46 protein-coding genes (2 of these 46 running past the window's edge) are annotated in these 57671 nt (G+C 37.4%); 15 read left to right on the top strand and 31 right to left on the bottom strand.

Going from position 1 to position 57671, the window contains the following annotated elements; genetic code table 11:
• On the bottom strand, positions 1-369 hold the start of the coding sequence (locus L3V25_RS02240) for a nickel/cobalt efflux protein RcnA (RefSeq protein WP_237293874.1). The gene continues 714 nt to the left of window position 1, outside the view; 369 of the gene's 1083 nt are visible here — the first part of the coding sequence; the start codon lies at positions 367-369; its stop codon lies beyond the left edge, outside the window.
• Positions 370-499: 130 nt separating this feature from the next.
• Here L3V25_RS02240 and rcnR point away from each other — a divergent pair, with 130 nt between their 5' ends.
• Positions 500-772 carry a Ni(II)/Co(II)-binding transcriptional repressor RcnR gene (rcnR, locus tag L3V25_RS02235; RefSeq protein WP_193000300.1) on the top strand — a complete coding sequence of 91 codons (273 nt, stop codon included), beginning with the start codon at positions 500-502 and terminating at the stop codon, positions 770-772.
• A 297-nt stretch (positions 773-1069) separates the two neighbouring features.
• On the opposite strand, the gene L3V25_RS02230 is transcribed toward rcnR, so the two are convergent.
• The 8 genes from L3V25_RS02230 to L3V25_RS02195 all read right to left on the bottom strand — a co-directional run bounded on the left by L3V25_RS02230 (position 1070) and on the right by L3V25_RS02195 (position 9319).
• Positions 1070-2269 carry a nucleoside transporter C-terminal domain-containing protein gene (locus tag L3V25_RS02230; protein WP_237293873.1) on the bottom strand — a complete coding sequence of 400 codons (1200 nt, stop codon included), beginning with the start codon at positions 2267-2269 and terminating at the stop codon, positions 1070-1072.
• 749 nt (positions 2270-3018) lie between these two features.
• On the bottom strand, positions 3019-3516 hold the full coding sequence (locus L3V25_RS02225) for a YgjV family protein (RefSeq protein ID WP_237293872.1): 498 nt from the start codon (positions 3514-3516) through the stop codon (positions 3019-3021).
• 179 nt (positions 3517-3695) lie between these two features.
• Positions 3696-4319: a bifunctional 4-hydroxy-2-oxoglutarate aldolase/2-dehydro-3-deoxy-phosphogluconate aldolase gene (locus L3V25_RS02220; protein WP_237293871.1), complete on the bottom strand. Its 624-nt coding sequence runs from the start codon at positions 4317-4319 to the stop codon at positions 3696-3698.
• A gap of 11 nt (positions 4320-4330) precedes the next feature.
• A complete protein-coding gene (locus L3V25_RS02215; RefSeq protein ID WP_237293870.1) occupies positions 4331-5260 on the bottom strand; it encodes a sugar kinase in 930 nt (309 codons plus the stop codon).
• A 138-nt stretch (positions 5261-5398) separates the two neighbouring features.
• Positions 5399-5845, bottom strand: a complete 447-nt coding sequence (locus tag L3V25_RS02210) for a YhcH/YjgK/YiaL family protein (protein ID WP_237293869.1) — start codon at positions 5843-5845, stop codon at positions 5399-5401.
• Position 5846: 1 nt separating this feature from the next.
• On the bottom strand, positions 5847-6854 hold the full coding sequence (locus tag L3V25_RS02205; RefSeq protein WP_237293868.1) for an Ldh family oxidoreductase: 1008 nt from the start codon (positions 6852-6854) through the stop codon (positions 5847-5849).
• A gap of 12 nt (positions 6855-6866) precedes the next feature.
• Positions 6867-7883 carry a zinc-binding alcohol dehydrogenase family protein gene (locus L3V25_RS02200; RefSeq protein WP_237293867.1) on the bottom strand — a complete coding sequence of 339 codons (1017 nt, stop codon included), beginning with the start codon at positions 7881-7883 and terminating at the stop codon, positions 6867-6869.
• On the bottom strand, positions 7883-9319 hold the full coding sequence (locus L3V25_RS02195; protein ID WP_237293866.1) for a mannitol dehydrogenase family protein: 1437 nt from the start codon (positions 9317-9319) through the stop codon (positions 7883-7885). The genes L3V25_RS02200 and L3V25_RS02195 overlap by 1 nt, the downstream gene beginning before the upstream one ends.
• A 360-nt stretch (positions 9320-9679) precedes the next feature.
• Between L3V25_RS02195 and L3V25_RS02190 the strand changes: the two genes are divergently transcribed.
• The 3 genes from L3V25_RS02190 to L3V25_RS02180 all read left to right on the top strand — a co-directional run bounded on the left by L3V25_RS02190 (position 9680) and on the right by L3V25_RS02180 (position 13351).
• Positions 9680-10771 carry a mandelate racemase/muconate lactonizing enzyme family protein gene (locus L3V25_RS02190; protein ID WP_237293865.1) on the top strand — a complete coding sequence of 364 codons (1092 nt, stop codon included), beginning with the start codon at positions 9680-9682 and terminating at the stop codon, positions 10769-10771.
• A gap of 132 nt (positions 10772-10903) precedes the next feature.
• Positions 10904-11917 carry a substrate-binding domain-containing protein gene (locus tag L3V25_RS02185; protein WP_237293864.1) on the top strand — a complete coding sequence of 338 codons (1014 nt, stop codon included), beginning with the start codon at positions 10904-10906 and terminating at the stop codon, positions 11915-11917.
• Between the two features lie 186 nt (positions 11918-12103).
• On the top strand, positions 12104-13351 hold the full coding sequence (locus L3V25_RS02180; protein WP_237293863.1) for a hypothetical protein: 1248 nt from the start codon (positions 12104-12106) through the stop codon (positions 13349-13351).
• A gap of 76 nt (positions 13352-13427) precedes the next feature.
• On the opposite strand, the gene L3V25_RS02175 is transcribed toward L3V25_RS02180, so the two are convergent.
• The 3 genes from L3V25_RS02175 to L3V25_RS02165 form a co-directional block, all read right to left on the bottom strand.
• Positions 13428-14066: a 2-dehydro-3-deoxy-6-phosphogalactonate aldolase gene (locus tag L3V25_RS02175; protein WP_237293862.1), complete on the bottom strand. Its 639-nt coding sequence runs from the start codon at positions 14064-14066 to the stop codon at positions 13428-13430.
• The gene (locus L3V25_RS02170; RefSeq protein ID WP_237293861.1) at positions 14038-14955 is read right to left on the bottom strand and encodes a 2-dehydro-3-deoxygalactonokinase; all 918 of its coding nucleotides are present in this window, start codon (positions 14953-14955) and stop codon (positions 14038-14040) included. Before L3V25_RS02170 ends, L3V25_RS02175 begins: the two co-directional genes overlap by 29 nt.
• A 65-nt stretch (positions 14956-15020) precedes the next feature.
• The gene (locus L3V25_RS02165) at positions 15021-15737 is read right to left on the bottom strand and encodes an IclR family transcriptional regulator (protein WP_237293860.1); all 717 of its coding nucleotides are present in this window, start codon (positions 15735-15737) and stop codon (positions 15021-15023) included.
• A 365-nt stretch (positions 15738-16102) separates the two neighbouring features.
• Here L3V25_RS02165 and L3V25_RS02160 point away from each other — a divergent pair, with 365 nt between their 5' ends.
• The 7 genes from L3V25_RS02160 (at position 16103) to L3V25_RS02130 (ending at position 24470) form a co-directional block, all read left to right on the top strand.
• Positions 16103-17440: an MFS transporter gene (locus L3V25_RS02160; protein ID WP_237293859.1), complete on the top strand. Its 1338-nt coding sequence runs from the start codon at positions 16103-16105 to the stop codon at positions 17438-17440.
• Between the two features lie 6 nt (positions 17441-17446).
• Positions 17447-18610, top strand: a complete 1164-nt coding sequence (locus L3V25_RS02155) for a mandelate racemase/muconate lactonizing enzyme family protein (protein WP_237293858.1) — start codon at positions 17447-17449, stop codon at positions 18608-18610.
• 429 nt (positions 18611-19039) lie between these two features.
• Positions 19040-19879 carry a 5-dehydro-4-deoxy-D-glucuronate isomerase gene (kduI, locus tag L3V25_RS02150; protein ID WP_237293857.1) on the top strand — a complete coding sequence of 280 codons (840 nt, stop codon included), beginning with the start codon at positions 19040-19042 and terminating at the stop codon, positions 19877-19879.
• Between the two features lie 42 nt (positions 19880-19921).
• Positions 19922-20902 carry a TRAP transporter substrate-binding protein gene (locus tag L3V25_RS02145; RefSeq protein WP_237293856.1) on the top strand — a complete coding sequence of 327 codons (981 nt, stop codon included), beginning with the start codon at positions 19922-19924 and terminating at the stop codon, positions 20900-20902.
• Between the two features lie 52 nt (positions 20903-20954).
• A complete protein-coding gene (locus L3V25_RS02140; protein ID WP_237293855.1) occupies positions 20955-21476 on the top strand; it encodes a TRAP transporter small permease in 522 nt (173 codons plus the stop codon).
• Positions 21476-22783 (top strand): TRAP transporter large permease, encoded by a 1308-nt coding sequence (locus L3V25_RS02135; RefSeq protein ID WP_237293854.1) that lies wholly within the window; start codon positions 21476-21478, stop codon positions 22781-22783. The genes L3V25_RS02140 and L3V25_RS02135 overlap by 1 nt, the downstream gene beginning before the upstream one ends.
• Positions 22784-23018: 235 nt before the next feature.
• Entirely contained in the window at positions 23019-24470 is a 1452-nt protein-coding gene (locus L3V25_RS02130) for an aldehyde dehydrogenase family protein (RefSeq protein WP_237293853.1), read from the top strand.
• Between the two features lie 67 nt (positions 24471-24537).
• Here L3V25_RS02130 and L3V25_RS02125 read toward each other — a convergent pair whose 3' ends face one another.
• The 5 genes from L3V25_RS02125 to L3V25_RS02105 form a co-directional block, all read right to left on the bottom strand.
• Entirely contained in the window at positions 24538-25209 is a 672-nt protein-coding gene (locus L3V25_RS02125) for a GntR family transcriptional regulator (protein ID WP_237293852.1), read from the bottom strand.
• A 77-nt stretch (positions 25210-25286) separates the two neighbouring features.
• Positions 25287-26072 carry an enoyl-CoA hydratase/isomerase family protein gene (locus L3V25_RS02120; protein ID WP_237293851.1) on the bottom strand — a complete coding sequence of 262 codons (786 nt, stop codon included), beginning with the start codon at positions 26070-26072 and terminating at the stop codon, positions 25287-25289.
• Positions 26062-27219: a CaiB/BaiF CoA-transferase family protein gene (locus L3V25_RS02115; protein ID WP_237293850.1), complete on the bottom strand. Its 1158-nt coding sequence runs from the start codon at positions 27217-27219 to the stop codon at positions 26062-26064. Before L3V25_RS02115 ends, L3V25_RS02120 begins: the two co-directional genes overlap by 11 nt.
• A complete protein-coding gene (locus L3V25_RS02110; RefSeq protein WP_237293849.1) occupies positions 27216-28361 on the bottom strand; it encodes a CaiB/BaiF CoA-transferase family protein in 1146 nt (381 codons plus the stop codon). The genes L3V25_RS02115 and L3V25_RS02110 overlap by 4 nt, the downstream gene beginning before the upstream one ends.
• Positions 28361-29506, bottom strand: a complete 1146-nt coding sequence (locus L3V25_RS02105; protein WP_237293848.1) for an extracellular solute-binding protein — start codon at positions 29504-29506, stop codon at positions 28361-28363. Before L3V25_RS02105 ends, L3V25_RS02110 begins: the two co-directional genes overlap by 1 nt.
• A 224-nt stretch (positions 29507-29730) precedes the next feature.
• On the opposite strand from L3V25_RS02105, the gene L3V25_RS02100 reads away from it, so the two are divergent.
• Positions 29731-30726, top strand: coding sequence for a TRAP transporter substrate-binding protein (locus L3V25_RS02100; RefSeq protein ID WP_237293847.1), 996 nt, complete (start codon positions 29731-29733; stop codon positions 30724-30726).
• A gap of 841 nt (positions 30727-31567) precedes the next feature.
• Here the strand turns inward: L3V25_RS02100 and L3V25_RS02095 are convergent.
• From L3V25_RS02095 to L3V25_RS02050, 10 genes are all read right to left on the bottom strand, one after another.
• Complete coding sequence (locus L3V25_RS02095) at positions 31568-32563, bottom strand: ABC transporter permease (protein ID WP_237293846.1); 996 nt, start codon at positions 32561-32563, stop codon at positions 31568-31570.
• 9 nt (positions 32564-32572) lie between these two features.
• A complete protein-coding gene (locus L3V25_RS02090; RefSeq protein ID WP_237293845.1) occupies positions 32573-33592 on the bottom strand; it encodes an ABC transporter permease in 1020 nt (339 codons plus the stop codon).
• 9 nt (positions 33593-33601) lie between these two features.
• Positions 33602-35131 carry a sugar ABC transporter ATP-binding protein gene (locus tag L3V25_RS02085; protein ID WP_237293844.1) on the bottom strand — a complete coding sequence of 510 codons (1530 nt, stop codon included), beginning with the start codon at positions 35129-35131 and terminating at the stop codon, positions 33602-33604.
• A 64-nt stretch (positions 35132-35195) separates the two neighbouring features.
• A complete protein-coding gene (locus L3V25_RS02080) occupies positions 35196-36152 on the bottom strand; it encodes an ABC transporter substrate-binding protein (RefSeq protein WP_237293843.1) in 957 nt (318 codons plus the stop codon).
• 369 nt (positions 36153-36521) lie between these two features.
• A complete protein-coding gene (locus tag L3V25_RS02075) occupies positions 36522-37511 on the bottom strand; it encodes a TRAP transporter substrate-binding protein (RefSeq protein ID WP_237293842.1) in 990 nt (329 codons plus the stop codon).
• 14 nt (positions 37512-37525) lie between these two features.
• Complete coding sequence (locus L3V25_RS02070) at positions 37526-38797, bottom strand: TRAP transporter large permease (protein WP_237293841.1); 1272 nt, start codon at positions 38795-38797, stop codon at positions 37526-37528.
• Complete coding sequence (locus L3V25_RS02065) at positions 38794-39252, bottom strand: TRAP transporter small permease (protein ID WP_237293840.1); 459 nt, start codon at positions 39250-39252, stop codon at positions 38794-38796. Before L3V25_RS02065 ends, L3V25_RS02070 begins: the two co-directional genes overlap by 4 nt.
• A gap of 363 nt (positions 39253-39615) precedes the next feature.
• Positions 39616-40308: a GlyGly-CTERM sorting domain-containing protein gene (locus L3V25_RS02060; RefSeq protein ID WP_237293839.1), complete on the bottom strand. Its 693-nt coding sequence runs from the start codon at positions 40306-40308 to the stop codon at positions 39616-39618.
• Between the two features lie 74 nt (positions 40309-40382).
• On the bottom strand, positions 40383-43238 hold the full coding sequence (locus L3V25_RS02055) for a beta-galactosidase (RefSeq protein ID WP_237293838.1): 2856 nt from the start codon (positions 43236-43238) through the stop codon (positions 40383-40385).
• A gap of 83 nt (positions 43239-43321) precedes the next feature.
• Complete coding sequence (locus tag L3V25_RS02050) at positions 43322-44647, bottom strand: carbohydrate porin (protein WP_237293837.1); 1326 nt, start codon at positions 44645-44647, stop codon at positions 43322-43324.
• 333 nt (positions 44648-44980) lie between these two features.
• Here L3V25_RS02050 and L3V25_RS02045 point away from each other — a divergent pair, with 333 nt between their 5' ends.
• Positions 44981-46060, top strand: a complete 1080-nt coding sequence (locus L3V25_RS02045) for a family 43 glycosylhydrolase (RefSeq protein ID WP_237293836.1) — start codon at positions 44981-44983, stop codon at positions 46058-46060.
• A 135-nt stretch (positions 46061-46195) separates the two neighbouring features.
• On the top strand, positions 46196-48634 hold the full coding sequence (locus L3V25_RS02040; protein ID WP_237293835.1) for a glycoside hydrolase family 2 TIM barrel-domain containing protein: 2439 nt from the start codon (positions 46196-46198) through the stop codon (positions 48632-48634).
• 124 nt (positions 48635-48758) lie between these two features.
• Here L3V25_RS02040 and L3V25_RS02035 read toward each other — a convergent pair whose 3' ends face one another.
• Positions 48759-50312, bottom strand: coding sequence for a sugar porter family MFS transporter (locus L3V25_RS02035; protein ID WP_237293834.1), 1554 nt, complete (start codon positions 50310-50312; stop codon positions 48759-48761).
• A gap of 203 nt (positions 50313-50515) precedes the next feature.
• Complete coding sequence (locus tag L3V25_RS02030; RefSeq protein ID WP_237293833.1) at positions 50516-53437, bottom strand: beta-galactosidase; 2922 nt, start codon at positions 53435-53437, stop codon at positions 50516-50518.
• Between the two features lie 204 nt (positions 53438-53641).
• Between L3V25_RS02030 and L3V25_RS02025 the strand changes: the two genes are divergently transcribed.
• Positions 53642-54394, top strand: a complete 753-nt coding sequence (locus tag L3V25_RS02025; RefSeq protein ID WP_237293832.1) for an IclR family transcriptional regulator C-terminal domain-containing protein — start codon at positions 53642-53644, stop codon at positions 54392-54394.
• Between the two features lie 21 nt (positions 54395-54415).
• Here L3V25_RS02025 and L3V25_RS02020 read toward each other — a convergent pair whose 3' ends face one another.
• The gene (locus L3V25_RS02020; RefSeq protein ID WP_237293831.1) at positions 54416-55795 is read right to left on the bottom strand and encodes an MATE family efflux transporter; all 1380 of its coding nucleotides are present in this window, start codon (positions 55793-55795) and stop codon (positions 54416-54418) included.
• 101 nt (positions 55796-55896) lie between these two features.
• On the bottom strand, positions 55897-57671 hold the 3' portion of the coding sequence (locus L3V25_RS02015; RefSeq protein WP_237293830.1) for a sugar-binding domain-containing protein. It continues 577 nt past the right edge of the window; only the last 1775 of its 2352 coding nucleotides appear in the window; the start codon falls outside the window, past its right edge — the gene reads right to left on this strand; the stop codon is at positions 55897-55899.

Below are 57671 nucleotides of genomic sequence, written 5' to 3'. Positions count from 1 at the left end.
TTGAGCATGATGATGCACTTTATGCCAAGCACGCTCTTCTCTCCATGTTCTCCAAAACATCCACAAACCCGTTGAAACAATAATGACACCCGATACCAGTTGCATCCATGGCTCAGCCGCTTCAGCCGTGAACTTCTGACTAATATACATACCACCAACAGCAATTAACCAAACAATAGCAGTATGAGAAAGTGTCGCGGCCAACCCCAACATTACAGCCTGCTTAACCGTTCCTTTCACTGCAATAATAAACGCTGCCATCATTGTTTTAGAATGCCCGGGCTCTAAACCATGCAAAGCGCCAAGTAAGATGGCACTTGGAATAAAAAACCAACCGTTACCTTGCTGTAATAATGCGACAAAATTCATTGTTATTCTCTGTGGTTATTTTAACTACTTAAAATCATACTCCCCCCAGTATTAAATACTACCCCCCAGTATAATTTCAGTGCTACATTATGGTTAGAATCGCTCACTTGTAATGATAAGAAGACAAGCTATGTCACATACAACCAAAGATCAGAAAAAGCTCAACACCCGTGTAAGCAAAATACAAGGTCAGGTAAATGGGCTAAAAAAAATGCTAGAACAAGAGCATGAATGCCAAGATGTTTTACAACAGATAGCAGCGATTCGCGGGGCTGTGAATGGCTTGATGAGAGAGGTAATTAAAGGGCATTTGCTCGAGCATGTTGTACTCGAAGATGATAAAGAACAACGTGAAGTCGATATGCAAGTGGTACTTAAAGTTCTAGATTCCTATATTAAGTAAGTATTTTTAATCGCTCATTTCGGGGCATAAATAAGTTACACTCCTCAACCCTCCCTTGGCTGTAAATCTTGATGCCAAGTATTTTTTGTTGGTAAAGAGAAGGAGTTATGTCGCGGATATGGTTAGCTAAGCGATAAACCCATCAAACCTTTTTCACATGCTACCCGACACCAATATCTCGCCAATGCCTTGAAGCTTACAATATAGCTCGTGATCTTTGCCTTCAATGGAGTATTGGAATGACAATCACGCCAATACTCACTAAACTCAACTTCGGATAACTAAGCATTCGGATAACTAAGCAATCACCAAATTCGCGATCATTGCCGATAAAATGCTGACTAAGGTTGAACCGTAGAGCAAACGTAAGCCAAATCGCGCGACCATATTGCCCTTTTCTTCATTCACCCCTTTCACGGCACCCGCGATAATGCCAATAGAACTAAAGTTGGCAAATGACACTAGAAACACTGAAATGGTTCCTATAGTTACTTCCGATAAGTCAGCCATCTGCTCTTTGAGTGCAAGCATCGCGACAAATTCATTCGTCACCAACTTGGTTGCCATGATACTGCCGGCTTGTAACGCTTCACCAGTAGGAATCCCCATCAGCCAAGCTATAGGGTAGAAAGCGTAACCAAGGATATATTGAAAATTAACACCAAAGACCAGATCAAACCCTTTATTCACTAAAGCGATTAGTGCAATAAAGCCAATGAGCATCGCGGCAACGATCACTGCAACTTTAAAACCGGTAAGAATGTATTCTCCCAGCATTTCAAAAAATGTTTCTCGTGGTTGCTCTTGCTCTCCTTCTTTGACCATGTCATCAAAATCAACTTCAGCATCATAATCGTATGGATTAATCACCGATAGAATCGTAAAGCTACTAAACATATTCAAAATTAAGGCTGTAACGACATATTTTGGTTCAATGAGCTGCATGTAAGAACCCACAATAGACATAGACACGGTCGACATCGCGGTTGCCGCTAAGGTATACATCCGCTGCTCTGACATTTTGCCTAAAATTGATTTATACGTAATGAAGTTTTCGGATTGCCCCACCATCAATGCGCTGACGGCATTAAATGATTCTAAGCGTCCCATGCCATTAATTTTTGATAACACATAACCAATCGCCTTAATCACAATCGGCAATAATTTAATGTGCTGTAAAATACCAATTAAGGCTGAAATCAAGACAATTGGCATTAACACAGCTAAGAAGAAGTTAAACTCACCCGCGTTAGTTAACCCACCAAAAACAAAGTTCGTCCCTTCCGCAGCAAATGACATCAGCGCTTCAAAGGCTGACGATATTTGGCGCACGATACTAGTCCCAAACGATGAGTTCAGTAAGAAATAGGCCAATGCCAGTTCCACGACCAACAATTGAACAATATATCGAATTTTGATTTGAGATTTATTACGGCTGGCAACCAATGCAAGTGCCAACACAACACATAAGCCAAAGATAAAATGTAAGTAGATCATAGGTGAGCTCTTTTGTAATGAGTATCAAATTTTCATGCATACTCAATGAAACAAGACTCCAATAAATTGATACTGATCACCCTATATTGCTTGGCTATTTATTTTACGGCTAAAATTAAAAAGCATGAGAACGCAATCGTATGCCATTTGAAGGCTGAAGCGTGCGATAGATGCACCCTTAGAGAAATGAAAGGAACTAAAGAATGAGGATGGTGAGGTTAGTGTTGATTTTTCTTGGGAATTTGATTGAAAACTGGGTGAGTCTCCATGTCAATATTGGAAAGAAACAATTTTGTGAATAACTTTATATTGTTCATATCAGATTAGAAAAAGTATGTTAAACCTATTAAGGTTAATTATGTACTACGTGGAGCGAACATTATGATTGCCATACCAACAAACCGACAATACTCCAACATCGATGAACATATACCATCGGACTGCCCACTGCCATAAAGTAGCCATAAAAATATAAGCGCCACCATAGGTGGCATAAACTCAGCCTGTAGCTGTTGGGGACATTGAAAAAACAAGAAAATACTGCAAGACTAACGAAACGTAAAATAAGAAAAATCATCACGTAGGTAGCTATGCGGAAGATGATGATGGATTTAGTTTTCTGCTGGTAACTTCGGCACTGATGTGAACAAAGGAGCAAACTTCTTTGTATTTAAGTTAACATCAAAGCCATTGATAAAATATTTTCCAGAAATGTTCAATTATTAAACCCATAAAATATTAGGTTGCAATTAAGCTTTATCTCTATTTATCCTTATAATTGTTAATATGTTAATAATAATTGTAAATGACTCTAACAGAACACCGCCTATAGAGCCGACCCAAAAATTATTAATTAGCCATACGATTGACCCCAACATTAAACCAAAGCGCATCATAATCCCGGTAAAGAAAAATAAAGCGACTGTACTAATCACTGTTGACAAAATGGGTAACCAGTCCATTAGTGATTCTGCAACGAAAAATCCAACAAAAACTGATAAAACAATAAAGAACAACGCGACATATTTCGATAATATTTTTAAGGAAATTAAAGTTCTAACTGTTGAAATGGCAGCCATTAGACATGCAGTATAGGAATCTAACATTATATAATGAACAGACCTAAAAGCAGTAGAAGTAGCCATTAATACTTTAAGAGAAACATCCTTTTTTTGGTAGAAACTAAGCAACCCAAAGAACAAACTACAGTAGCCAAGAATTTGTGCAATATTAAAAACCTCGGTCATAAGGTCGTACGTCCTTTATAATTATAGCGATCAATACAGATAGAGTGCCTAAATTGCATTGTAAAAATTAGTAAGATTACACCTACTACCATAGATGTATTATGAAACATTATTATAATACAATAAAGGTTTTAAATTGGACCAATTTAAAACCTTTATACATTAATCAATCAATTACTTTATCGTAAAATACTTGATACATCCCTAACCAAACTGGCAAGTTCATCCCATTGATTATTATCAATTAAGTCATTAGGAACCATCCAGGTACCACCACACGCGAAAACTTTAGGAATAGACAGATAATTATGAATATTTTTAGGTGTTACACCACCAGTTGGCATAAATGTCACAGGATAAACTGCGGTTAAGGCCTTTAACATATTAACGCCACCAGATGGTTCCGCAGGGAAAAACTTCAATGTTTTTAACCCTAACGCCATTGCTTCCTCAACTAAACTAGGATTATTAACACCAGGTATAATCTCAATATCACGTTGCTGGCAATATTTTACAATCGCAGGGTTCAATCCTGGACTCACAATAAAATCAACACCAGCATCAATTGCTAGATCCACTTGTTTTTTATTTAAAACAGTACCTGCACCAATCAGCATTGAGGGAAAAGCATCTCGCATATTTTTCATTGCTAATGCCGCATCCTCAGTCCTAAATGTGACTTCAGCACATGGTAAACCGTTATCTATTAAAATCTCTGCTAATTTTACAGCTTTAGTAGCATCTTTTATCGCAATAACAGGAATCACTTTAATTTCTGATAATTGCTTACATAAGTTAGTCATTGATCGTGTCCTTATAGTAATGGCATAGCATGCGTAGGAATAATTGCACCAGGATATTGAATAACAGTCCCTGCTAGTAAGTGGCCCGCAAGCGCTGATTCTTGCATCGTCCCACCAGTTAAACGCTTAGCCAAATATCCCGCACTAAAAGAATCTCCCGCGGCGGTAGTATCAACGACAGACAATACTTGATTTGCAGGAACTTCAATAAAACCTTCATCTTGTGTAATAACAAAACAAGCTTCTGCACCACGTTTCACAACAATTTCACCAACCCCTAATTTCTGAGTCCGTTCTATTGATTGTTGCTCACTCGTATCACCATAAAGTAACTCTTCATCATCATAAGTCAGAAATGCAATATCAGTTAATGAAAGAATTCGCTTATAAACTTCTTGAGTTTGTAATTTAGATCCCCATAGAGTTGGTCGATAATTATTATCAAAAGCAATTTTTCCATTGCCTTTTTTATATATAGTTAAAGCTTCAAATAAAATATCTAAGCAATCTTCCGGCAAGATAGCTAAACTTATCCCACTTAAATATAAAAAGTCTGATTGAGATAATAAGCTTGCCAACTTTTCAGGAGTATACTCTCTTATCCAAAATCTAGCAGCCGCATCATTACGCCAATAATAGAAATTTCTTTCTCCATCTGGTGATGTTTCTATTGCATACATACCGGGTAATTTCGTATCAGAAATATAAATAGATGACGTTGTTATTCCTTCTTTTTTCCACGAATCAATCATACTACGACTAAATGGGTCTTTTCCCATACCTGTTAAATAATTAATATTCACATTTAAATCTTTAGTCTGACGAGCGAGATATAAAGCTGTATTTAAGGTGTCTCCTCCAAAACTTTGTTTATAACCTTCACCAGCCTTTTGTAACTCGACCATACATTCACCAATGACCGCAACACTTTTAACTTTCATAGTTATCTCACTTTTTAACCATAACAATTTATATTCAACGTTCTTAAGAATTATTTAATTGAAATAAAAAAGCACCTGAAATTTCAAAAATTAACGAAATCACAAGGTGCTTATTGATTAATTATCAACCCCTAAAAATTAGTTAATTGGGATCTTAACAATTGCTTTTTTAATCTTCATTGTGTCATTAACTTTACATAATGGGCGGTGCAATTCTCTTGGTGGGAAAATTGCGAACTCATTAGAAGAAAGTTCAATAAAGTTTTCAGAATTCACCTCATCAATAAAGGCAACATCATTTTCTAATTTATGATCAGTATCTGGTTTTTGTAATGAGTGACCAATGATTTCTTTGCCTTCTAACAATATTTGAACATCCATATATTTATCATGGTATTCACATTTACAATCACTTAGTGGCTTCGTTTCAGCATCAGTGATAATCACAAATGATTCTGGCATTGATAATTCAATTTTACCCATTTCACCTTTATCAACCAAAGCCATAGCTTCTTCAATTAAAGCCACAATAGGTTGATCAACACATTGTAATAAGTCTAAACGATCTACACTTCCAATAATCATATTAACTCACCAAATAATCGTAAACGCCAGGAGCGATAGGAACACCATTTTCATCACAATCTTTAGCATATTGTACTTGAGGATCATTTGGAGCTAACACGCTTTCTCGACCAGGAACAGGTTTTACAGCTCTTAGCTCGGTCACCATCTGTAACATCATAGTTGCAAATAAAGCATTACCTAATTTATTCGGATCAATAACAATAACAAGAGAGGCTAGTTTACGCATTTTATCGTAATCGCCGTACATACGAACGATATGATTTGAGAAGTTTGCTCCCATCAGCACACCAGTTAAAGCATCGATAGACAAAGCAATACCAGAACCTTTATGCCCACCAAATGGCAAAAGATTTTCCACTTTATTAGGATCTGTTGTCTCATTCCCATCTTTATCAATAGCTAAACCAGTGCCAATTTTAGAACCTGTTTCTTTTGCATGTAATAGCTTACCAAATGCTGTAGCGCTTGTAGCAAAGTCAACAATCATTGGATCTGAACCTTCCACAGGAAATCCAAAGGCAAGAGGATTAGTACCCAAGAAGCGTTCCGCTCCACCATATGGAGCAACACAAGTATCCGTTTGGGTCATCGCAATCGCAATCAGACCTTGAGATGTAGCTTGCTCTAAAAAGTAAGAAAGCGCTCCACAATGTGATGTGTTTTTTACACTAACAAAACCAACACCCGTTTCTTTTGCTAATTCGATACCGTGGTTAGTCGCGGCAATTAAAGCTGAATGTCCCATTCCATCATCAGAATCAAATACAGCAACAGACGGTGAAATTTGCTCTATTGAGAAGTTTGGGTTTTTATTTAATCCACCAGCATTCAATCGTGTACAGTAATGCTCAACTCGCATCACACCATGTGAATGTACACCGGTACGGTCTGCATGAATCAATACATCAGCAACTTGATCACATGTCTTTTCATCTAGACCTGCATTACTTAATTTTGAAATGACCAAAGATTTTAAGCGGCTTGCATCTATACGTTTCATTGACATTTTATTATCCTCTTAAAAATTAATTACGCCTTTAATCATTTCTTTATTACTTACAACTTCAGTGCTGTAAATATTACCAACTGTTCCAAAATCGAAAGATTTATTAATCATCATATCTGCAGATATTTTTTTATCAGCCATTAAACTCAACACTGTTTCAAAATCTTCAATTGTTGCATTTCGGCTACTTAATAATGTTGTTTCTTTTTTATGGAACGTTGGATCATCTAGCTCTAAATTACCAATATATAAACCAATGAAAACAATCTTTCCACCATGTCTAATCAATTCAACCGATTTAGACATTGAGTGCTTATTACCCGTTGCATCCATTACCGTATCAGCAAGAACACCACCAAACATTTCGCTTAAATTATCAACGTAATTTTCTTCCATTGGGTTAATAGATTTAACTCCAACACTTGTTTCAATATGAGCTCTACGAGATGCATCGATATCAGCAACAACTACATTTGCGCCTTCCGCCTTTGCAATGGCAGCTGCGGCTAAACCAATAGGGCCAGCACCAACAACAAGTACATTTTCATCATTTTTAATATCTGCACGACGCGACGCATGTGCACTAATTGCAAAACACTCGACTACTGAAGCAGCTGAAGAATCAACACCTTGTGGAACTTTCACTAAGTTGTTTTCTTTTACCGCAAGATATTCTGAAAACCCACCATCTTGGTGTACACCATAAAGAGAAACACTTTCACAACAATTCGTTCTGCCATCATGACAGGCAGGACACTCACCACAAGGTACACAAGGAATCACAACATAACGTTCACCTTGTTCAATCTTTGAACATTCCTCACCTAAATGAGCTGCAGTACCGCAAATCTCGTGTCCTAAAACGCGCGGATAGCTAAAGAAGGGTTGATTACCTGTGTATGCATGAATATCAGTACCGCAAATGCCAACAGAGTTAATTTTTAGCAGGACTTCATCAGGAGCTGCTTTTGGTTGACTACGTTCTACATATTCAATTTTATTTGGTTCAGTTAAGATAAGTGTTTTCATTATTTTGTCTCCAATAAAGTATTTAATAAGCCTTCCGTACCATTTTCTTCAATAGTCATAAACATATTTCGGATGACTTCCAATAATTCATTATTTTTAATTAAAGATGTAGGAAAAACATCTTCTAAGTTGATTAATTTATTAAACTTTTCTTCTGCACTTTGCGCATCATTTAATGTCAATCTTATTTTTTCTTGTAGTGGATCAATAAATGTTTCGTTTTGAGAAACATATTGCATCCAAGCCGCAATCATTGCTGGTGTGTATTTAGCTATTTTCCCACGATTAAATAACTCAAGAATTGGTTCAATCCCTCTCTGTACTATTTTTTGAGAGCTATCTTGAATAATCTGTGCCGTCATATGACGTACATTTTCATTACTAAAGCGATGTAACAATAAATCAGCGTATTCTTCCAAGTTCTCATTTAATTTAGGAGATAAAGAGGCAGCTTGATCTTCAATCATCATTTTTCTTACAACTGCCCGCAATTGGGAATGCTGCATTGTTTCGAAAATATAAGTAATTCCCATCAATTGACTCATGCATGAAAGAAACGTATGAGAACCATTAAGCATCCTTAATTTCATTTCTTCGTAAATAGCAACATCATTCGTAAATGTCGCACCAGCTAAGTGCCAATCTGGTTTTTCACCTACAAATTGATCTTCAATAACCCATTGACGAAACTCTTCACAAACAATACCAGTCAAGTCTCTTCTACCCGTTTCTGATTCAATTAAATCTAATGATTCTTCAGTAATAGCGGGAACAATACGGTCAACCATACTTGATGGGAATTTGACTTCATCTCTTATAAATTTAGCTAATTCAGGATCTAATTCCGTCGAGAAATCAATAACAGCATCACCTAATAAAACGCCATTTTCTGAGATATTGTCACACGATAGAATAGTAAATGGCTTTAAGCCCAATTCCCTTCTACGCTTAATTGCGAGTGTCAGCAGACCAATAGCTGATTTTGGTGTGTCAATATTATTCAAATCATATTGAATCAGCTCATTCTGCATATCTAGCTTTCTAGTCTGCATGTTGGCACAATAACCTTTTTCAGTAATGGTTAACGTAACCACATTAACTGAGCTTTTACATAACATATCAATTGCAGGTTGAATACCGTCTTTCGGTGCATGTACAGCTTCCGTAATAGTTCTAACAAGACGAGAAGTAGTTTGTTCAGCACTCGTTTCAACAACTGTAAAATTATTTGAATAATCAATCATATAATCAGTGATAGTGGAATCACCAAATAAATTAATTTCACCAATTCCCCAGGTCGCTTTACCATCTTGAGCAAGTTTTTCATTCATTAAATCGTTATAAACTGCTTGATGTCCACGATGAAATGCACCGAATCCAATATGGACAATGCGGGTATCCATTTCACTTTTGTCATACGTTGTTTGTAAAATCATTTTCAAGCCTTCATTATCAATGACCAATGCATAATTTATACACCTGTGGGATACAAATTTCCACACAAAAACCAACCAAAGCAAACAAATTGGCCAACCAATTATGAGTGCATCAATGCAGTCTGTTGATTTTTAAGTAAAAAACAAAAAATCAAGTTATAAGAAATTATGAAGTTTGTGATCAAACACTAACAATCATTGGTTTTTTGGTTGACCGAAAATAAAGGTGAGAGTAAATTTCAACTATTAAAGTTACCATTTGATAACAGTTTCTCTTGATTGCCTTTTGTTTTGGCTCCCACACAAAGGTCAACCAATTAATCACTTATGAATAAAATACATTATTTGAAAAGGTAATAAATGAATACTCACATTAAACGTATTGATACCAAGCTCTTTCATGTTCCTTTAGCAGAAGTTTTAACTGATGCAAAACATGGAGATCACACTCACTTCGAATTAATCACCACAACCATCACATTAGAAGACGGTTCTCAAGGTACCGGTTATACCTATACTGGTGGAAAAGGCGGATTTGCGATAAAAGCAATGATCGACCATGATTTAGCTGAAGTATTACAAGGTAAAGATGCTTGTAATATTGAAGATATCTTTGATTTTATGGAATGGCATTTACATTATGTGGGTCGTGGTGGAATTGCATCATTTGCAGTCTCAGCTATCGATATTGCGTTATGGGACTTAAAAGGTAAGAGAGAAAATCTACCTTTATGGAAAATGGCGGGAGGTAAAGACAATACTTGTAAAGCATATTGTGGAGGGATTGACCTTGCCTTTCCGTTACCTAAATTATTAGACAGTATTCAAGGCTATCTAGATTCAGGCTTTAATGCAGTAAAAATAAAAATTGGTCAAAAAGATCTCAATGCAGATATTGCTCGTATTAAAGCAGTACGCGAGTTAATTGGTCCCGACATTACTTTTATGATAGATGCCAACTATTCATTAAGTATCGAAGATGCTATTTGGTTATCTAAACAAGTTGAGCAATATGATATCACTTGGTTTGAAGAGCCAACACTTCCTGATAATTATAAAGGCTTTGCTGAAATTGCAGACAATACTTCTATCCCACTCGCAATGGGTGAGAATTTACATACCATTCATGAATTCGGATACGCTGTTGATCAAGCAAAACTTGGATATTGTCAACCAGATGCTTCAAATTGCTGTGGTATCACGGGTTGGTTGCAAGCAGCAGATCTTTTAACTCAACATAAAATTCCAGTTTGTAGTCATGGAATGCAGGAATTACATGTGAGCTTAGTATCTGCTTACGAGAAAGGTTGGTTAGAAGTTCATAGCTTCCCAATTGACCAATATACAACTCGCCCTTTAGTTGTAAATAACTTTAGAGCAGTCGCATCTGATGAGCCTGGCATTGGCGTCACTTTTGATTGGGATAAACTCAACGAATATGAAGTTAAATAATTGACAAACACAATGCCGGAACTCATTATGTTTCGGCATTTCCTTCCTCAAAAATCTACCTATTTCACACCTTTAAACGAAAAAAAGTGTAAAATACTAATCTAATATCCATCCAAAAAAGCAACGAAAACTATGTCTACAATTAAAGACGTCGCAAAAGAAGCAAATGTTTCAATTGCAACCGTTTCTCGAGTCATCAATAAATCTCCTAAAGCGAGTAAAGCTTCGATTGAATCAGTTACATTAGCGATGAAAAAATTGGGTTATAGACCGAATGCGGCAGCGAGAGCTTTAGTTAGTCAATCAACTCAAACCATGGGCGTTTTAGTTGGTGATGTATCAGATCCTTTCTTTGGTTCAATGGTAAAAGCAATTGATACCATTGCATGCCAAAAAGGTAAGCATCTACTCATTGGGAATGGATACCACTCCGCAAAAAAAGAAAGAGAAGTCATTGAGTTACTTATAAATAACCGCTGTGAATCTCTTGTAATACACAGTAAAAGTTTGAGTAGTGATGAGCTATTAGGTTTTGCTCGCGAAGCGCCTGGCATGGTGTTAATTAACCGATTTATACCAGAGATATCAGATAGATGTATTGCCTTAGATAACCACCGAGGCTCTTACCTTGCCACAGAGTTGTTAATAAAAAATGGCCATAAGCATATAGGCTATATTTGCTCTAACCATGATATTGAAGATACCGAACAACGTAAAGCCGGCTACCTACAAGCTTTACAGGATAACGACCTTACAGCTTCAGAAACTTATATTGAATATGGAAGTCCCGATGAAGAAGGTGGTGAACTTGCCATTACTAACCTTTTAGCAAAAGGTTTACCAATAACAGCAATTGCTGCATATAACGATCACATGGCTGCAGGTACATTGTCTGTATTAGAAGAAAATAATTTCACCATTCCAACTGATATATCAATAATTGGTTTTGATAACAGCCTGATTTCTAAATATTTAAACCCTAAACTGACCACCGTTCGATATCCCATTCAAATGATGGCAGAAAAAGCAGCTTGTTTGGCTCTGAAATTAGCAAATAAAATAGAAGCTAAACCAGATACAACCATTTTTGTACCGACTATTGTCAAACGCTCATCTGTTAGAGACATCAGTAAACTTAATCAATAAGCTTCAGTAGCCTTTGTATTCTGTTATAAAGGCCCTTTCCTTAATCACTTCCCCCTACGCAGCATAATTAACAACCAACAAATGAAAACGTATACACCGATCACAGATATAAACATCTAAATTGGCTCAAACAGTAATGTGGCGATACATTGAACAATAAGGATCACGCAATACAATTGAGGGAACATGAAAAAATCATTTACATTATCAATGATCACATTAGTTTTATTTGGATGTAATAGCTCAGGAGGAAACAGTGATAATAATTCAAGTCCTGAACCAATAACGAATAATAATGGCGTAACTATTAGTAAACCAGGTTCACGATCAATTACTAAAATTACAGATATTTCTCGTTTTGGTTATAAAGATCAAAGTTATGATCCAAGTAATCTTTCAGCCCTTCCTATCCCTGCTTATCCAGGAGAAGATAAGCAATGGGTAAAAGATAGTGACTTATCTGATGACTTTGAATATACATTTTCAGCCACCTCAAATCGGTCCAATTTTGGGGGAGATAAAAATAATAAATGGTATAATTTTTACCATCAAGAATGGGATGGCCCTGGGGCAACTTATTGGCAAGAAGATCATGTAGCCGTCCAAAATGGCAACCTAGAAATAAGTGTCTCTCGAAATAGTCGTACCGATAAACAAAATAAACCAGGTGTCACAGCCGGGTGTATATCTTCACATCAACAAGTTCAGTATCCCGTATTTGTTGAAGCAAGCGTGAGTTTAGCTGATATTTCTTTGGCCTCTGCAGTTTGGTTATTAAGCCCTGATGACACACAAGAAATTGATATTTTAGAAGCTTATGCAGGGGCTGATAATGGAAATGACTACTTTTCGAAAATGATTCATTTGAGTCACCACTCTTTTATTCGAGAACCTTTTCAAGACTACCAACCAAGAGACGAAAATAGCTGGTGGAAAAGTGATATCAGTGGCTTTAACAGTTGGGGGGAATATGGATGGAATGGTGGAAATCGCCAATACATCCAAATTGGTGTCAATTGGGTAAACCCTTATCATTTTGAGTATTATATCAATGGTGAACTAGTTCGTGTCGTTTACAATAATGCATTTGCAACCAAACAATATGGTGAATGGGTTTACTCATATCCTAAAGTTGATAGTGATAATAATCTAGTTATAGAGGGTTATCAAAATGTCGATATTTATGCGAAAAGCACAAATGATTTTGACTTTAATACTTTAAAAGCAGCAAGTGAACAATCTCCTGCATCCGTAATCGATCCACTAAACTATCAAAATGGTAAAGGATTTTATAAACCTGCGGATATCATTATCAATATGGAACTTCAATCCTGGTGGACAAATGACCCAACAGATTCAGATTTAGCGGATACTAGTGGTAAAAATAAAACATTAGTTGATTGGGTTCGAGTTTTTAAGCCTATAGAAAAGTAATTTATAGCGTTGCCCTCAAATGGCTGAGGGCTTTTATTGAAAATAGTGAGTTTATTAAAGTTCTTCTTTTTACTTTTTATGATAGAGATAACTTGTAGTTATCAATAAAAGATCTAGCGTTCATACGAACCTCTTCATCAGTGAGTTCAGGGTGGTATAAAGAAGCACCTAGCCCAAAACCTGACGCACCTAGTTCAAGATATGGTTTCATACTTTCTACCGTTGGATTAATCCCACCAACAGGAAAACAAGCTGTTTCATTTGGAATCACTGATTTCAATGCCTTAAAACCATTTAACCCTATAACAGATACGGGGAAAAGCTTTAATCCTGTAGCTCCAGCCGCCAAAGCTGAAAACGCTTCTGTTGGTGTCATAACTCCGGGAAGAGTTACACACCCCGCTTCTACGCAAATCTTAATAACTTCTTCATTGACATTAGGAGTCACAACCAAACTTGCACCTACTTGAATGACATCCTTCGCTAAGGATGCTGTAGTCACAGTACCAGCTCCAATTAAATAATCTTCACCGAATTCATTAACTAAAAGTTTTATACTTTTTAATGCATCAGGGCTATTTAATGGAACTTCGATCATCGTGAAGCCCTCATCTATCAAGATCTGAGTAATTCTCACGGCATCATTAGGCTTTATACCACGAATTATTGCAATCAATGGTAAATGTTCACATAAGTTGAAGCTTTGATTTCTCATTAGTCATTACCTTTTTAATTTGAAACATTCCTGTAAGAAAGGCTTCATCTCCGCTTAAAATAGTCGTTTTTATATTCAAAATTTCACATGCTTGTGCATAACGTTGACATAATAATTCTCCTCCGACTAAGTAAACACTCTCAGACTTTAAAGTTTTTAACTCTTGGCCTATCAATAAACCAGAAAGATACTCTAGAACCTCATGTTCTTTCAAAATAGAGAATAACCTATTAGTTCGAACAAGAAATAATTTACTTGTAAAATCAGAGCCCCCACTATCTTTAATACCTTTTTTAAAAGCAAAAGTTGATGATATTTGTTCAGGCAATTCTTTACCCAAAATTGAATATTCAGAGAGTATAGAATATAGCTCTCCCGTCATAAATGTTGAAAAACATTCAACTTTATTATTAATAATAACTATATGCTTACTATGAGTACCTGGGAAAATAGCTATACAGTTTTTTTCCTGATGAAGACTCTGTAATCCAAATAACTGGACTTCCTCCCCCCGCATAACATCAAAACATCCATCTTTCCGTTCATAACTAATTCCTGGAATAAAATATGCGGTAGATCCCCATGGAAGATCCAATTCAATCCTATTATTAATCAGATCATTGATAAGAACAGGCGTCTCAACATAAGGCACATTTACCCAGCCTTGAGCTGAACCCACCATTCCTGCCATATATATAGGTAAATCATGATAATTTGATAACCAACGACTAAGAATATTTTTTAACTCAGATTGAAAATCTTCTCTTTTAATATTAAGCAATCCACGTTTCAGCTCTATAGTATCTAATAATTCATCATTAAGACCTATAGCAAATGCTCTAAAATTTGTTGTTCCCCAATCAATAATTAACCATTGTACCTCTTTCATTTGTACACCTTAGATTAACAAAAATAATAAACAATATCGAAAAATAAAAAACCAAAATATAGGCATTAGTTTAAATCATTAGAAATCTTATGACAAAATTCAGAAATAATAGTTCTTAGTTCCATCATTCTTGATGCTGGCATGTATTCTTTAACGCTTGTAACAGATATCGCGGCAATAATATTTCCATACTTATTTCTAATAGGGACAGCAACACAACGAACGAGATCTTCATTATCTTCTAAATCATAGCTATATCCCTTACGAGAGTATTCATACATCCTATCCATCAATGAATTTACTTCATGATTTGTTTGTGTAGAGATAAGTCTTTGCCACTCAGTTTTCGGCATATCGAGCATTAAAGCTTTCCCAACACCTGTTGCCGCCATTGGTAACCTATCTCCTACTTTGGACCGCATTTGGATATGTCGCTCTCCAGGAATCTTATCCAAATAAAACACTTCATCTTCATCTTTAATACCTAGATGAACCGTTTCTTTCGTTAAAGATGATAATTCTCTTAAATACGGTTTTGCTATTTCTTTTAAAGGCATATCTTCTTGTGCTTGAATCCCTAATTGAATCATCCTTGTACCTAACACCAAGCCTATACCATGAACTTCTCGTACATATCTAGCATAAATCAAGCCTTGTAATATTCGATGAACGGTAGATTTAGGTAAATTGGTATATTCACAAATTCCTTTTAAGTGACGATGACCATCGGCAATAGCATCTATTACAACAAATGCTTTAAGTAATGCTTGATTTCCATTCATATATATTTTCCCTACCAAGTTAGAACAATCCTTGCATGTTCATTTCTCTTATAATGTGATCTTTATCATGGTTCCAATTTTACAACCCACTATCCCACATGGTGGGAACAAAGAAAACCTCCCACAATGTGGAACTATTACGTCATATTTATAGAACTGTGTCTAGATCACAAAATCCTTAATATTTATAGTCATAATAACCAAACAACCCATTAAAATAAAAACTATAAGTTTGATAATGAATTTACTTTAAAATCCCACATTCCGAAAAATAAACATTATGGATAACAAATGATAAATAGATCACACTTAAATTAACGTGAATATAATAAAGCCAATACCACCAATATAAAAAGGGATAACCCATGGAATCATCAAATACAGCCTCTATAGAAATAAAAGACAAACCAATAACGAGAAAACGATTCTTCGTTATCTTTCTTTTGTTTATTACAGTAATAATTAACTATTTAGATCGTGTAAATTTATCTATCGCCGCTCCAGCTATGATGGAAGAACTATCTTTAACAAAAGAGCAAATTGGATGGTTATTCTCAGCTTGGGGAATGTCATATGCTTTATTTCAAATACCAGCAGGATGGTTAGTAGATAAGTTTAAACCAAAATATTTTTTAACCACCATTTTAATTTCTTGGTCTATTGCGACTATTTTTATCGGTTTTGCTTCTGGTTTTTTCCTTATAGTTGCCTTACGCTTTATTATTGGCATGTTTGAAGCTCCAAGCTATCCTATAAATAATAAAATCGTAACCTCTTGGGTTCCAGAAAATGAAAGAGCATCTTCAATTGCTGTATATACTTCAGCCCAATTTGTTGGCCTTGCTTTTTTTGCTCCAGTACTTGGTTGGATAATTACACACTATTCATGGCATATGGTTTTCATTGTAACAGGTGGGATTGGACTTATTTGGGCTATAGTTTACTTTTTTACTTATCATGAGCCCAAAGAACACCCTACAATCTCTGAAAGTGAAATTAAATACTTAAGTGACAACGGTGCTCTCGTAGAAAACAATATTGAAAATTCAACATCAAAAAATAATATTATTGATAAAAGTTCATTTTGGGTTGATTTAAAATATATTTGTACGCGTAGAAAAATTATTGGCTTATGTATTGGTCAATTTGCTCTTGGCAGTGCCACTATTTTTTTCCTTACCTGGTTCCCTACTTATTTAGTTGAATACCATAACATGTCATTCATCAAAGCAGGTTTTATGGCCTCTTTACCATTCCTATGTGGATTCTTAGGCGTACTATGTTCTGGCTTCACTTCAGATTTTTTATTACGTAAAGGTTTCAGTCTTGCCGTTTCCAGAAAACTCCCTATTATCACAGGCCTTGTATTAACCAGTAGTATCATTGGTGCAGAGTTTTTCCAATCAACCACAATGGTTGTTACTTTTATGTCAATTGCGTTCTTTGCAACAGGGTTAGCCTCTATCACTTGGTCACTTGTTTCTTCACTCGCTCCAAAACGCCTAATTGGCTTAACTGGTGGTGTATTTAATTTTGTTGGAGGACTATCAGCTGTTATCACCCCTGCCGTAATTGGATATTTAGCCGGAAATGATAGTTTTTTCTATCCACTCGTGTTTATTTGCACTTTAAGCATTATAGGCGCTCTCTCATACATATTCTTAATCGGTAAAGTTGAACGAATTTCAGATAATAAAGAGTAGGTAAATATGAAAATAACAAAAATCACACCTTATATTATTCAAGTTGGGATCAGAGATCAGCTGCTAGTGAAAATTGAAACAGATGATGGGTATTACGGCTGGGGAGAGTCTGGCTTATCGAGCCGAGAACGAACAGTAGCCCAACTTATTGAACAATTCTCTCACTTCCTTGTTGGTCAAGATCCAATGAACACAGGCAGAATATGGCAAGAGTGTTATCGTTCTCATTATTTTGAAGGTGGCCGAGTCACAACAGCAGCTATATCTGCTATTGATATAGCTTTACATGACATTAAAGGTAAATTTCTTGGAGTCCCTGTTTATCAACTTCTAGGAGGTAAGCAAAGAAGTAAAGTCAAAGCTTTCGCTACTGTGCCAAATGATACACATGAAGCCATGCTTGAAAAAGCCCTCAAAATAAAAGGGCTTGGCTGGGATTGTATCCGATTTGTGGGTCATGGCATTGATTACGCAATGGAAGGAATTTTAGAGTGGGAACCGATTGAAGCAACAGCAAAAACCATTCCTTTACTTATTGATGCACGCAAACAGTTAGGCAATGATGTTGTTATTGGCCTGGAGTTTCATCATCGTTTATCTGTTGCAGAAGCTGCATCTTTTTGCCAGAAACTTCCAAGAGGCACATTAGACTTTTTAGAAGAAGCTATCAGGGATGAAACTCCTGAAGCTTATGAACAATTAAGAAGCTTGACTGATGTTCCTTTTGCGATTGGTGAAGAATTCTCGTCAAAATGGCAATTCTTACCTTATATAGAGCGTGGAATCTTACAATATAATCGTCTGGACATATGTAATGTGGGTGGTTTTACAGAAGCGATGAAAGTTGCAGGTTGGAGTGAAGCTCATTACATAGATTTAATGCTACACAACCCACTAGGACCAATTTGTACTGCAGCATCCGTTCATTTTGCTGCGGCAATTCCTAACTTCGCTTGGGTTGAAAGTAGAGTATCTCCAATTGAAAACCTTGGTTATGATAATCCTGAACTATTTCCAATACAGCCCAAACTAATCGGAAACTGTTACGAAATTCCTGAAACCCCAGGTTTAGGTATTGAAGTTAATGAAGATATGTTAAAAGAAGGGAAGTCAGCTAATTGGGAATGCCCTCATTTGATTCGCATGGACGGTAGCATTCAAAACTGGTAAATCCATTATTCAATCAGCTCTGGAGAGCTATACTTCCAGAGCTTTTTTCTCGCTATAAATTCATATATAAATATAAATTCACAATAAGACGGAATTAAACCACAAACACCTCATATATACCCCTAACAACCCACCCACAATTGGCAAACCAAATATCACAACAAACCTTCTTAATAATCAACACCTTAAAAAGAAAGATCCAATTATAAACAAGAAAACAAAAACTAAACCCTCACATTACATATAAAAATAGAATGTGATCTGGTAAACAAAAAGAAACATACCATACCAAACTCAAATAATTGGTATTAGAACTGTGACTATAGTCACTACACGTATGAGTATTTGTTTGTTAACTTCAAGAATCATTCACTGGTTAAATGCTTTAACTAGTCAGATAGACATCTAGTGATTAATAAAAGGGACAATATGAAAGTCAATTATAATAACAACCCTAGAGACTCTAGGGCATATGATACCGAGCGATTACGAGATGAATACCTAACGGAAACGATGTTCAAAGAGGATGATATTGTTTCTGTATATAGTCATATTGACCGAATTGTTATTTTAGGTGTATTACCAAAGAATGAGGATTTAGAACTCGATAAATTCATAAATAATAAAGATTTTGGCGTGGATTTCTTTCTACAGCGCCGTGAGTTTGGATTGATAAATTTAGGTGGAAAGGCACAAGTAAAAACCAAAAGCGAATCTTATAATTTAGACTATTTAGATGGGCTATATTTAGGAATGTCTACTGAAAATGTGGAATTTTGCTCATTAGATATTAACAATCCAGCACTACTCTATTGCATTAGCGCACCAGCCCATCATCAATATCCTTCCCGCGTAATTAAACAATCGGAAGCTAATTACATCGATCTTGGCGTTCAAGTGCATTCAAATGAACGTATTATCCGTCAATATCTCCATCCAGATGTGTTACCAACATGTCAATTATCAATGGGTGTCACTTGTTTAAAAGAAGGCAGCGTATGGAATACGATGCCTCCACATACTCATGAACGTCGCATGGAAGCTTATTTCTATTTTGACGTAAAACCTCAACAAGTTGTATTTCATATGATGGGAGAACCAGAAGAAACACGTCACGTTGTCATGAGAAATCATCAAATGATTTTATCACCAAGTTGGTCAATTCACTCAGGCTGTGGTACTCAAAATTATAGTTTTATTTGGGGTATGTTGGGTGAAAATCAAACTTTCGATGATATGGATTTTGTTGATATGAATACCATTAAATAAATCAAATAATAATAATATTTCATACCATAACGGAGTATATCAATGAAACACTTAAAATTATTACCTCTTACTATCGCTTTAACCGGAGCTCTTGGATTTCTATCATCAGCCCAAGCAGCAACTGAAATTAAAGCCGCTTTTAACCAGTCTGATAAACACCCTCAATATCGCGCGCTTGCAGAATTTGGTAAGAAATTTGAATCAGAAACTGATGGTCGTTATAAAGTATCTATTTTTCCAAATGAGCTTCTAGGTGATCAACGTGCATCTTTAGAGTTAGTACAACATGGTGCTATACAAATGGCTATCGTCGCCAACCCATTAGTTGAAAACTACAATAAAAACTTCAGCATAATTGGCCTTCCTTATGTATATACGGGTTATGATCATCAGGAAAAAGTATTCACATCAGGTGTATTAGATGACCTTTTTCAAGAAACGACCAAAATGGGCTTTGAAATTGTCGCGGCCTATACTGGCGGTGCTCGCTCAATTTACTCGAAAGCCGGTCCCGTAAATACGATTGCTGATATGAAAGGCAAAAAAATTCGGGTCATGCAATCAGACACTATGATCAAAACTTTAGAGTGTATGGGAGGCCAAGGCGTTCCGATGGGGCAAGGTGAAGTTTACTCAGCTATTCAACAAGGTGTTCTTGATGGCGCTGAAAATAGTGAAATTACTTATTACGATTTAAAACAATATGAAGTGGCTGGTTATTACTCTGCAACACAGCATTTAATGGTTCCTGACTTGGTAGTAGCAAGTACGACATTTTTAGACAGTATGTCAAAAGAAGATCGTGACCTATTTAAAAAGCTAGCAAAAGATAGCGTAAAGTCAGAATTTAAATTATGGAAAGATCAGATCCAGGTGTCGATAGAAGCAGCTAAAGCAAAAGGCGCGAAATTCAATACCGTGAATATCCAACCGTTTGTAGACAGTTGTAAACCATTACAAAATGAGCTGATCAAAACACCTCAACAAAAAGAAATATTCGAAAAAATCACGTCTTTACAGTAAGTCCATCATGAGGGTCAGGACATGACTGACCCTCTTTTTCTGGGACAACAATATGAACAAAAATTTCAACAGTTTTATTCAGCGATTAAATAAGCTCAAAAACACCGTAGATCAGTGCGTCTCATGGTTCCTGATCTCTATAGTGGGTAGCATGACGATACTTGTTACCTATCAAGTCATTATTCGATACATTTTCAATAGTCCAAGTGCATTTAGTGAAGTACTGTCTCGCTATCTTTTTATTTGGCTTATTTTATTTGGGGCTGCTTATGTTTTTGGTCTAAGGGAGCATATGGCAATCACTTTCATCAAAGAAAAATTTAATAAAAAAACTCGAATAATTATCGAAATGGTCATCGAACTCGTCACTGTTATTTTTGCTTATACTGTCATGATATCTGGCGGTTATAGCAGTGCAGCTCGCCAAATGTGGCAAATTGACTCAGCTCTGCAGATCCCAATGGGGACTATTTATGCTGCAATCCCCATATCCGGTGGCTTGATCTTTTTTTACTTTGTATTCAATGAAATGAAATTACTGAATGCGCTGGTTAATGATAAGGAAGTAGTATAATGGATTTAACATTAATGGCCTCACTGGTCATGTTCATCGGAGTATTTTTATTGCTGGTCTTAGGCGCGCCCATTGCTATTGCTGTCGGAATATCTTCCTTTGCTGCTATGACTTGTATTTTGCCTTATCAGGGAGCATTGACAACTTCCGCACAACGTATGTTTGTTGGATTAGATTCATTTGCCTTATTAGCCATTCCATTTTTTATATTAGCCGGCAATATTATGAATAATGGTGGAATCGCCATAAGACTCATTAACTTTTCTAAAATAATTAGTAATTTTTTTCCTGCTCCTTTAGCTCAAACCAATGTGGTATCAAATATGTTATTTGGTTCCATCAGTGGCTCCGGTGTAGCTTCTTGTGCTGCTGTTGGCGGTGTTATGGCACCCATTCAAAAAAAAGAAGGTTACGATCCAAAATTTACTACCGCAGTGAATATCGCCTCAGCCCCAACAGGGATGTTGATCCCTCCATCTAACGCTTTAATTGTTTATGCAACGGTAGCTGGCTCTGTATCCGTATCTGCGTTATTTATCGGTGGCTATGTCCCTGGGATTTTATGGGGGTTGGGAATTATGGTCGTTGCCGCTATTATGGGTAAACGTCTTGGTTATGTGGGTAAAAGCTCATTATCACTCAAAGAATGTATCGAAATTACAATAGCAGCACTACCTAGCTTATCTCTAATTGTAGTTGTCATTGGTGGTATTCTTGGTGGAATATTTACTGCAACCGAAGCTTCAGCAATTGCAGTAGTGTACTCAATGATACTCGGCTTTGGTTATCGACAATTAAAGTTAAGAGACTTACCTACTATTTTTTTAAATACAGCTAAAATGACTGCCATTGTCATCTTTATGATTGGCACCTCTTCAATCATGTCTTGGGTGATGGCATTTACCCAAATACCAAGCATGATCGCAGATGGGTTATTACTACTCACTGACAATCCTATTTTGATATTACTCATTATCAATATTGTTTTATTGTTTATCGGCACATTCATGGATCCCACACCGGCGGTATTAATTTTCACCCCTATATTTTTACCTATTTGTATGGATTTAGGAATGGATCCAATTCAGTTTGGTATTTTAATGATCTTCAACTTATCGTTGGGTACAATTACTCCACCTGTCGGTCCAATACTTTTTACTGGCTGTAAAGTGAGTGGCATTGGGATTGATTCCATTATTAAACCGCTAATCCCATTCTTCATCGTTATTTTTATGATTTTAATGTTAGTAACGTATGTACCCGCTATTTCGATGGCCCTTCCTACCGCATTTGGGTTAGTAATGTGAGATAGTTGCCTAAAAAGTAAGAATGTCGCTGTTTGAAGTTTAATGCGGTATTTGATCTGATAATAAAAAGAGGGCTGGATAATGTTTATATATTCAGACCTCTGCTCTAAAAGCTAATTTCCATATAAATTTAAAATTTATATATGATCTCCAGCACATTTTGCCAACCCCAAAATTGGTACCACCAATAATGGAGGTAATATTCAGTTATCATTTATTGAGAAAGGATATTGAAATGAGCTCTTCGATCACCTATTACCCCTGCTATATAAATGGATCTTGGTTAGATTCATCCAATCACCAGACTTTTGATGTGGTAAATCCAGCCACAGAAGAAGTTTGGGCTAAAGTTCCTGATTGTACAGAGATAGAAGTCAATCTAGCGCTTGAGTCAGCTCATAAAGCTCAAAAAGCATGGCAAATTTTACCTGCTATTCAACGTGGACACTATATTTTCAAATTAGTAGAGGCTTTAAAGCTTAAGCGTGATCATTTTGCACATTTATTAGTTATTGAACAAGGTAAAACCTTAGCAGAAGCTTATGGAGAATTTGACGACACTTTAAATTATTTAACTTACTCTGCAGAAGCCGCTCGTCGTATTCAAGGTGAAATTTTCCCTTCAGATAACCCAAATGAGCAGTTAATGATCACGAAAGTTCCTTATGGTGTCTGTTTGGGTCTATGTGCTTATAACTACCCTCTTGCTCTGATTGGGCGTAAAGTGGGCCCAGCCTTAGTCACCGGAAATACCATTGTGCTTAAAGCGCATGAAGCGACTCCTGTCACCGCTGTAGAATTTTGTAAAGTAGTCGATGACGTAGGTATTCCTGCTGGTGTTATTAATTTAGTTAGTGGTTCCGGTATTAAAGTAAGCTCACACTTAGTAACACACCCACTCACCCGTCTTATTTCTTTAACTGGTAGCACACAAGCAGGACAAGCAATCTATAAATCTGCGGCGGATAACGTTGCAGGTCTTGTACTTGAACTCGGTGGGAAAGCGGCATTTATTGTACTCAAAGATGCAGATATTGAAAAAGCGGCTCAGGCTGCTGTTACCTCACGCTTTGCTAACTGTGGGCAAGTCTGTATCTGTAATGAAATGGTTTTAGTTGAAGATGAAGTTGCCGATGAGTTCATTCAAAAAGTCGCAGAGAAAACTCGACAAATCACTATTGGTAATCCTATGTCTGACGTCAATATGGGGCCCAGTGTAACTCAACAAGGTTTAGATAGAGTGGGAAAATTGGTACAGGCTTCGATTGAGCAAGGCGCAGAAGCTATTGTTGGTGGGGGCCGACCAAGTGGTGCTGAATTCGAAAAAGGATTCTGGTTTGAACCTACCATTCTCACCGGAGTAACCCGTGATATGCCAGTTGTTAAACATGAGCTCTTTGCACCTGTGATGCCTATTATCCGCATTTCTAGTTATGAAGAAGCTTTAGATATAGCCAATGATCGTGAAGATGCCCTTTCTGGTTATCTTTATACTCAAGACATTAATAAGATAATGCACGCATTCAATCACTTTGAAGTCGGCACCATCTTTGTTAACAAACAAATTGTAGGGTACGTTCAAGGATACCATTCTGGACATAAACGCAGTGGTACAGGTGGTGAAGACGGTATTCATGGGCTAGAGAACTACTTACAAAAACGGACCATTTACTGGGATTACAAGTAAAACATGTTATTTCTATAGATATCTGAAATACAAACACAGCCTAAAAGCTGTGTTTGTTTCATCTCAATTATTTCAATGCTTGGGCAAAACTCTTTGCTTTGGCAAAAAATGTATCTATCGCCATTAAAGCTTGTTCTTTATCTCGATTTTTAAAACTCCAATAAAGTTGCTCACGTAATTGCAGACTTTGCTCTCGGCTACCTTTAACACTTAAGATATGCTCTACTTTTTGACGTCTTAAAATTAATAGCATCTGAAACAATCGCAAAAAAAGTACGTTTCTTGAAATTTGTGCCAATTGAAGATCAAAAGCATCTAATGAGTCCGCAAATACTGGATTAGATTGCGAAGACGCAGCATAAATATCATCTAACTTGGCATTAATATTCTCTAAATCCAAATTATTACATAAATCATAAGCTTGCTCATAAATGCCTTTTTCCAGTACATCACGAACATCCAACAGATCTTCCATTGAAGAATCTGTACCTCCAAATGCCCAACGTACTGTCAGAGAATCTACCCATTGGTCTGGATGACGTACAAAGGTACCACTCCCACGTTTAATCTCAATCAGCCCCGCCATAGCCAATCCACGTAACGCTTCTCTAACTCGCCCACGAGCAACACCGTATTGAACGGCTAGATCACGTTCAGTCGGTAATTTTTCATAAGGAACAAATTCACCTTGAACAATTTTTTTTCCCAATAAATCAATAATGTCTTCTGTGGCCGTCAACAAAGGATACCTACTAATAAAAAAACTGAGCCTTTCGACTCAGTTTACACTTATCCTCAACAGACTTGAAGTAATTGCTATTTACCGCAATACACCGGAGTCCGTTTCTCGACAAAGGCCACAAACCCTTCTTTGGCATCCTGAGAATGGCATAATGCATCAGCAAGCTGGTGCTCTAGCTTGAGTCCATCAGCCAACGATAGCTCTGCACCGACTGAGACTGCTTGCTTGGTCGCTGCATTCGCTAACGCGGGGCCAAAAGCCAATTTAAGCGCAAAATCCAGCGTTACTTGTGCTAATTCGGCTTTAGGGTGAAGACAGTTCAGCAAGCCTAATTGGTGAGCGGTTTGCGGTGAAATATTATCTCCAGTCAATAACAGTTCTAACGCTTTCACTTTGCCGATCAGTCTCACCAATCGTTGTGTTCCGCCATTCCCCGGAATCAAACCTAGTTTAATTTCAGACATACCAATTAAATAACTTCCTTCTGCAGCGAAACGAAAATCACACGCTAAGGCAATCTCTAAACCGCCTCCCATGCAATGCCCCGCCACCTCTGCAATGTAGATTTTTTTACTCTGATCAAGTAAGGCTAAATTAGCTCGTGCCATATCCACCATCTGCTGATTAGCTTTGGTAGAGTTAGCTTGAAACTCCTTAATATCTGCACCAGCACAGAAAAACTTTTCAGAAGAACTACGAAAGATCACGCAATTCACTTGTTCATCTTGCTCTACCTCAGTCAATAATGTATTTAATTGTTGATGAAAAATAAAGTTATACGCATTCACTGGTGAGCGATTTAACGTAATGACTCCCACTTTATCTTGGCGGCTATATTGTATCCAATTGTCATTGCTCATAATTAGACTCCAACTTGTAGCTGAATTCTTGTTGCAATAAGTGATTATGTTGGCCGAGTACAGGCGCACCGACTTCTGATTTAAAAACCTCACCATCAATACGAATTGGACAACGTGTTGTTTGGTACATTTGCCCATTGCCGCACTCCACTGTTTGCAGCATATCTAATACCTTAAAGCCATCATGTTGCAGCATTTGCTGCCAATCGAGCACTTCAGCACACCATATATCAGCCGGTTCAAGAATCGACAACCAATGCTGAGTAGTATTGGTAAGCAATAAATTTTTCAATACTTGCTTCACTTTATCTCTCTGTGGATACCATTGAGTAGGATCATCGAATTGTGCCAAGGCATCACTCTCAAGCAATTCGGCCAACTTGCTAATTGACCCCATGGCTAACACCATAAAGCCATTTTGTGTTTGATACAGGCCATAGGGAGCGGCAACCAATGGGTGTGCCCCATTTACATCTCCTCGTACAACGGGTTGGCCACCATCTTGATAAAAGAGGGTTAAGGGTTCAAACTGAAAATCTAACATAGCTTCCAACATGCTGACTTCCACTTCAGTACTCTCTCCACTAACTAAAGCAGCTAAAATACCTTGAACTAATTGGCCACCCGCGAACATATCTGCGAGCGCCAACCCAACAGGAACTGGACCATCTTCATCGTTACCTGATTGCCATACGAACGCTGACATAGCTTGAACTAACAAATCTTGTCCTGGCTTACTAGCCAATGGACCATCCGCTCCATAACCAGAAACAGACGCATAAATTAATTTGGGATTATGTTGTTTTAAGATCTCATAATCTAACCCAAGACGTTGCATTACTCCCGGTCTAAAATTATGTGTCACCACATCCACCTGCTGCACAAGTTGATACACAAACTCCAATGACTGAGGATCTTTTAAATTCAGCTCTAAGCTTTCTTTATTACGGTTTATCGCTTGGAAAAAAGCAGAATCACCACAAAGTTCTACTGACTCACCGTACAGTGAACGCGATAAATCGCCTTTATCTTTATGCTCAACTTTAATGATACGCGCACCAAGATCAGCAAGTCGAAGAGTGGCTAATGGGCCAGACAATAATTGAGTGAAGTCCAAAACCGTCACTCCCTCTAAGGGAAAATTCATAGTCCAAACTCCTTTCCTATTCTGGCATTTCCACTGCCTAACACTGGGGCAGCTTTATCACTCGTTAGACGTTGGCCATTTATGCGAATTGGACAACGCGTTGTTATCAGTTTGATCTCTTCACCTCTGACAACTTGTTGTTCCATTTGTAGTGCTTGATACCCTTTACTCGCCATCAGTTTCTTATAATCATAAATATCTGAACACCAATAGCCTGCAGGCTCTAAAATACTCAACCACTCCGCTGTCGTTTTGGTTTTCAGTACCTCAGCAATCACTGCTTTAGCCTCATCACGTTCAGTGAAATAACGATTGTCTGTGGTATATTGACTTAATTGTGGGCAATCCAATAATTGAGACAATTCCGCCATAGAACCCATAGCTAATGCAATGTACCAATCTTGAGTCCCGTATATTCCATAAGGAGCTCCAAGGTAAGTATGTGCATTAGCAATATGGCTACGCTGCGGTTTCAACTCAGGTTTATTCAAATAAGCGGTTAAACCTTCAAATTGAAAATCTAAAATTGATTCGATTAAGCTGATCTCAATTTTAGCACCGATATCTTTGCGGTTACGGCGTACTAGAGCAGCAAGAATGGCTTGAACTAAATTTGATCCACAAACCATGTCAGCCACAGCAGCACCAAATGGGATCGGGTTTTGCTCTTTGTTTCCCGTAAGCCACGTTAAGCCAGATAAAGCTTGCGCCAGAAGATCTTGACCTGGTTTATTCCGCCACGGGCCTTCTGTGCCATAGCCACTAATTTCAGCATAAATCAATTTAGGGTTCAGGTTTTTCACTGAATCAAAATCTAAGCCTAAGCGTTCCATAATCCCAGGCCGAAAGTTATGGGTAATAACATCTACTTTCCCAATTAATTTTTTGACAATTTCAACATCCGCAGGATCCTTTAAATTTGCTTGAAAAGACTCTTTATTACGGTTCGCGGTATGAAATAGAACGCTATCATCTCCCGCCTTCATGTTTTTAGTCACTAATTGGCGACAAGCGTCACCATACTTTGGGCGCTCGACTTTAATCACTCTCGCTCCGAGATCAGCTAGACGCAGTCCAGCATAAGGACCTGCCATATATTGGCTAAACTCAAGGATTGTGATGCCCTCAAGAGGAAGTTTCATTATTTGATTCCTTTAGATTCGACATACAAATGATTCAATCGTGTAAGTAGTGCTTTAGCATCACCACCTTTCATTAAATACTCACGAATCGGAGCCCCAGCATTATCTTGGAAATACATATGGCCTGCATAACGTGGACGAAGGTAAGCACGCTCAAGAGTCGGCAAAGTATCGGTAAAATATTGATTTGATGTTTTATTAGCAAACTCACTTTCCCAAGCATAACGATGGCCTGGCTGACCACCAAATTCAATAAAGAAGTTGGCTTGCATTTCAGGGTTAGCAACAAAGGTGGCATACTGCGCCGCAATATCTTTATGCTGACATTTCGCGGAAACCGCGAAACCTGTACCACCAATAGTTGTAATTAAACGTCCATTACCATTCAAATCCACTGTATCTGAGAATTTTAAAATTTTACGTGCATAACCTGGTTTCGCATAATTAGAATAACCATAAGCGAATGGGCAATAAGCAAATTTATCGGTTTGAGTCATCGCTTCGTAAACTTTGATTGGATTCCAGTCAAAGCAATCAGGATCCAAATAACTAGACAACTCACGCAACATTTCTAACGCTGTAATTCCCACCTCATCACTAACGACTTTATCAGCTTGTACGCAAGGGTCTTCACCCAAAGTACAACAAAGCATATAAAAATTCATTAACGTATCTTGTGGAATAGAAGGCACTGCCACCATACCTTTTTTAGCCACGGCCATTAGGTCATCCCAGGTTTGTGGCATAGTAAAACTATTTGCCGTCAAGAGATCCATACGAGCAGAGGCTACAGGTGTTGCTGCATCCATAGCTAAGGCCCACTGCTGGTCATTGTAAGAATAACTTTCATGAGAGTAGCCGACCGAGTGTTCCGCCTGATCCGCTAAAAACTCACTTGGCAAAATATTATCTAAAGCTTCAATTACACCCGTTTTTGCAGCAAATCCAGCCCATGGGTGATCAATGACCAGTAAATCATAGCGTTCAGCTAACTGATCAATGGGTTCATCAGCAAAAGCTTGGAGTGAACGTTTTTCCCAAACAATACGTACATCTGGATTCAACTCTTCAAAACGTTGAGCCGTTGCCACCATAGGAGTAAAGCCACGAGTATGGTTCCAAGTAATACCTTTAAGCGTAATCATATTTTATCCTTTAGTTATTAACATTATTAATTTGGTGCTACCAATTAAGTCTAGTTATAATTTGAACCTGAGCCTCATTCTTGTCAATACCCACGGAATAACTTAAATATCAATCATTGCCGGAGGTCACAAAATGAACATTTCTCACATAACCATTCTTAGATAAATGATCTATAGTGACAATATTGGTAGTACCAATAGCAAATCATAACAAGGAGAACTAAATGCTCAAATTTAAAAAGTTACTATTGATTTTAATATGTTTAATCCCCCTACAGTCTTACGCCTTTATGGGTTTATTTGACAACGATAAGGTTGAAATCAAAATCGCTCATTACTTCCCTGATAATCACCCTCATCATCAAGCGCTACTGAAATTTAAACAAAATGTTGAACAGCGTTCTGATGGTCATATTGAAGTGAAAATTTTTTCTAATGCTGCATTAGGTAATGAACGCCAAATGATCAACGGCATTCGTAACGGCACAATTCAAGCGGCGTTATTCGGTTCTTTAATGCAAGATTTGGACTACAAACTTGGTTTTGTTGAATTGCCTTTCTTGTTTAGAGATTATGAACATGTCCAAAAATTCTATGATTCTGATGTCGCGAAAGAGATTTCAATTACATTTGAAGCTTATGGTGTTAAGCATTTAAGCGATGCTGTACTTGGTTTTAGAGAAATAACCTCGAATAAACCAATTAACTCGCCAGAAGATTACAAAGGAATACGTTTACGTATCCCTAACGCGACAACGTTTGTTTCTATGGCAAACCAATTAGGGGTCAATGCACAAACGATGTCCTTTACTGAAGTATTTACTGCACTAGAACAAGGTGTGGTTGATGCTCAAGAAGGCCCTGTTAGTATCATTAAATCTCAAGGTTATTATGAAGTGCAAAAATATGTGATCGTAACCAATCATATGTTTACTTCTATTAACTTTGGTATGAATAAAAAATTTTTTGAACAGTTAACCTCTGAGCAACAAGTGATTATTGAAGAAGAAGCAGCCAGTTTTGGTAAATTAGCATCTAAACTTACAATCGCAGAAAATGAATCAACAATGGATTTCTTTAAAGATCATGGTATGGAGATTATCTATCCAAATAAAGAGTTTGTTCAATGGAATCAAAAATCTGTTGAACCAATTTATAAAGAAGTATATGAAAATTACCCATGGAGTCGCTCATACATTGACAGAATAAGAAACCTATAAATAAGACAGCAACCTTAAAAATAGGAGACTATTTCTCTATTTAGTACAATTTAAACTTAATAATTAATCTCAACGCAGATAAGCAATAAACTAAATGCTCAAGTCGTAATCTGATCGTTTATCTAGAACTATCAATTACAAGGACTTGGGCATAATTAATTTTGAATCTATGCACATTTATGTCGAAGGCTTTTGCTCATTATCCATATCACTGTGGAAAAGTAATTTAGTTGGTTCTCGGTTTATACTGCCTCGACCTCGACACACCTAAAAATTAACCACCAATGAAGTAATAACTATAGTATCATCTTTCATCAACCAAGTTACCGTGATTGTATATTTTCAATATAGATTATATCGTTATTTATTAGCGAAGAAACCATCTTCCACCTCGCTAACTATAAAAAATGCTTACATAATTGCTATCTTCCCTCATGCCAAACCTAGTGAAAATACAAACCTACTGCTAGTATTTTATCGATTTGATTAAATCAAAGTTTTCCATAACCTTAAAATTCCATATCATCATGGTTGATAGGAAGCTTAGTTAACATGGTGTTTATATGGTGAATATTTTCGTAGGACAGATATTTATAGCTTTAAAGAAAAAACCGAGCAATAAAGTAACTCGGCTTAAAAATAAATTCCTTATGCAGATTTAAGGTTAACTTATGTGATTCATGAGCATCCTTTCACTATACTGAATATTTATGAACAAATAAATTCAGCAACGATTATAGTAGACTAAACTTTACCGATAAGGCCGTGGTGTAGGCTTTGTTTATCATCGCCGTGAAACTTCAAGGCCAATACTTCGAAAGTGGAATACTGGAAATCTATATTACTCCGCAACTTTCTGTTTTCTCAATTTCTTAAGGACTTCTGCTTGAATAATAAGTACTAACAGTAGGAATAAACCTCGAATAACAGACTGCCAATAAGTGCTAATAGTAAATGCACCATAGCCGTTCTCAAAATTCAGAATATTAAAGATTAACCCCATCAATATCACTCCTGCAATTGAGGCGGTAATAGAACCTAACCCTCCAGTTAATAACGTACCGCCAACAACAACTGCAGATATTGCAATAAGCTCCCAACCAACACCTTCAGCAGGTTGCCCTGCACCAAAACTTGCCGCTAATGTTACACCGGCCAAACCAGCCAATACACCAGATATTACATATACTGAAGTAAGGGTTAGATTCACTTTTAATCCCATGAGCTTTGCTGCTTCTTCATCTTCGCCTACAGCGAGCACTGCACGACCAAACGGCATTTTTTCCAAAACAACCCATGCAATTATCGCAACAAACATACACACTACTACAGGCCATGGTATGAGATTAAACATAGCCCCCATACCATATTCAGGGAAGCTACCTTCCCATGAAATAGGAACCGATTGCTTACCTGATATTAGTAATGCCACACCTCGAGATGCAAGCATCATAGCTAATGTGGCAATGAAAGGTGCTATCCGTAATCGAATCACAACAATAGAGTTTATTAAACCACAAACAAAGCCTGTAAGTGCGCCAACGGTCAAAGCCGCAACAATTCCATAGGGACTCACGTAAGCGACCATTACACTTGAAAGTGCGACAACACCGCCAACTGAAAGATCAATTCCTCCTGTCATGATAACAAAACACATGCCAATTGAAATTAAGATAAACATAGAGTTATAAGAGAAAAAGCTTTCTATATTATAAGGCGATAGGAAAGCTTCGTAACGCAAGCTTGCAAAAACTATAACTATAACCAATGCAATCCAAACAGCTTCAGTTCTTAAAAGTGGGTGTTGCGATCTTTTCATCCATTTATTAAGTTTCATACAATACCCTTAGTTTTTCTGCTTGTTTTTTAGTTGTAAGTAAATGGCACCTATAATAATCGCAGCCTTAGCAATCATGGCAGCCGAATCAGATATACCATTGGCCAACAATGTGTAAGTCATCATTTGTATCACTAAAGCACCGACAACCGCGCCTAAAACTGGAGCCTTTCCGCCCATCATTACAGTTCCACCGACTACAGCGGCTGATATCCCATCTAATTCCATTAACAAACCAGCGGTATTTGCATCCGATGCAGAATTCATTGCTGTCGTAAACAAACCTGCCATACCAGCACAAAAACCACAAAAACCATAAGCAACAAGTTTAACTTTGAAAGTCGGCAAACCACACAATAAAGCTGCTTTATCATTTCCGCCAACAGCTAATAAATAACGCCCAAATTTAGATGTTTTTATAATCCAAGAAATTGAAAGCGCAATTATGATTAAAATGACTGCTTGAATTGGAATTCCAAATAAACGTCCAGTACCTATGTATTGAAAAAATTCATTATTAAATGTTTGAATATCTCCATTTGTAAGTAACTGAGCAATACCACGGCCAGAGATAAATAAAATTAACGTCGCAATCATAGGCTGAATACGGTAATGCCCGACCAAAAACCCATTAAATAGCCCACAGCCCGTAGCGACTAATAAGGGAAGTAGAATAGCTAGAGCCATACCAATAGCAGGATTGCTAATTCCAAATTCCGACATGAAAATCATAGGTGCTAACGCACCAGCTAATGCCAAAACCGATCCGACCGAAATATCAATACCACCTCCACCAGAAGCAATAACAAGACACATACCAATAGCAACGATTGCTATTGGTGCTACTTGTGTGATGTTGATATATAACGTTTGAATTGCAAAAAAATGGGGGGTAAATATTGCATTAATGAGTAGTAAAAAAACCAACGCGACAAGTGCACCATTGTTTTTTAATATCTTTTTTACCTTTTCAATCTTTCCACTTCTCAAATTTTCATTTTTATCTATTCTTTGATTAATAGTATCCATACATGCTTCCTAATTAGCAGCTCGTTGTTGATGTTTTCCAAGCTCATCTAAAATGACATTTACTGATATTTCATCATATTGTAGATATCCCCTAGAAACACCTTCTTGCATTACGAGAACCCTGTGACAACTTGCTGAAATTTCTTCATATTCAGAAGATATAAATAATACTGAAACACCTTGCTCAGCTAATGAGAGAATTAAACCTGTTATCTCTGATTTTGCTCCTACATCAATACCACGAGTTGGCTCATCCAGAATAAGAACATTTGGATTATTAGCCATCCAACGTGCTAGTAACACTTTTTGTTGGTTTCCACCAGACAACTGAGATATTGGTTGTTCCATATTTGAAACCTTAATATCAAGTTTCTTAATATAAGAATTGACTAGTTCAATTTCTCTTTCTTTATCGATCAAGCCATTCTTCGAAATGGAGTCTAAGATCACCAATGTCATATTTTCTCTCACAGACATTTCAGGGATGATGCCTTCAATTTTTCTATCTTCCGAACAAAATGCTATACCTTTCTCAATTGCATTTTTAGGCCCAGCAATACCAATGGTTGCACCGTTTATCGAAATATTACCTTTATAAGTATCATCTTGATCTGCCCCAAATATTCTCTTAGCGACTTCACTTCTCCCCGAACCTAATAATCCAGCAAGGCCTAATATCTCACCTTTATTAAGGTTAAAACTCACATCCTTTAAAGCACCTGTGCCTGATATTTTTTGCACATTTAAAATTACTTCATCATTTAGTGTACGTTTTGGCCTCGCATCAGAATCATTTAAAACATCTTCCACTCGCTTACCTAACATCTTGGCTACCATATCTTTTTTAGTTAAGTTTTGAATCGAAGAAGTTTCAATCATGCACCCATCTCGCATAACCGACACTGAGTCACAGATCTCAAATAACTCTTCAAGGTGATGACTTACATAAAGAATTGCGACTCCTTTATTTTTTAAACTTTTCACTACTTTAAATAATGTTTTCTTCTCAGCTTCATCAAGAGAAGCTGTAGGTTCATCCATAATTAATACTTTGGCATTAAATGAAACAGACCTAGCGATGGCAACAAGCTGTTGAATTGCTACATTAAATGAATCAAGAGAATGAGTTACATCAATATCTAAGCCTAAAACTTTAACCGCTTCATCAGAAAATTTGTTACAAGCATCCCAATCAATCATTCCATACTTTTTTATTTCTCTCCCAGCCATAATATTTTCAGTAACCGTTCTATACCCTAATAGGTTAACCTCCTGAAAAATGGTACTCATTCCATCGAGTTGTGCTTGATATGGCGACGTGTATTCAACTTGCCTATCATCAAATACTATTTTTCCTGTATCTAATCGATATGCGCCATTAAGAATTTTAATTAAGGTAGATTTACCTGCTCCATTTTGACCAATAAGGGCTCTAACCTCTCCAGGATTAAGTGATAGATCTATATTCTTTAATGCAGGGATATTATAAAAAGATTTAGAGATGCCTGTTACTTTTAAAATAGGAGATTCTCCGTTCATATTTCACTCCTTGAATGATTACAAACTTGGGAGAGCACAAGCCCTCCCAATTTAGTTAAAATCATTAAAACGCATCACCAATATGTTCAGCAGCATTAGACGCATCAAATAAACGGTCTTCTGTTTTAACCCATGTTTCTACTTTCTCTCCTCGTGCATAACGTTGCATTGTTTCACAAGCTAATGGCCCAAATTTAGGCGTAGATTCGACAATAAATTCCATTTTTCCATCTAAAATTGCTTGTAAACCATCACGAGTTCCATCTTTACCACCGACAATGATGTCTTTTCCTGGGACTAAACCGGCAGCTTCAATAGCCCTGATTGCACCCAGAGCCATTTCATCATTATGAGCCCATACAAGTGTCACATCAGGGTGAGTCTGGAGTAGTGTTTCCATAACTTTACGTCCTTTATCACGAGCATAATCCCCGGTTTGTGAGGCTACAATTTCCATATTTGGATATTTTGCAATAATACGATTGAAGCCAATCACATGATCAAGAGCTGACGTTGAACCTGTTGTTCCTTCAAGCTGGATAATTTTACCTTTTCCACCAGAAATCTTAGCTAGCAATTCAGCGGCAGTTTCACCTTGTTTAATAAAATCAGAACCAATAAAAGTGACATAATCTTCACCAGGAGTAATCACTGATTCATCAACTTTACGGTCGACAAGGAAAACAGGAATACCTTTAGCTTTTGCTTTTTTTACAGCAGGTACAAGAGGTCGCTCTTCACGAGGAGGCAAAAAAATCACATCGACACCTTGCGCAATCATCGAATCAACATCTGAGACTTGCTTCGAAGCAGAACCTGACGCATCAGAAACAATTAATTGCCAACCACATTGTTTAGCAACATCCTTGAAACTATTTGTCTCTGCAATTCTCCATGGATTATTATTTTCTGATTGTGCAAAACCTACTTTATAATGTTCTTTTTCAGCAAGTGGTGGCGCAGCAAATACTGATGTGGATAGAGTGCAAGCAACGAATAGTGCAACTAAATTATGTTTCATTATTAAATCCTTTTTTATAAATTATATTGGGCAACCTAATTGTTCCCCTTCGGTTAAATACTACGAATTAACCCATTGCGATATTGTTGATAGACTTACTGCAATACATCTACCAATAAACACAAATAATTTATAGTTCTATTCATTCGCATCTGAGGTGATCATGCTCACAAGAAGCCCATAAAGTTCAACCAATACCAATAAATGTTAACCTGATAGGAAAAATCACCAGACCAAATGACGCAATTTTATTGTAATTAAAATGCTAACTGTGGACAATTCCACTTGACCACAGTTAGTATTTATTTATAAATTTCTTTTAATATTAAATTAAAATAAAAAAAATAACTTCTCTATTTATATTATAAATTACATTTCTCGTATTTCATCAACATAACCTTTAGACCAAGAATATTTCTTGTACATATTTTCATATAAAGGTTCCATTGCTTTCTGATTCCACGCAGTAAATTCTTTAGAAGGCGTTAACACTTCAACACCATTGTCAATAAAATATTGTTTTGTTTTTTCATTATCCTGTACCACTAAATCCCATGATTCTTGGCTATAATGTGCCGCTGCTTCAAGAACAATTTCCTTTTGTTCTTCATTAAGGTTGTCAAAGAAATTTTTATTCATCCCTAAGTTTAAGGCTGTAAACATGTGATTAGATTCAATAATATACTTTTGAACCTCATAAAAACCTTGCGCTTTAATTAAACTCATTGGATTTTCCTGAGCGTCAACAACACCTTGCTCAAGAGCTGTAAAAACTTCTGTGAACGCCATTGTTTGAGCGTTAACACCTAATAATTTAGACATTTCGACAAATGTAGATACATTCGGAATTCGCATACGAACTCCTTTATAATCTTCTGGTTTCTCAATTTTTTTGTTTGAAGAAATCACTCGGAATCCAGATGCAGAGTAAGCCAAATGCTTCACCCCATAATCACTAAATACATCTGCTATTTCCATACCCACATTGGAGTCTAAAACCTTACGAGCATGATCATAATCTCGAATTAAAAAAGGTGTTTCAGTGAAACCAAGTCTAGGATCCAAATTCTGCATCAAAGAACCAAATAAAATAACTTCAATGGTTCCATTTCTTACACCATTAATCATTTGTTCTTCAGAACCTAATTGAGCATTAGGAAATATTTTAACGTCAATTTTCCCTTGTGATTTTTCTTCAACTTCTTTTTCAAAATGCTGCAATGCAATATGTTGTGGGTGTTGTTCATTAAAGTAATGTGCCACTTTAATAGTCGTTGTATCATCCCCCCAAAATGCTTGCGCAGATATAGAGGACAAAGCAATACTTGAAGCTATAAATGTTTTTGTTAAAAGTTTCATTTTAATTTCCTTATTTAACCTAATAACTCTATTGGGTACGTTACAATTTTAGGGAATAAAATAAGAAGAAACATAACGATTACATGTACCAATAAAAATGGTGCAATTCCTTTCGCTAACTCTCCAATTTTAATATTCGAAATACTTGCTCCAACATAAAGAACGGTTCCAATTGGTGGGGTGATTAAGCCAATACTTAAATTGATAACCATTAATACGCCAAAATAAATAGGGTCAATACCATAAGATGTGACTACAGGTAATAATACTGGCGCAAATATTAGAATAGCTGGGATTAAGTCCATCACACAACCAACGAGTAGTAAGAAGACCATAATAATTAAGAGAATTATCATTGGTGATGATGAAATATCTCTTAAAATTGCAACTAATTCTTGAGGGATTTGTGCTATCGTGATGGCATATGCAGATACCATTGCAGAAGCTGCAATAAACATCACAATACCTGTCGTTTTAGTCGTTGAAATGAAAATGTTCATCAAATCTTTCAGTTTTAATTCTTTATAAAAGAAAGAAATTATTGTGGCATAAATTGCAGCAACAACACCGGCTTCTGTTGGTGTGAAAATCCCCCCCCTCAAGCCTACAATGATAATGACCGGTAACATTAAAGCCCAAAATGCACTCAGAAATGCTTTACCACGCTCTCCCCATGTTTTTCTATCAAAAACAGCAATCTCTGTATCACGGTATAAGTATCGCCACATAAACCATAAACCTAGGCACATTAATAAGCCTGCTGGAGCACCACCGATAAACATTTTAGTGATACTGACTCCACCAATAACACCGAATACAATCATTGGAATTGATGGTGGAATGACCATCGCAATAATACCTACAGCACAAATAATTCCGGTAGAAGAACGGGCTGAATATCCTTTCGACATCATCATTGGAATTAAGATAGCGCCTAGTGCTGCTGTATCAGCGACAGCCGATCCCGACAAGCCAGCAAAAATTAAGCCCGCGATGATAGCAACATAACCTAAACCACCTTTAATGTGGCCAACCAAGGATAAAGCAAAATCAACAATACGCTTGGAGACCCCTCCTTGCTTCATAATTTCGCCAGTTAAAATAAAGAAAGGGATTGCCATCAATGAGAAATTATTTGCACCATTAATAAAATATTCGGCCATGATTTGATGGTCATACAACCCCATAGTCGCAAGCATAATTGCAGCAGAGCCTAGCATGGCAATTGCAACAGGTGTTCCGCTAAATAAAAGTAGAAATAAAGATATTAAGAAAAGCCAAATCATGAGTTGACTCCTTTTTTAGAAAATATAGATGCAACGATTGTTAATAAAAGAATTGAACATGCAACAACACCTGCAATATAAATAATAGGTGTGGGAATTCCGGTAGAAGGAAGCCCCTGATCTTTAGTTAATATAATCAGCTTGGAGCCACCTATAATTACAGAAATCAAAACAAATACTGTCACTAGCCTTTGAAATAAAAAGACAATATTACTTATTAACCCAGTCAATCTTGAAGTCACAATATCAACTTGTAGATGATCCCTGTCTCTATTTGCAATCATAATCCCTAAAAAAACGACCCACACGAATGCGATTCTTGCAATCTCTTCAGACCATGGAAGGCCAGAATCAAAAAAATATCTTAATAAGACATTCATAAAAACTAAGGTAACCATAATTAACATTGAGACTATGGAAATACCATTTATTAACCTGTTTATTATATTTTTCATATCACACTATCCATCCTAAGCAGTGAAGTGATGGCAAGTTCAGCTACAATATTCAGGCCAATCTAATAAACCTATCGATTGTTAACCAATGAACCCAAACCATACTAAGGCATCACACCTGTGAATGATAATGACACTCTTGATTTTTCCAGGCAATAGGTCAACGTGTTAGATAGCTTAATTCTGTTATCTGTGCATCAACAAACCGGTATTGGATAACCAATTTGGTGACTTAGATCAACCTTGCTATAGCGGGAGGGGTGTAAGAAACGGGTGAATTGAATATTTAAGAATTGATATTGTTGTAATACAACAACCCTCTCTTTAACTTCTTAACTAAAGAGAGGGACTACAAGTTAATAATTATTTATTTTTACGACGCAATAAGCCCATAACCGTTAGCATTAATAAGCCGATTCCACCAAGGCTACCACCTCCTGTACGAAGATCTGCATCAGTATCTGCGCCAGTATCTGCGCCAGTATCTGTGCCACCAGTATCGCCTAAGTTACAACCAGGCCCCACAGTGGAGCTTCCATCTGACAAGCGGAGATTATCAATAAAAACTTCAATATTATTGGAAGTTGCAGCATTACCAAAGTCAATAACTGCAATATCGGATAAATCTATTGAACCTGTATTACTTCCATCTACATATGAAAGGTCAATGGAATAAACTTCTGTAGTATTGGCTTGAATTGTCATCCAATGCCACGCATCGTTACCATTGCTATCAATCAATTTAATAAGTAGTTCAGCATTATCTGAAGAAGAATTAATCGCATCAAAAGAAATATGAGTTACTTGGCTAGCATCTATTGGCGATGATAACGTTAACTTCATGGGGTTCCATTGATTCGTAGAGTCATAATTGACTTTGAGCGACGTTTCTCCATCAGTACATTGGTCAAGGCTAATAATATTGGAGATATTGCTGGTTGAATCTACAACCTCACCGGCACTAAAATCTTCAAATGATTCGAATGGAGACTGAGCTAAAACCTGTCCACTAATAATACTTAAACCTATCGCTAATACTAAAGTATGCTTTTTCATAAAACCGTCCTTATGTTTTATATAGATGTGCGAAACTAGCCTTTTCCTTTCAATGGAAAAGGCTAATTTCTTATTTATTTAGAAAAACGTTGTTGATATAAGTTGATATTCACCTGTTTAGCGGCTTCTACTAACTCTTCATATGGCTGGTCAGCAATAGTAACAAAACCGATGTTGTAGTTTTCACCATCCCAAGCTCTACCTGTTGCTGGAGAGTCAAGATATTGGAACCAATGAGCACCGACAAAATATGGGTTATCAATCACAGATTCCATATAACGAGTGTACATGCTGGCTCGTTCAGATTGACTGGCTGCATTTACAATACCGCCATGGTACAAACCAGAATCTGTTGAACCAAAGTGGAATTCACCAATCATGCTAGGCATATCTAATTCAGCTAAGAAATGTTGGAAATGTGCCTTTTTCTCATCTGTAATATCGTTGGCATAAAGGTTATAACTCATCACATCAACATGTTTTGCCGCTGCTCGGGCTATTTCTGGAGTCAGTCCCCAATCAGAAAAACGTGCGCCTAAGTATAAGTGATTAGGTAAAACCCTTTTGATCTCCTTTCGCACAATAGAGAAGTATTGCTCACCTAACATTTGTAAAAGTTCAGAATAATCGGCTTTCATACCAGGTTTTAATTTTTCTCTATAATCGAAAGATTTTTCAAACTCACCCCATGATCCAACCTTGGTTCCCCATGCTTTATTTAAAGCTGTAATTGTTTTATATTTGGATTTTAAATGAGTCGTAAACGATTGTTTAGCTGAGCTTTTCTTAGCATCATAACTTAATGCATTGATGATTAATCCATAATGGTTGGCTTCATTCATCACATTTCCCCAACTGATTTCATTGTCGACGAAAGTCCCAACTAACCAAGGGTCATTATCACTGACTTTACTTGCAACTCGCTCTGCCATTTTACGAGTGCTTTCTTGGAATTTAGGGTCAAATGGATCATGAATAGGTCCCCAATAATCATTACCAGTGCTAATTCTTTGATGATCACCAGCAATCCAACCATGAGCTTCATATGCCACTTTTCCATTGTCATAAAACATTGGGTCAATCCAGTTACCTAATGTAGTGAACCCCCATTCTTGCATTCGCTCTAACGTGACATCTTTCCATATTTTCATTGCCTCTTCTTTCGAAGTATCATATTTACGCATTAAATTCGCGCGATAAAAGCTAAAAACTTCTCCCTTTTTAAGAGCTCCGGAATGCACATAGGTTGCATAGTCGTAATTGCTGGCTAGCGGATCATCATCTTCCGGCAACCAAGTAAACATTGAATTACGAAGTTCAGATGGAATAGATCGGCCACTACGTTCGTCAGGGTTTTCATAATCAACTCCCGTGATGGTTACAGTGTCATCCATACGTACGTTATCAAGGCCCGTCATAAAGAATAAATACCCTTCTGGATCGACTAATGACCATTGCCCATCAACTTTTTCTGTGCGGAAAAAACCTGTCGCGTCTAATTTTGGTCCATCCTTCCAACCACCGAATGTACTACGGTCTGGTAATGGTTGAACCGTTTTAAGACTTTCTAAGTCCTTTTTACCTTGCGCTTGTAATTCATCAATCGAATCAATTTTCTCGGGCCAGTCTGCATGAGTTGACTGACCAAATTCATCAACGAGACCTGCATATCGAGTAGCGTCTGCATCTAAATTAGGAATTAGACGAACAGAATCTAATATAATACGAGTGTCTTTTGTTGGATTTTGTAGATACAACTGAATTGATTTGATATTAGAGAGATCTAACTCTGTTTCACCCCACCCATAACTAATTTTTTGAGCATTATAAGATTTTTTTGGTGGCTCGCTTCTCATACCAGAGACTAACTTACCGCTCAATTGGGACAATGACATATAGTAGGTATTCATTTCTTGTGGCGCGAGGGTCATATAGGCCGACATACTATCTGTCACACCATCCGCTGTCCCACCCCAGTTTTTATTTTCAGCCTGATCGACACGAACAAACATTTGAATAGGTTCGTTAGTCGGATTTTCAATATCAAATGCCAGGTTAAAATCTTGTTCTTTCGACCAATCCCATTTATCTGTTGGTGCTAATGTAAGGTTTGGATACGCATTCTCTGATGAATATCGCACCTCTATTCCTTGCCCTTCCGCTGTATCTACTGTTTTAACACTGGTTGATACACTGCGCTCAGAAATATAACTCGCTTCACCACTATCAAAATCAGTAATGACTTTCACTGTAGGTACGGGGCCAACATCAATGACTTGTTCTTTGGCCGAAATAAAGTCACCTGTTGCATCGATTAATTCAAAATTATCAAGTACTATCGTCTGTGCGTCCATTGGACCTTGAACAAACACTTGCAATTCAACTAATTTCCGTAAATCTAATTGATCACCATCCCAATAGTTATTTAATTTTCGTTTTCCACCGTTAAATAACATTTCGACGGTTTCCGTTTCACCTGCAGGGATACTGACAGCATAATTTAACTGATTAGCTTGCGCTCCCATTGAGCCAATAGTATCTACAACTTTAAATATAATATTTACTGAGCTATCACTTGGGTTTGTTACATCAACCTTAAAACTACCTTTGGAGTTCCAATTCCAAATACCTTCATTAGGCACTATTTTTATATTAGGCCAAAACTTAAATTTATTAGCTTCAGAGACTTCATCAAAATTAATTTTTAAAGCATTTGAACCTGCGGTTACACCTACTCCATTAATTTTTTCTACTTTGGCATGAGAAACGGCAACATTGTTAAAAAAGGAATCCGATTCAAAGTCAGGAAGTGAAACAGGGATATTGTCGCCATCAACTGTTTGTGTTTCTGGCGCTTTAGTATGTTGACATCCATAAGTTGTCATTAACACACTCGCCAACATAATAGCTATATGTGATTTTTTCATCATGGGCTACCTCTATTAGTTCGAAAGATCAGCAACCTACAGACCTCATGTCAAAGGTTGCTGATTTACATCAAGGCAAGAAAACGTTACCACCAAGCTTCGAATTGAACACCAAATGATAAAGCGTCTGAGCTCCCCATTGGAATATCGCCATCAATAGCCCAACGGTCATAGACTTTTGATTCAATATTCATATCTGCATAAGTTGCATATAAGCGAATGACGGGGCGATCCCAAAAACCACCTCCAATGTGTAAGTTTTGAGCCAAGGTCACTTTATAACCATCATTGGTACCATCATCTGCTTTATTAACACCTTTTAAATCAGCAAATTCATAGCCAGTTTCAATTTCTGTTGACGTTCTCTCATTCCAAACATATGTTCCACGAACAACAAATGTATTCCAATTTGATTCATATAGTTGAGTTCCTGCACGCGCTCGAGCTTCTTCGTCAAATTTTGCATTTTCATGTTGTGCGATGTAGTTTAATCGAACAGAGTCTGTGAGCTCTTTATAACCTTGGAAAAACGCACCAAATTGATCAGTTGCCAGCGCTTCCCATGAACCTCGTGTTAACGATCCTGTTGCATTACGGCTATAACGAACAAATAACTCGTCCCAGTTAGCCCAATCACCATAACGTAACTTAGCCGCAGCTTGGTAGCCGTCTGGGTTCATATCTTTATAGGTACCATTACCTGAAGGATGATCTTCATCTTTGTTTGGCCCCATGTAAGTACCGTAGTTAGCATAGAGGTTAAGTGATAAGTTTTCGGCTAATACGATGTCACGTAATGAAGTACTAAATGCAATCATCTCGCCAGAGTCATCATCACCACCTGCTGGACCGGCTCCATTAGCACCTTCATCATACAAATTTCGAGTCACCCCTACATAAAGGTTACCAATTCCAACATCAATATTATCTATACCAAAGCCAGCACCATCACTTGATAACGGCTGTGAGTCAGTTAAAAAGGTTTCTACACGTCCGTAATAGCGCTTACCAGCCCAAAACGTTGCGGAAGGATTAGATGGAATAACACCATCCGCGACCACATAGAGTTCATCTAGAGCCAGCTCTGTACCATAAACAATGTTAGCGTTTACACCCCAGTTCATATCATTTTTAGCTGCGTAGCCATAATCAAAATGCATCTCGAGCCAGTTTGATTCATTACCTAGACGACCAGCTGAAGTATCAGTATAAGTATTACCAGGCAAACGAAATACATTGCTTCCTGTATTTGCCCAGTCATATGCCGTTTTATTTAAAACAGGGTCATTTGTAATACCAATACCTGCTTTAGCATAACCGTGGTAATTCATCCCTTCTTCAATTGCCGCATTAGCCGAAAGCGATAATAGTAAAGAAGCACACAATGTAGAGTATTTAAACTGCTTGTTCATTATATTTCCTTATTTAAAATGTAGTTATTTATTATTAATTGCCAATACATTCATTTAAAAAATAACAAATTGTTCATATTAAATTAGTGATATATTTAACATTTTAAGCAAGGTTAACCACGGCAACTGTAAACGTTTAACCAAAAAGTTAAAAAAATACCAATAAACACATAACAAACAACAACTTACATTAAAAATGCAAATGGGGTGAATTTTCATAAATGTGCGACAAATCACCAACTGGTCAATAAGTTTGAAATAACATGTAAATCAATTTGCAGATTGACCATTCTTGGTTTACGTTGGCTTAATCTTTTATAGAGGTGTGTAAAGATGTCAAAAATTAAAAAACTCAGTTTAGCTTCGCAACGTGCAATTGACCGCGGTTATGATAACCGTGGCCCAGAGTGGTTAATAGAATTTGAGGTCGAAGAATTAAAAGGTGATTTCGCTTTTGAGGAAGGCGTCATTCGTCGAGATCCTACTGCCGTCATTCTAGTTGATGGACATTACCATTGCTGGTATACCAAAGGTGAAGGGGAAACTAAAGGTTTTACTGGTAACCCTGATGATAAGGTTTTTCCATGGGATCAGACCGAAGTGTGGCATGCAACATCCACAGATGGGTATACATGGAAAGAGCAAGGACCCGCAATTCAACCAGGTCAATCTGGTCGTTATGATGATCGAGCTGTTTTCACACCAGAGGTACTTGCTCATGATGGTAAATATTATTTAGTTTACCAAACAGTACAAGCGCCATATACCAATCGTCAATTTGAAGAAATTGCTATCGCTTGGTCTGATTCTCCATATGGACCTTGGAACACATCTGATGCGCCAATTTTAAGCCCTGAAAAAGATGGAGAATGGCAAGGCGGTGAAGACAACCGATTCCATGTAAAATCGAAAGGTAGTTTTGATAGCCACAAAGTACATGATCCTTGCTTAATGTATTTTAACAATAAATTTTATCTTTATTATAAAGGTGAAACCATGGGTGAAGAAATGAACATGGGTGGCCGTGAAATTAAGCATGGCGTTGCTATTGCGGATAATATACTCGGCCCTTATATCAAGTCAGAGTTCAACCCAATTTCAAACTCTGGTCACGAAGTCGCAGTATGGCATCAAAATAACGGTATAGCGTCATTGATCACGACAGATGGGCCTGAAAAAAACACCATTCAATGGGCACCAGATGGTATTAATTTCCAAATCATGTCCCATATCAAAGGTGCACCTGAAGCTTTAGGTATCTTCCGCAATCCAGAAGAGGGCAACTTGCCTGATCCAGGTTTGGAGTGGGGTGTCTGCCATAAATATGATGATTCTTGGAACTGGAACTTTATTTGTCGCTATCGAATCAAGCGCCAAATTTTAGATGCGGGTACCTTCCAAAACAGTAATTAATTAATTAAAACCTCACTGTCCGTTCACCGCCTGGGGATATCAGCGAGGTTATCTTCTCCACAATGGAAAGGTTCTCATATTCATCATGAGAACCTTTTTTATTTATAGCTCTTTCGCTTCCTAGAGGATTTAACGATGAACTCACTAGATCAACAAGCCAGCCGCCATCAGTCATTATTTAATCAAAATTGGCAATTTCAACTCAATGAGACTCCACAGGAATCTGCATGGGAAGAAATTCAACTACCTCACGACTGGAGCATTAAACAGGATTTTAATCCAGAGTGTGATGGCGCAACTGGTTATTTACCGGGAGGAATAGGCTGGTATAGAAAAAGCTTTGATAACCCTCTTTCTCATTCGCAGCGCAAGGCTTTTTTAGTGTTTGATGGCATTTATAATCATGCCACAATCAGGCTCAACCAACAGGAATTACACTATCAGGCCTATGGATATTCCCCTTTTGTACTCGATATTACCGACTATTTACAAGCTAACAACCAATTAGAAATCCAAGTCGATCGTCGTCGATATATTGATAGTCGTTGGTATACCGGTTCTGGTATCTATCGTAATGTTGAACTTATTACAACCCAAGATATCTATATCCCAATTTGGGAAAACCAATTACGCTCAACCGTCATTGATGCCAATACAGCCTTAATACAGCAAAGCTTACAACTTCAAAATGATCAGCCAGAAAATGTAGCACTCAAGATAGAGACTAATATCTTTTGGGAGAACAATTTAGTCGCTAATGAGCAACAACAAGTAACTTTAGCCCAAGGTTCCCACTCAGTTATATTAGATATACCACTCAACACACCTAAACTTTGGTCCCCAAGTTCACCCTCTCTGTACCAAGTCCAGACTCGTGTGTATCAAGGCAATACAATAGTTGATGAGATTCAAACCAACATCGGTATTCGAGATTTTCATTTTTGTGCTGATACTGGTTTTTATCTCAATGGCCAATCAATGAAGATCAAAGGAGTGTGTTTACACCATGATGGTGGACTTGTCGGGGCCGCAGTTCCTAGAGAAGTTTGGATACGCCGACTAACCAAACTCAAGAAAGCTGGTGTTAATGCCATTCGTATCGCACATAATCCAGCCTCTGTTGAACTTCTAAAACTCTGCGATCAACTTGGTTTCTTAGTCCAAGATGAATTTTTTGACGAATGGGACTACCCTAAAGATAAACGTCTCAATATGGGTAATCAGCATGATGATTTTGAATCACAAGGCTATAGCTTTGATTTTCAAATTAATGCAGAACGAGATTTGAAAAATACATTAAAAAGTCATTTCAACCACCCTTGCATTTTTATGTGGAGTATCGGTAATGAGATTGAATGGACATATCCAAGAAATGTACAAGCAACAGGCTTTTTTGATGCTAAATGGGATGGTAACTACTTCTGGAGCTTACCCCCTCATACTCCACAAGAAATCAAACAAGCTCTGACTGACTTACCTCAGCACCAATATGATATTGGTCAAACTGCAAACAAACTGGCTCAGTGGGTTAAAGAATTGGACACCACTCGTCCTGTCACTGCCAACTGTATACTTCCTTCCGCCAGCTACTTATCCGGTTATGCAGATGCACTTGATGTTATTGGTTTTAGCTACCGCCGTGTTGTATATGACTACGGGCATGAGAACTACCCTAATCTGCCTATTATCGGGAATGAAAACCTACCTCAATGGCATGAATGGAAAGCAGTATTAGACCGTCCACATGTCGCAGGGCTCTTTTTATGGACAGGTATTAATTATATGGGAGAAAGCCATAATCAATGGCCAACGCGCACCACAAACAGTGGTTTACTGGATGCTGCTGGCTTTGAAAAGCAATCCTACTATTTATTCCAGTCATTATGGACTGAACAGCCTATGGTGCATATTTCAACCCAACAAGCGAGTAAGACTGACTTCGTTCTTGAACCTTCAACTTTTAGCGCTAAAGCTACCGATCCCGACGCATGGAAACAAGCCCTTTGGGTATGGGAAGAGCGACATCAACATTGGAATTACTCCCAAGATGAATGGATCATTGTTGAAGTTTTGTCTAACTGCGAACAAGTGGAACTGTGGTTAAATGACCGCTGCATTGGCCAACAATCTCTGCTTGAACAAGAAGACCGTTTTTTCCTTTGGGCTCTTCCTTATCATAGTGGACAATTAATCGCAAAAGGTATCAATGAGGGACAAATCGTTACTCAAGAGTTTATTTCAACCAGTACTGAGGCAACTCAAGTTCAAATTTTGGATGAATCCACTCATAACTCTAATCTGAAACAACTGGTTATACAGTTAGCAGATCAAGATAATAACCCTGTTAGACACCAAGAAAGAAATATCAAATTAAGCACAACATGCGGCAAAATCATAGGCGTAGATAACGGCTCAGCCTCAAGTACCCAACCTCATAAGATTCACACATCGAAAGAGCAATCCATCACGACCCACCAAGGAAGAGCCTTAGTCATTATAGAAATGGAGGCCACTCACTCCAACCTTGAACTTACCGTTGAACTTGATGGTATAAAAACAACACTCTTTTTGTAGTTCAAACCACATCGGTCATTTATACCCAAGTAACTTCAAGGTGCAAGTTACTTGGGTATATACCAAAAATAAAGCATCACCATTTCTGGTGATGCTCTTTATTTTTGCCTTATGAATCGATATTTTACGAACGACTTAACGCTAGTTCAATTTCTTCAATACTCTTGTTCTTAGTCTCTGGTAATAAGAAGAACAAAAACACTAAACCTATCAATGAAAAGCCTGCATAAGATAAAAAGGTATTTGCTGCACCCATATTAGCCAATTGCCATGGGAAGAATTGCTGAATTAGATAACTTGCAATACTGGTCACTAATGCACACATAGGAATCGCAGCACTACGTACCGAATTAGGGAATATTTCAGAAAACAATACCCACATAATCGGACCAATAGAAATATGGAAAGCAGCAATGAACGCTAATATACCGATTAATACCAACACAGGATTTATATGGATAGAAGCCTCAATAATAGTTGCTTCATCTTTCTTCAACGTTGACGTATCTAAAACACTTGAAAGTGCCTGTTTAAATTCGGTATCTTTCTCAAAAGACTGATTGATTAATGGCTCTAATGGTGCCGTATCCATAACTGCGGATAAACTTTGCACTGATTTTTCTGTCACCATATAACTTGCATTATTAAAACCATACCAACACATCGTATGACTAATCACTGCTGCAGTTAACCCAAGGACAATAAGTGGTTTCCTACCTACTTTATCAATGAACAAGATAGCAAATACTGTAAAAATGAAGCTGACAATACCTACGTATGTCGCTTGCTGGAATGCAGCATTACCACTAAAACCAATTTGTTCGAACACTGTAGGTGCATAGAACAAAATTGCATTCATCCCTGTAATCCCCTGCACAATTGCGATCGTCACTCCAATTAAAACCATTTTTCGCATACGTGTAGAGAACAAAGCATGAATCTGATGTAAATACTTTGGTTGTGAAAAGTTTTCAATACGAGAACGAATATCTCTATAGACAGCAGTGCTCTCTTCTTCGTTTTGATAAAGCTCAACTAGAATAGCTTTAGCTTTTGCATCTTGATCTTTGGAAATCAACCAACGAGGGGACTGCGGAACTTTAAACAATAAGATAAACCAAATTAGTGCAGGAATAATTTCTGTTGCAAACATCGTACGCCAAATGTTCGCCTCAGAAAAAAGCAAGCTTCCTTCCGAAAGATTTGAGACTAAAAAATAATTGATAAAGTATGTAGAAGACAACCCCAAAACGATACTTAGCTGATTAGCTGAAACTAACTTGCCACGAACTTTATCGGGAGAAATTTCACCAATATACATAGAAGCAATGGATAATGAACAGAATGCTAAACCACCAACAAATCGTGCAGCTGTCAGCATTTCAAAAGAAGTAGAAAGCGCAGAGCCAATAGCTGAAAATAAATACAGCCCAGCAATACCTATCAGTGTATTTTTGCGTCCAAACTTATCACTCAACTTACCAGCAATTAAAAGTGCAATGATCGCACCTAAACTTGGTGCACTAACGACAACACCAAGTTGCATATTAGTCAAATCAAATTCAGCACTGATATACCTAACAGTCCCCGAAACAACTGCTGCATCTAAACCAAAAACAAAACCACCTAATGCAACAATTAACGCATAGGTTACCGCTTTCGAATATTGTGTATTCATTTTTATTTACCACCTGGTTAAACGATTACACGGATAATAATCCAATTGGAAAACCAATTTACCAATTTGGATCACACATTGATGAAAACAATCAAAATTTATTAACTAATTTTAAGAACTCTAAATTGTATATTCATTTCCGACCGTAGAAATACAAATAGAGGCCGAAGCCCCTATTTACAACAAATTCAATGATTTATTGATTATTTCAAATCACCATATCGTTGTTGGTATAAGTTTCTATTTACTTCTTTTGCAGCTTCCACCAATGGTGTATAGGGTGTATCGGTAACTGTCACAAAACCAACATTATAATTTTCACCATCCCATGCGCGTCCAGTAACAGGTGAATCCATGTACTGGAACCAATGGGCTCCTATAAAGTACGGATTTGCGATAATACTTTCCATATAATGTTTATATGCATCAGCACGACCTTGTTGATCGTCTGCACTCACAATCCCTGGATGGAATAATCCTGAATCAAGCGCTCCAAAATGGAATTCCCCAATAATACTTGGTTTATCTAACTCCTCTAAACGACTCCAATCTCCTTTTGATTCCAAGTCTTTGGCATAAAGATTATATGACATTACATCAACGTATTTAGCTGCAGCCTTAGCAGCTTCAGGAGTAATACCCCAATCAGAAAAACGAGATCCTAAGTTCAAATGGTGTGGCATGACTTTTCGCATTTCTTCATTCACAACTTTAAAATATTGATCAGCAAGAACAAAGAGTAGTTGACTAAGATCTTCTTTTACTGAAGCAGTATAATTGCCTGTAAAATTAAACCCTTGTGAAAATTCATCCCAAGATTTAACTTGTATTCCCCATGACTTGTTCAATTTATCGATGGAGCCATATTTATCTTTTAATACCTTATCAAATGCTTTTTTAGCTGAGCTTTCGCTTTCTTTCATTTTCAGCCCGGATACTGCAAGTGAATAATGGTTTGCATCTACCTCCGTGTTCCCCCAACTTAATTCGTTATCAACAAAATAACCGATACACCACGGGTCATTATTTACTTCATCAGCCACATTCTTTGCCATTTCTGCTACTGATTTTCGGAAGTCTGGATCAAACGGGTCATGCAATGGTCCCCAGTAATCATTGCCGGTACTAATCTTTTGGTGTTTGCCTGTAATCCAACCGTGTGCCGTGTAAGGTACTTTTTTATTACCATAGAAAGCGGCAGGCTCTGACCAATTACCCAAAGAAGTAAAGCCCCAGTCTTGCATGCGTGCTAAGGTCACATCACGCCACACATCATGAGTTTGAGCTTGTGTATCAGTACCATATTTACGTTGTAGATTTGCAGCATAAAAACTGAATACTTCACCATGTTTCAATGGTCCAGCATGTACCATTGGGTTATAACTATAGTTATCAGCAAGCTTTTCTTTATAATCAGGTAACCAAGTAAACATTCCATGTCGTAAATCTGATTTCACAACACGTTTGTCGGTATTTTCTATATACCCACCGGTAGAAATTTCACTTGGGCGGAAGACACTCGTATCAATATCTTTTGTATCAGCAAAATCAACACCTGTAACGGTATAGCTATCATCAAGACGAATATTATCTAAACCTGTAACAAAATATAAGTAACCTTCAGGATCGACAAGAGCCCACTTACCCTCTATTTTTTCAGTACGGAAATACCCTGTCCCTTTTAATTTCGGTCCTTCTTTCCATCCTCCAAACTTACTGCGGTCTGGCATTAATGTGGCAGACTTAACTAATGCAAGGTCTTCTTTACCATGCTCTTTTAACTCTTTTTCATCATGGACTTTTAATGGCCAATCTTCTTGGGTGTATTGCCCAAATTTATCAACCAAACCTACATAGCGCTCTGTATCTGTACTTAAATTTGGTATTAAGCGGAAGTTATCAAATTCTAACTCCGATGTCGTTGTAGGGTTCATCATGTAAAGCTGAAAACTAACGATATTAGATGGATTTAATTGCCCTTCTCCCCAGCCAAAAACAACTTGAGTCGCAGCAAAAGATTTCTTAGGTGGTTCACCTCGCATACCCGAACTTAAACCCTCAGCCAAGTCTTTGAGCGTAACATAATATGTTCCATCTGAGTTCGGTGCAATTTGCACATATCCAGTTCGGCTATGTACTGAACCATTTGATTGCCCACCTAGTTTTTCATCAAGGTCATCATCAACACGTACAAATAGTTGAACACCACTTTCACCTAAGTTTTTTGCATCGAAAGCCAGCGCAACATCACCATGATGAGACCAATCCCATACTTGACCTTTTTTATTTCCTGCTGAAAATTTGACTGTAGGATATGCTTCATCGGTTGTATAAGTAACTCGCAATGCATTCCCCGAATGGGAAGAGGTTGATTTGATTTTGGTTCCCGTATTTCGCTCAATCTTGGCCATATCTGCAGATTTTTCAAAATCTGCAACGGTCAATAAACTAGGAATCTCGGTTTGAATAACAGTATCTGTACGTGCTTGAGATTTAACAAAGTCTCCAGTCCCTTCAATATAATCGATTGAATGAATGATTACTTCTTGTTGCTCAACTGGACCCACTGCATAAAATTGAAATTCAGCAATACTTTTTAAGTCAAGTTCACTACCACCACGGTAACCCTCTAGTCCTCTCTCTGTACCATTAAAAAGAAAATCAACCGTTTTAGTTTCACCAGCATCTAAATAAATAGGTAAATCTAATTGATGTGATTCTGCCCCCATAATTCCAATGCTATCTGCGACTTTCAATTCAAATCGCACCTTGCTATCTCCTGGGTTTTCTAATTTAAGCTTCAAGCCACCTTTATTAAGCCAATCATATGTCCCTGCAACTGGGCGGAGCTTGATATTAGGCCATTTTGAATTTGCTTCATCTTTAGAAACAGCATCAAAATGTACTTTTAAAGCATCTCCGTGCTTGGCATAAGAAGTAAACGATGTTGCTGTTTTATCCAAAAAAGCATCATCCGTTAATTCGATTGGTACACTAACACTACTTAAATCTTCTTGTTTTTCAGCTTTTGTATCAGCAAATACCGGGGTTGAGGTCGCCGTATAACTTGCTATCAATACTCCTGATAAAACAGCTAAGGCGATAGAATTTCTCTTAAAGTTCACTATAATATCCTTTTATTTCAATTGTTATTATAAGCTTACTCAACCGTAGCAAAGTAAACGTTTACATTATGGGCAAGAAAATAAAATGTTTTTGTGATCAAGTTAAAGTAACTTATTGAAAATATAGAAACTGATTTTTTAAAAAATTTTAGTTATTATTAAAATAGTTTGTAATGAAAAAATTTAATTTTAGCCAAGGTATTTATGATAAATAATAAAAAATACGCAGTACCGGCCTTAGACAAAGGGTTTGATATTTTAGAGTTGTTAGTCATGACTGAGCGCCCTCTAAATAAACTTGAAATAGCACAAGCTTTAGAGCGTACCCCTAATGAGTTATATCGTGTACTAATTGGACTAGAAGTTCGTGGTTATTTAATTCGAGATGACGCTGGAAAGTATCGGGTTTCGTTAAAGTTATACAATTTATCACGTCGTATTGATCCTTTGGATAAGATTCGTCAGTGCGCAATTCCTCATATGGAAGACCTCGCTGTAACAATTGGCCATTCATGTCACCTGAGTATGCTATACCAAAGTCAGACAATGGTAATTGTCAATGCGCGAAGCCATGAACCGCTATCACTCAATATTGCAGAAGGTGCTATCTTTCCAACGACACAAAGTATTTCTGGATGGGTTTTATTAGCCAATAGTAATGATGAAGTTCGTCATATGATTTTGGAAAGAGACGCCGAATCTCAACATACAATCCCCGATGATTTATCACAGCAACTCAGCCGCATACAGCAACAAGGCTGGCATCAAGGACAAGTACATCAAGCATCTGGTGTATTAGATATTTCCGCTTTAATTGGACAAAAGGAAGGATTGGTTATTGCAGCATTGGGCGTGTCTATTCTACAAGGAATGGAACATTCACCATGGACTAAAGAAGCCATTCGTGACGAGTTAATGAGCAAAGCTCAACTTATTACACATCAATTGGGCTGCTAATAAATTCACAGTGAGCAGAACCTAAGAAGATTTTATGGCTACTTGGTCTTGCTCATTATTTCCAGTAAACACAAATTGAGCCCATCGTTTAGAACGCCAGCGTAAGATCATCACAACCCCACGAACCCATTCATCAATACCTAAAGCTACCCACACACCCAATACTCCGTACACCCAATGAATACCCAATAAGTAACTAAACACCACCGATAACCCCCACATTGAGAGGATTCCTATTTGTACAGGAAACTTAATATCGCCAGCCCCTTTTAATGCTGCAATAAAAATGAGATTAGCACAGCGACCAGACTCAACAAAAAAAGCACCTAAAAGCAAGCTGGCAACCATCGCAATAATTTCTAGGTTATCAGTAAAAAGTCCAATAATAGAATATCGCATAATAAAGATGACACCGATAATCCCCATAGTGACGGATAAGCCAACTAAATAATATGTTGTAACTCGTTTGAAAATATCTTCTACCCAGCCTTTCCCTACATAATAACTGGTTTGTATTTGTGCTCCTTGACCTAAAGCTAAAGAAAAAGCAAAAGCAACTCGTGTAATATTTTGTGTATAAGTGAAGGCGGCCAAGGAATGTGTTCCTAAACGCACCACAATATAGGTAATCGCAATTTGCGCTAGATTATAAGACAAAACCTCGCCTGCATTCATACCTCCAATTTTTAGGATCTGTTTATACACAAAAGAAGGGATAGATTTCCATTTCGAAAAAGGAAGCGACACCTTAGATTGCGCACAAATAACAATAAGAACCGCTGTTACAAAAAACTGACTCACCACGGTCGCCACGGCGACCCCCGTCACACCATATACAGGCAGTCCAAAAGGTTGATACAAAGCCATATAGTTTCCCACCACATTAATGACCCCTGCAATCAGATTAATCATCATAGGAGAACGAGAATATCCATGACTGCGTAAAATGGTCGTTAACACTATACTTATCGCAAGATTGAAGGTACAAGCACCAGTGATCACCAAGTAGTCATAACCAAACTGTGCTACTTGGGCATCTAAATCAAACAAACCTACCACTTGATATGAACTGATAAAAACACTGAAACTAAGCAAGCTACCCACGAGCACTGCCAACAGAATACTCGCCACTCCAACTTGAGCAGATTTATGGTAATCGGAAGCACCATTATATTGAGCAATCAAAATACCGGTGCCACTACTAACCATCATGCAAATAATCAGCAAGAAAAACATAATTTGAGACACAACGCCTACAGCGGACACCGCCAAATCAGAATAATGACCCAGCATAAATATATCTGTTGTATTCAGTGCTGCTCTCAATAGTACTTCAATAAAAATTGGCCAAGTTAATGTCACAATTCTCATTCGCTGTTGAATATCACTATTTTGATTCATTCTATTCTCCTGATGGCATAAAAAAGTGGAGCATCATGTACTCCACTTTAAAATCCCACAGTTAAAAGTGGTAACGTTAACAATTATAAAATATTAGGTTATTACCACATTTCTGGCCAGTAGCGATAAATACTATGTCCATGCTTTTCTAACCTTTCCTGAGCCTCCGCTAAGAAAGCGAGACTTTTAGCTTTCGCGTGTTGTTGATCACCAATTAACAACACATAATGATTATCCGCCAATAATTTACCTTCATCATCAATCAGACGTAGTGTTACCTCAAAACTATCTTCTAGTCCCTCGGGTACTGTCCAATCAAGATCAGAAAACTCAACCGCACTATCTGAACCAACATTGGCAATAATGACATCACCTTTAGTCAAATCTTCGCCACATTGAATACACCATTTCAACGTCAAATCTTGATATGAGTGTTGGAAATCATTAACGATCCAAAGTTGACCTTTGAATGCACAGCCTGAGGTCCAGCGACGCTTACTGAAGGCCAAACTAGGTAACAACGGCTGATATGTTCGTTTTAAATAATCAAAGCTAATTTTCTTCTCTCCGTAAAAATCGACTACTCCCCATTTAATATCAGGCACATGCGTAATAAAGTGACATAAAGCGACCCCACTCATTTTAGGCTTACGGCGACGATAAGTTTCTAGAGCAAACTGAATTACAGTTCCCTGAGCAACTTGAGTCGCTTCAACAAATTCTTCTAACGAACCTAATTTATAATCATTAAATACTTCAAAATTTAAGTTCTTAAGAATATCAATATCTGCCCAGTGATATGCCCAACTTGGCCCCATTGGCCACAATTCATTTTCTGGAATAAACTTCTTCAAACTTTCAATACTTGGTGCTGAAGCTGCTGTTAGCTCAGGAATAATGCAACAGTCTAATGCAGGATAATATTCCTCCATAAACTCTGCCCCACCTTGGTAATAGTGCTCGTTTGCATGAATTGATTCATGAGGTTTAAAGCCCATATTCACGGCAGAATCAGAACTTAGTGGTGATGCTAACCCGTAAGGTACGTTCGTGATGCTATTGACACTAGCGCCAATCCGTTCCATCAAAGCTTTATTTCCACTTTCTTCATGTGCTCCAGAGAAAAATACTTCTTCTCCCCCCATCCAGAAAACTTGTGAAGGGTGATTACGACGTTGTTTAACCGTATGCTCACACTCATGCAGAACCCCATTAATAAATTCTTCTGTATCGGGATATGCTTGAGTTGCTAAGGTAAAGTTCGTCCATACCGTAATCCCTAGCTCATCACATAAACGGTAAAAATCTGGAATTTCTGGCGGATGCCAACCAAAAATGCGCAAATTATTGATATTAGCTTCACGCACTTTTTCAAGACGATCTTCATACTTCGCTTCACTATTTTGACCATAAAGGAAAGAAGGTTGCCCTCCCCAACAAGCAGAACGCAAGAAGTGACGTTTACCATTAATTACAAAGGTCCAAGGGTATTCACGCTCTTCATCTGTATATCCTGGATTCAGTTCCATTGTGATTTCACGTAAGCCAATGGTTTCCTGAAAGTCATCAACAAGTACACCATCTTTCCATAGTTCTACCGTTAAATTATGTAGATTAGGAGTTCCCATATCCCATGGCCACCAAAGTAATGGATTTTCAATCTTGAGTTTAACGTCTTGAATACTTTCACCAGCTGGAATATTCAACTTTTGTTGCCATTCAAATGGTGTTGCTTGGCAGTTTTTACCCGTAAGTTTGATTGCCAATTGATAGTCTTGCGCTTGTTCTGTCTGATTTTGAATTTCTAACCCTAAATCCACCATCGCCAATTGTTCATTGGGTATAGTGACATCAACGCGAACATCGTTAATATTCA

This window comes from Vibrio sp. CK2-1, from assembly GCF_021726515.1.
Lineage (GTDB): Bacteria > Pseudomonadota > Gammaproteobacteria > Enterobacterales > Vibrionaceae > Vibrio.
The sequence above is the reverse complement of the archived record's forward strand: the minus strand, read 5'-3'. Positions and strand labels throughout refer to the sequence as shown.

Excerpts from the sequence above, each read along its gene's own strand:
- rcnR (WP_193000300.1), top strand. The coding sequence starts at position 500 with ATGTCACATACAACCAAAGATCAGAAAAAGCTCAACACCCGTGTAAGC.
- L3V25_RS02230 (WP_237293873.1), bottom strand. The coding sequence starts at position 2,269 with ATGATCTACTTACATTTTATCTTTGGCTTATGTGTTGTGTTGGCACTT.
- L3V25_RS02225 (WP_237293872.1), bottom strand. The coding sequence starts at position 3,516 with ATGACCGAGGTTTTTAATATTGCACAAATTCTTGGCTACTGTAGTTTG.
- L3V25_RS02220 (WP_237293871.1), bottom strand. The coding sequence starts at position 4,319 with ATGACTAACTTATGTAAGCAATTATCAGAAATTAAAGTGATTCCTGTT.
- L3V25_RS02215 (WP_237293870.1), bottom strand. The coding sequence starts at position 5,260 with ATGAAAGTTAAAAGTGTTGCGGTCATTGGTGAATGTATGGTCGAGTTA.
- L3V25_RS02210 (WP_237293869.1), bottom strand. The coding sequence starts at position 5,845 with ATGATTATTGGAAGTGTAGATCGTTTAGACTTATTACAATGTGTTGAT.
- L3V25_RS02205 (WP_237293868.1), bottom strand. The coding sequence starts at position 6,854 with ATGTCAATGAAACGTATAGATGCAAGCCGCTTAAAATCTTTGGTCATT.
- L3V25_RS02200 (WP_237293867.1), bottom strand. The coding sequence starts at position 7,883 with ATGAAAACACTTATCTTAACTGAACCAAATAAAATTGAATATGTAGAA.
- L3V25_RS02195 (WP_237293866.1), bottom strand. The coding sequence starts at position 9,319 with ATGATTTTACAAACAACGTATGACAAAAGTGAAATGGATACCCGCATT.
- L3V25_RS02190 (WP_237293865.1), top strand. The coding sequence starts at position 9,680 with ATGAATACTCACATTAAACGTATTGATACCAAGCTCTTTCATGTTCCT.
- L3V25_RS02185 (WP_237293864.1), top strand. The coding sequence starts at position 10,904 with ATGTCTACAATTAAAGACGTCGCAAAAGAAGCAAATGTTTCAATTGCA.
- L3V25_RS02180 (WP_237293863.1), top strand. The coding sequence starts at position 12,104 with ATGAAAAAATCATTTACATTATCAATGATCACATTAGTTTTATTTGGA.
- L3V25_RS02175 (WP_237293862.1), bottom strand. The coding sequence starts at position 14,066 with ATGAGAAATCAAAGCTTCAACTTATGTGAACATTTACCATTGATTGCA.
- L3V25_RS02170 (WP_237293861.1), bottom strand. The coding sequence starts at position 14,955 with ATGAAAGAGGTACAATGGTTAATTATTGATTGGGGAACAACAAATTTT.
- L3V25_RS02165 (WP_237293860.1), bottom strand. The coding sequence starts at position 15,737 with ATGAATGGAAATCAAGCATTACTTAAAGCATTTGTTGTAATAGATGCT.
- L3V25_RS02160 (WP_237293859.1), top strand. The coding sequence starts at position 16,103 with ATGGAATCATCAAATACAGCCTCTATAGAAATAAAAGACAAACCAATA.
- L3V25_RS02155 (WP_237293858.1), top strand. The coding sequence starts at position 17,447 with ATGAAAATAACAAAAATCACACCTTATATTATTCAAGTTGGGATCAGA.
- kduI (WP_237293857.1), top strand. The coding sequence starts at position 19,040 with ATGAAAGTCAATTATAATAACAACCCTAGAGACTCTAGGGCATATGAT.
- L3V25_RS02145 (WP_237293856.1), top strand. The coding sequence starts at position 19,922 with ATGAAACACTTAAAATTATTACCTCTTACTATCGCTTTAACCGGAGCT.
- L3V25_RS02140 (WP_237293855.1), top strand. The coding sequence starts at position 20,955 with ATGAACAAAAATTTCAACAGTTTTATTCAGCGATTAAATAAGCTCAAA.
- L3V25_RS02135 (WP_237293854.1), top strand. The coding sequence starts at position 21,476 with ATGGATTTAACATTAATGGCCTCACTGGTCATGTTCATCGGAGTATTT.
- L3V25_RS02130 (WP_237293853.1), top strand. The coding sequence starts at position 23,019 with ATGAGCTCTTCGATCACCTATTACCCCTGCTATATAAATGGATCTTGG.
- L3V25_RS02120 (WP_237293851.1), bottom strand. The coding sequence starts at position 26,072 with ATGAGCAATGACAATTGGATACAATATAGCCGCCAAGATAAAGTGGGA.
- L3V25_RS02115 (WP_237293850.1), bottom strand. The coding sequence starts at position 27,219 with ATGAATTTTCCCTTAGAGGGAGTGACGGTTTTGGACTTCACTCAATTA.
- L3V25_RS02110 (WP_237293849.1), bottom strand. The coding sequence starts at position 28,361 with ATGAAACTTCCTCTTGAGGGCATCACAATCCTTGAGTTTAGCCAATAT.
- L3V25_RS02105 (WP_237293848.1), bottom strand. The coding sequence starts at position 29,506 with ATGATTACGCTTAAAGGTATTACTTGGAACCATACTCGTGGCTTTACT.
- L3V25_RS02100 (WP_237293847.1), top strand. The coding sequence starts at position 29,731 with ATGCTCAAATTTAAAAAGTTACTATTGATTTTAATATGTTTAATCCCC.
- L3V25_RS02095 (WP_237293846.1), bottom strand. The coding sequence starts at position 32,563 with ATGAAACTTAATAAATGGATGAAAAGATCGCAACACCCACTTTTAAGA.
- L3V25_RS02090 (WP_237293845.1), bottom strand. The coding sequence starts at position 33,592 with ATGGATACTATTAATCAAAGAATAGATAAAAATGAAAATTTGAGAAGT.
- L3V25_RS02085 (WP_237293844.1), bottom strand. The coding sequence starts at position 35,131 with ATGAACGGAGAATCTCCTATTTTAAAAGTAACAGGCATCTCTAAATCT.
- L3V25_RS02080 (WP_237293843.1), bottom strand. The coding sequence starts at position 36,152 with ATGAAACATAATTTAGTTGCACTATTCGTTGCTTGCACTCTATCCACA.
- L3V25_RS02075 (WP_237293842.1), bottom strand. The coding sequence starts at position 37,511 with ATGAAACTTTTAACAAAAACATTTATAGCTTCAAGTATTGCTTTGTCC.
- L3V25_RS02070 (WP_237293841.1), bottom strand. The coding sequence starts at position 38,797 with ATGATTTGGCTTTTCTTAATATCTTTATTTCTACTTTTATTTAGCGGA.
- L3V25_RS02065 (WP_237293840.1), bottom strand. The coding sequence starts at position 39,252 with ATGAAAAATATAATAAACAGGTTAATAAATGGTATTTCCATAGTCTCA.
- L3V25_RS02060 (WP_237293839.1), bottom strand. The coding sequence starts at position 40,308 with ATGAAAAAGCATACTTTAGTATTAGCGATAGGTTTAAGTATTATTAGT.
- L3V25_RS02055 (WP_237293838.1), bottom strand. The coding sequence starts at position 43,238 with ATGATGAAAAAATCACATATAGCTATTATGTTGGCGAGTGTGTTAATG.
- L3V25_RS02050 (WP_237293837.1), bottom strand. The coding sequence starts at position 44,647 with ATGAACAAGCAGTTTAAATACTCTACATTGTGTGCTTCTTTACTATTA.
- L3V25_RS02045 (WP_237293836.1), top strand. The coding sequence starts at position 44,981 with ATGTCAAAAATTAAAAAACTCAGTTTAGCTTCGCAACGTGCAATTGAC.
- L3V25_RS02040 (WP_237293835.1), top strand. The coding sequence starts at position 46,196 with ATGAACTCACTAGATCAACAAGCCAGCCGCCATCAGTCATTATTTAAT.
- L3V25_RS02035 (WP_237293834.1), bottom strand. The coding sequence starts at position 50,312 with ATGAATACACAATATTCGAAAGCGGTAACCTATGCGTTAATTGTTGCA.
- L3V25_RS02025 (WP_237293832.1), top strand. The coding sequence starts at position 53,642 with ATGATAAATAATAAAAAATACGCAGTACCGGCCTTAGACAAAGGGTTT.
- L3V25_RS02020 (WP_237293831.1), bottom strand. The coding sequence starts at position 55,795 with ATGAATCAAAATAGTGATATTCAACAGCGAATGAGAATTGTGACATTA.